This window comes from Hydrogenophaga sp. GW101-3F08 (assembly GCF_059424585.1).
Genome location: NZ_JBWKZP010000004.1, coordinates 54,263 through 109,270 on the forward strand (window position 1 = coordinate 54,263; position 55,008 = coordinate 109,270).

The following is a 55,008-nucleotide window of genomic DNA, read 5'->3' on the forward strand; positions in this document are numbered from 1 at the left end:
GTCGGTGTCTCCAGATCAGCGCTTGATGGCCGGCACGATGGACTCGGCGCTCTTGGCGTTGACGCCCATGTACACGCCCAGCGCGATGGTGGCATCGCTGCCGAACTTGGGCTCGGGGAAACGTTGCTGGCGGTAGCAGTCGTTCAGGCGCAGCTGCATGCCCCACATCTGCGAGTTGGACACGCGGTAGGCGGGCCAGGCCGCAAAGCCGATGCCGTCCCCCGGGTTCTTGGTCAGGTTGGGCAGGTCCTGCAGGCGAATGCGCCCGCCGTCGGTGCCGTGGCACGAAGCGCACGAAAAGTCGTGCGGGCCACCACGCGCGAAGAACAGGCGTTTGCCCACCTCGTACATGGTCTTTTCCTGCTCGTGGGCTTGCGACAGGTTGAAGCGCATCCCCTTGGAGGCTGTCGCCACGTAGGTGGCGAGCGCCGTCACGTTGGCCATTTCGCCCTTGCCGAACGGCGTCTTCATGATCTCGGCGGCGTTGAAGCCCTGCAGGGTTTCCATGCAGGTGATCAGGCGCGTTTCCAGGTCCTGCACGCGGCCGGTGTCCTTGAAGTATTTCGGCAGTTCCACGAAGGCGCCCGCGACGACCCCGGGGCCCTTGCCCAGATCGCACTGTTCGAGCGAGGCGTTTTTCGGCCCCCGTTTTTTCTTCCAGAGCTCCTCGCCCTTCATTTCGAAAAGTTCGGCGGGGTTGCCGTCCTGCAGCATCTCGCGGTACTTGGCAATGCCGTCGAGCGTGGCGTTGCCCTGGGCATGCACGGCGCCGGCGGCGATCAGACCACCCAGCGCCAAAGCGGCGCCGCAAGCAGTGAGTTTCATGGGTATCTCCTTCGTTTTATCTGGCGCGGAGCAGAGGACCGCAAACCGGGGTCACCGCGGAACCGGCTCCGCCGGGCCGCAGGTGATGCCCCCTTGAGGGGGTCGCGCGCAGCGCGGCGGGGTGGCTCAGCCGATTCAGGCAATCGCCGCTTCGTCGGTGCGGGACTCGCCTTTGCTGTCGGTCCACTTCACCACGATCTTGTCGCCCTTGGCGCCGCCCTTGAACTTGAAGGACAGGAACGGGTTCTGCGACACCGAGCCGCTGAACATGGCCTTGAGCACGGTCTTGCCGTTGCTGGTGGCTTCCACGTCGCGGATGAAGTGGGCGGGGATGAGGGCGCCGGCCGCGTCTTTGCGGGTGCCGGGTTCCATGGGGTGGGACATGAGCACGCGAACGGTGGTGACGTCACCAGCGAGGGCGGCACGGATGCGCATCGGGTCTGCCATGATGGACTCCTATCAATTCAAAAAGTGGTTGGTGGGGTTGCGGGGTGTGGGTTCGGGGCGGTCAGCCGCCGCATCCACCCAGCGTCACCTTGGTTTCCTTGGAAGCCGAGAACAGCTTGCCGTCGGCCTTGACGACCGCGATCACGTTGGTGCTCTGGCCCATCTTCAGACGGGTCTGCACGTCGGCTTCGGTGCCGGCGGGAATGAAGAACGCACACGACAGGGGCGTGGGGTTCTTCTCGACGATCAGGTACATCTCGGTCGTGTTGGGCAGCTTGCTGGTGGCGCCCACGGGCACCACGGCGCCGTTCTCGGCGATGTCGGGCGAGACCACGCTGACCTGGTCGCTGGTGGCGGGGGTACCGCCGATGGCCTTGAGCGCGTCGTCCAGGGTCTTGACCTGGAAGCTGGCCTGCTCCACGGCGGCCTGGGCCTGGCTCTGGGTGACGATGCCCAGGGACACCAGGGTGGCGAACGCGCCGGTGGTCTTGATGGCGGTGCGGCGGGAATTGTTCATGTCGAACTCCTGATAAGAAATGGTGGGTGGGTTTATTTGTCGGGCGCGCCAGCCAGAACCCAGGCGGCCAGCAGTTTAAGTTCGTCGTCTTTCAGCGCGGCCTGTGGGGGCATGGGCACCGGGCCGTAGAGACCGGAGCCGCCCGACTTGATGCGCGCGGCCACTTTGTCCAGCGCGTCGGGCTGGCCCTTGTGTTTGGCCGCCACGTCCTTGTAGGCCGGACCCACGATCTTCTTGTCGGCCGCATGGCAGGCCAGGCAGGCGCTTTTGGACGCCAGCGCCTTGGCCGCCGCCGCATCCACCGCGAAGACACCCGCTGTGGTCAGCAGGGCCGCGGCGGCCAGGACGGTCTGTTTGAAATCCATCTTCATAGCTTAGGGTCTCCTTGGGTTGAAACGAATGGGGTTTACGAGTAGATGCGAATATATTTGAGTACAACCATGACGAATGCAATGCGCCGTGTTCCAGCGGTGGGGCTCAGCGGGCACCGGCCGCGATCCACTGCGCGATGGACCTTGCGTCGGCATCATTGAGTTGGTCTTGCGGCGGCATGGGCACGGAGCCCCACACCCCCGAGCCACCGGTCTTGATCTTGCCGGCCAGATAGGCTTCGAGGTCGGCCCGGTCCTTGTGTTTGGCGGCGATCTCGTTGAAGCCCGGCCCCACGATCTTGTTCTTCACGCCGTGGCAGGCGGTGCAGGCGTTGGTCGCCAGCAGACCTTTGACGTCGCCCCCGGCCGAGGGCGCGGCGGCCACCACCACCGCCTTGGGCGCCGGGGACGAACCCACCGGGCCCTGGGGTGCGGGCCGGGTCGTGTCGGCGCCGCGCACCGGGCCGATGATGCGGTTCTGCTCGGCGATGTTGCCGTGCGCATCGCGTGCGAACGTGGGCAACGAGGAGTGGACCACCGGATCGACGGCGCAGTTCTTCATGCAGGCCACGTTCTTCACGTCGCCCTTGCCGTTGGCCTTCCACAGCGGTTCGTAGAACGCCATGCCGTTGCGGTTGGGCATGCGTTTCTGCACCTCGGCGAGGTTCTTGTCGCTCAGCGTGAAGTCGGTGGGCACCACCTCGGCCAGGCTCAGCAGGTAGGCCAGCACGCCATAGACCTCATCGGTCTTGAGTGTCTTGGGCGCGTTCCAGGGCATGGCGCGGTTGATGTAATCGAACAGCGTGGAGACGGTCGCCACCTTCATGAGGGTCGTCTTCTGGGGCACGATGCTCTTGCCCTCTTCCAGCCCCTTGACGCGACCGGTCTTGATGTCGTCCTTCGTGGTGCCGCCGATGAGGGGCGTGAACACCTCGTTGGACTCACCGAAAGTGCCATGGCAGGAGGCGCACTTGCCCTCCCACACCGTCTCGCCCAGCGAGACACTGCCCGCGCCCGCCGGCAGACCCTTGAAGTCGGGGCGCACATCAATGTCCCAGGCCTTGACCTCAGCCGGCGTCGCATCGCGACCCATGTTGGACCAAGGTTTGTCTTGGGCGAAGGAAGAAGCAGCAGCAAGTCCCAAGGCGAGCGCAGCGACGCCGCGAGACAAGCCCAGAAAGCCGTCGAACCGGCTTTGCCGGGCGACAGGCTTTGCCCCCTTGAGGGGGGATGCGTTTACACGAAGTGAAAAAGCGACGGGGGTGTTCATTTAATAGACCTGCACGTTGGAGACTTCACCGTTTTCGGACACCAGCCAGCTCTGGATGGCGTTCTGGTGGTAGACGGAGCGCGTGCCGCGCACGGCACGCAGCTGGTTGATCTTGGGCTGCACGTAGCCCGTGCTGTCGATGGCACGGCTCTGCAGAATGGCGGGCTTGCCGTCCCACACCCAGTCGATGTTGAAACGCGTGAGCGCCTTGGGCAGCACCGGGCCTTCGATGCGCGCGGTGCGCCAGTTGCGGCCCCCGTCCACGCTCACGTCCACCCGCTTGATCGTGCCGCGGCCCGACCAGGCCAGGCCGGTCACGTTGTAGTAGCCCTTGTCCAGCAGCGTCTGGCTGCCCGAGGGCGTGGTGATCACGCTCTTGGTTTCCTGGATGCCGGTGTACTGGCGGTGCGTGCCGTCGGGCATGTGGTCGATGTAGTGCACCGCCTCGTCCTTGGCGGCGTACTTCTGATCGCCCACTTCGATGCGGCGCAGGTACTTGACCCAGCTCACGCCCTGCACGCCCGGCACCACCAGGCGCAGCGGGTAGCCGTTTTCGGGGCGCAGCATCTCGCCGTTCATGGCCCAGGCCACGATGCAGTCGTCCATGGCGCGTTCGATGTCGATCGTGCGGGTCATCGAGGAACCGTCGGCGCCTTCGGCCAGCACGTACTTCGCTGCCTTCTTGTCGTAGCCGCACATTTCCAGCAGGGTGGACAGCAGCACACCGGTGAACTCGGAGCAGCTCACCATGCCGTGCGTGTACTGCACCGTGGGCACGGCCACGTTGCCCCACTCGGTGGCCGAGTTGGCGCCGCATTCGATGAAGTGGATGCGCGAGACGCTGGGCAGGCGCATCAGGTCATCCATGGTGAAGACGCGCTGGCGCTTCACGAGGCCGTTGACCATCAGGCGGTGCTTGCTCGGGTCGATGTCCCACCAGCCCTGGTGGTGGCGCTCGAAATGCAGGCCGCTGGGCGTGATGATGCCGAACAGGCCCTGCAGCGGCGTGAAGCTCACCGAGGCCTGGTTCACCCGGGTCAGGCCCGGGCTCTGGCGGCGCTGCAGGTTGGCTTCCCACTTGCTGGGCTTGCCGTAGCCATCGGTCACCACCGACTGGCCCAGGCCCGTGCTGTGCTCGGGCAGTTTCAGGATGGCTTCTTCGCCTTCGGCCGCCATGGCGCGGGTGGCTGCACCCGCCGAGGCGGCCACGCCGGCGCCCATGGCCAGCGCGGTGCCCATGAAGCGGCGGCGGGCCTTGCGGGCCTGTTCCAGCTTCTCGGGACTCAAAAAATGCTCCGGCGCGGGCAGGACGCGCCCAATGACGTCGCTCAGGTCTTTAGACACTTGCTTTTTCCTTCTGGTTGGCGGGGGGAGTTCGTCGGGAGGTGGCCGGCGCCTGCGCGGCCGGGCCGGGGGATGTGTCGTCGGCGAAATGGCGCAGTCCGTCGCCCGATTTCGCTGCGTTTTCAAGTCGGCCCAGGACCTGCATCGACACCGTGCGGCACAGTTCGATGTACATCGGGTCGGCCACCTTGTAGAAGATCTGGGTCCCTTCGCGGCGGCGCGAAAGCATGCCGGCCTGGTACATCAAACCCAGGTGCCGCGACACGTTGGCCTGCGCCAGACCGGTCACCCGGATGATCTCGTTGACGCACTTTTCCTCCTGGCACAGTGCGTGCAGGATGCGCAGGCGCGTGGGCTCGCCCAGCACGCTGAAGTAGCGCGCCACGGACTCAAAAACCTCGTGCATGTCATCCACCGATGTGTCTCCGGACTGGGTTTGATTTCTATCAATTAACTATATGATTGATTGCCTATATACAGATTAGTGTAAACCCGGATTCCTCCACTTTTCTGACGGACGGCACCCCCATCGCGCCCCTCCTCGCGCCCGCCACGCCCCGCGCAGCCCCATATGGCCGCTTCAAACTCCGTGGTGGCGCCCGATAGCGCCCCCCGGTTTCCAACGCTGGTGGTCGGGCCATGGCCAGCCAAAACCGGAAAAACGCAGCCAAAAGCGCTAGGGTTTTCACGGTTCAGACGGGCCGGCGGGCGATGCTAGCATCAAGCATCTAAATATGCGTAAACACTGATAAATAAGGTTCCGCATGGGGCCCTGCTACAGTTTTTGGATGCTGCTCGGTTCAACCCAACCCCAGGAGGTGAAGATGGTCAAGACGATGAAATGGCTGGCTGCGGGCGCGTTGTGCGCCGCTGCCGTGGGGGCGCAAGCCCAGGTCGATCAGGTCAGGGTCTGGGCCTCGGCCTGCGCCAACTGCCATGGCACCGATGGCCGGGCCCTGCAGGGCAACGAGCCTCTGGCCGGCAAGGACAAGGACGAACTGGTCCAGAAGCTGATGGACTTCAAGACCGGCCGCAAGCCCGCCACGCTCATGCACCAGATCTCCAAGGGCTACTCCGACGAGCAGCTCCAGCAGATCGCCGCCTACTTCGCCGCCCAGAAGAAATAAGGAGAACCGGTCATGCAACGTCGTCAATTTGTACAAACGCTCGGCGCGGGTTCCGCCATCGCCGGTCTGGGTTTCATGAGCGGCTGCGCCACCCCCGGTGGCAGCGGCGCCAAGGTGGTGGTGGTCGGTGGCGGCTACGGCGGCGCCACCGCCGCCAAGTACGTGCGCCTCTTCTCCGACCACGGCGTGCAGGTCACCCTGGTCGAGCCCAATGCGGCCTTCGTCTCCTGCCCCGTTTCCAACCTGGTGATCCAGGGCAGCAAGACCCTCGCCGACATCACCACGCCCTACGACAACCTCGCCAAGCGCCACGGCGTGAAGATCGTGCGCGATCGGGTCGCCAGCATCGACCCCGACAAACGCGTGGTCAAGCTCGCGGGCGGCGGCGAACTGCCCTACGACCGCCTGATCCTCTCGCCCGGCATCGACTTCATGTGGGACAGCCTGCCCGGCATGGCCAAGCCCGGCGCGCAGGACAAGGTGCTGCACGCCTGGAAGGCCGGCGCCCAGACGGTGGCGCTGCGCCAGCAGCTCGAAGCCATGCCCGACGGCGGCGTGTACGCGCTGTCGATCCCGCTGGCGCCCTACCGCTGCCCGCCCGGCCCCTACGAGCGCGCCTGCATGGTGGCCAACTACTTCAAGAAAGCCAAGCCCAGGAGCAAGGTGGTGATCTTCGACGCCAACGACGACATCCAGTCGAAGAAGGGCCTGTTCATGAAGGCCTGGAAGGAACACTACGACGGCATGATCGACTACCGGCCCAAGCACAAGGTGGTGGACGTGGACGCCGCCACCAACACCCTGAAGTTCGAGTTCAACGACGACTTCAAGGCCGCCGTGGCCAACGTGGTGCCCAATATGCGCGCGGGCGAGATCGCCGTGAAGACCGGCCTGGCCACGGCCAACGGCCGCTGGTGCGAGGTGGACTTCCTGACCTTTGAGTCCAAGGCCCACAAGAACATCCATGTGCTGGGCGATGCGATCCAGATCGCCCCGGGCATGCCCAAGTCGGGCCACATGGCCAACCAGCACGGCAAGACCTGCGCGGCGGCGGTGGTGTCCCTGCTCGCGGGCAAGGCGCCGCCTTCACTGCCGATCTACGCCAACACCTGCTACAGCTTCGTGACCGACGAAGACGTGGTGCACGTGGCCAGCGTGCACCGCTACGACGCCGAGAAGAAAACGATGCTCACGGTGCCGGGTTCGGGCGGCGTGTCGGTGGCGGCCAGCGAACTCGAAGGCCGCTACGCCCATGCGTGGGCGCGCAACATCTGGGCGGATACCCTGGCATGAAGCAGAAGCTCCGCGCCGCAGTGCTCTGGTCGATCTTGCTCGTCGCCTCGTCGACCTTCGCCCAGGCCGACGAAGCCCGCGCGAAGAAGATCGCTGGGGGCTCCTGCTTCCTGTGCCATGGGGCGCAGGGCGAGTCCACCAGCGAGATCTTTCCGCGCCTGGCCGGGCAGCATGCCGAGTACATCACCAAGCAGCTCACCGCCTTCAAGAACGGCCAGCGCAAGAGCACGGCCATGTCTGAGATGGTGGCCAAACTCACGCCCGACGAGATGGTCGCCTTGGGCAAGTACTACGAGAAGATGAGCATTCCGCGCGAAGAGCCGAAGGACGCACAGCTCGCGGCCGTGGGCCGCTACATCTTCTACAACGGCAACAAGTTCAGCGGCGTGCCCGCCTGCGTGAGCTGCCACGGCGCCAACGCCGAAGGCGCGGCCAACCTGCCCCGCCTGGCGACCCAGTTCTCGGGCTACATCCACACCCAGCTGAAATCGTTCAACAAACGCGAGCGCACCAACGACAACGCGGTGATGCACGTGGTGGCGGAGAAGATGACGGAGCTGGAGATGGCGGCGGTGGCGGAGTACGTCAGCGGTAAGTGAGCGGGCCGGCGTTTCACTGGTAGATCACCGTGACAGTGACGGTGTCGCTGTAGCTCCCCGGCACCACGCTGGTCTGCCCGGCCGGAATGCGGCCATACACCGTGTGGTTCTCCGTGGTCCCACCCAGCAGCACGATGGTGACGCTGCCCGAGACGATCTGGGTGCTTCCGCTACCGTCCCCCCAGACCGTGGCATAGGCGCCTGAGGTGTAGAGGTTGTAGTTGAGGCGGTTCACCCCGCTGCCCATCTGGCGCGCGCTGTAGGTGCCATAGCCGCCCGGGCTCAACTCGATGTCGTAGGGCACCAGCAAACCCAGCACGCCCCCGCAGGTCACGGCCACGTTCCCGGTGGAACTGGTGGCGCTGCCCGACAGCGGGTCGTGGACGCCAAAGGCCACGGAAGAGGTGCTGGCCGAACACGAACACAGGACCGTGCACAGCGCGAACGCGGACGGGGACAGGCCAAGCAGGCCCAGGCCCAGACAGCCAAGCAGCGGTATTTTCTTCATCGATCAACTCCTTCGCACATCACGTTTCCCAGGTCCGACAGGCCCTCCGCGATCGCCTCCTGTGGCAGATGGGCGCCACAGCGACGACCGTTCCATTCGGCGCTCAGGCGCAGGCCGTCACGGATGCGGTTGACGAACAGCCGCCCGTCAAAACCCACCGGGAACGTCCGCTCGTCGCCATCCACCCGCACGGGCGTGCCGGGCGGCAGTGGAACGCCTCCCGAGTCCAGCAGCCGCAGACTCGCGCCGCGACCACTTCGCACCGGGAAGCCCGCCACGACCCCGCTGCGCAGCGCCGGCGTCAGCACCAGCTTGAGCGCGCCCACGTCGGCCTCCAGCGGCAGATCCGCCTGCTCGATCTCGATCGGGTTCTTCTGGTACGCGCGCAAGTCCGTCACCAGCGCCAGGCCTTTGGCGTTGGTGCGCGCGACCTCCTGGTGGTCCCGGTACACGCGCACACCGGCGTAGTTGGCCACCTGGACCACCGCGAAACTGCCGCCCAGGCTTCGGGTCAGCATCAGATCGCCCCCGGCAAGGGCCACCCCGCCGCTGACGCTGGCGCGGTGTTCCACGGCCCCGCCCGTGTGCACCGCTTCGGCCACCACGTCGGCGTAGGGGCTGCGCAGGCTCGCTGCGGCCGCGAACATCCCGCCGTCGCGGGCCTGCAGGCGGTAGCCCCAGCCGTCCCCCGCGGGCAGGTTGCGCTGTGCCTGCAGGCTGTAGCGGGTGCGCTCGCGCCGCCGCCCGAGGTCGGCGCTCAGGGTGGTCCGCTCGTCCACCGCCATGGTCAGGATCACACCGGCATGCAGCCGGTTGTTCGCCGCGTTGCTGCGCACCGCATAGAGGCCGAGTTGCGCCGCCCGGCCCAGCCGCATGCTGTAGCTGGCGGACAGCAGGCGGTGATCGTCACCGGCCCACAGGGTCTGCCGCACAAAGCCCAAGCCAAGCGAGCGGCCGCCCAGTGGAATCCCCAGGCTGACCACCAGCCGCTGCCGTGGCGCCCGGTCCGCCCGCTGACCGATCTGCGCGAAGGCCTGGCTGGCGTGCTGAACCTGTGCGCTGAAACTCAGCCCCCGCGTGCGGCGCTCCAGGCCGAGCGATAGCAGGGTGCCCTGTCCTGCGGGGCTGTGGCTGGCGGCCGCAGCGACGTTCAGCGTGCCCACATGGATGCCCTGCAAGGGCGGCACCAGCCAGACCCCGGCAGCGCCCACCGCCTGCTGCTGGCCCGTGAGCTCGGCGCGCCACTCGCGGGTGAAGTTCGTCCGCACCCCGAGCCGGTCGGTCGCCACCAGCATCGAGCGCCCGTAGTGGGCGTTCGCCAGACCGTAGTCTTCCCGGATCGCGCCGAGTTCGTAGGAAAAATCGCGCAGGCCCGGCCGCAGGAGCTGCGGGCTCGTGTGGTAAGCCTGCTCGATCACTTGCTGACGCCCCAGCAGGTCCTCGACCACCAGGCGCACCTCGCCCTGCCCGCTCATCACCGGAAGATTGGCCAGTTCGAACGGCCCCGGCGGCACGTCCGACTGCCAGACGTGGACGTTGTCCAGGTAGACATCGAGGGTGGACGGCAACACGGCTTCGCCCGCCAGGCTGGGTCTCGGGTAGGGAACGAAGTCGGGCCGTACGGCAAAGTCGGTGCCCCACTGGACACCGCCAAACCGCACCGAACGGCCCCAGCTGCCGCCCCGGCTGATCGAATCGCCCAGCTGCCAGCGCTCCATGCGCCGCGGCCGGTCCAGCGTCCAGGTGCTGTCCAGCCGCACCTGGCGGCGCCCGGCCGGGCTGTCGCGCCACAGCGCGGTGGTGGTGCCGCTGCCCCAGCCATTGAAGACGCCCAGCTCGAACAGGCCGCCACCGCTGCCGCGCCCACTGCGCGACTGCCAGGCAAGGTCGTAGTTGAAGAATCCGCCGGGCCGCGAGGGCGTGAGGTCCGAGGCTTCGTCGGTACCGTACGAGATGTCGGTCGGCGTGAACCGTGCCGCCGGCACGCTCAACACCAGCGTCTGCGAAGGCATGTCGATGTGGTAGGTGGCTCCGGGCACGTCGGCCAGCCGGATGTGGGCCCGCCCGTCGATCTGCGCGCGCGGCAAATCCAGGGCCCTGAGCCGCCAGCCCAGCCAGTCCGGCTCGGCCACGTTCAGGCTGCCATCGGGCAGCCGCCAGACCGTGATCGTCTCGCCCGCCTCGGCACCATTGACCCGGACCACCAGCAACAGGGGTTCCCCGTCCAACCCGCCCGCCAGGGCCAGCGCACTGCCCGTCAACAGGAGGAGTGGCAGGTGTCTAAGGAACGCCGAGATCCAGCACCACATGCTGTCGCCCCCGGTCGGTCTCGACATCCAGCGCCACGCGGGGGCCAGACACAGGGGACTCGGGCCGCAGCAGCCACCCCCGGCCCTGACCGGCCATGACCACGGCGCCAGCCTGCAACAGGGCCAGGGGCGCCACGCTCTGCGGTGCACCCTCCGGGCGCAATGCGATGCGGGTCACGAGGATGTGCGCATTGCCCGTGTTGCTCAGGTCCACGGCGATGGCGCCGTCGGCGGCGCGCCGCGCCCGCCAGGTCTGCCCTGGAACGGTCTTCGAGGGTGCGGCATACACCGGCACACTGATCTGCAGCAGCACGCGCACGCCCTGGGCGGGTGTGGCGCCTGCGCCCGGCAGGGCTGGTGCGGCAGGCACTTCGCGCAGGAGCAGGCGGTAGGTCGATTCGCGCTGCAGATCGCCAGCGGGGCGCCGCACACCGAGACGCAACACCTGGGAGCCGCCCGCAGGGAGGGTGAACATCGGCGGATTGACCCGCAGCTCGGTCGTGGGCGTCAACCGGTCTTGCGCGCCGGTCTGCGTCCAGGACAGGGTGTCGACCTGAACCACCGTGGCCTGCCCGCTGCGGTTGGTGACCGTGATGGCGGCGCGGTCGTGCCCCGGCGCGAGCTCGATCCGCACGGGCTGAACGGCCAGGTCAGCGGCCAGCGCGAATGCCGGCCACCCGCAGGCCAGCAGGAGACCGGTACAACGGCACCACATGGGTGCTCAGTTGTAGGTCACGGTTGCAACGACGGTATCGGCGTAGGAGCCAGGCGGCACGTACTGCCCCGCGACGATGCGCCCGTAGACCGTCCTCGCCTGGGCCGTGCCGTCCCCGGTGAAGGTGCCTGTGGTCGGGTTCACGCTGGTCCCGTTGAGGCCGTCGCCCCAGATCGTGGCCCGGCCGGCGTCCAGGTACAGGGCGTAAGGCAGGAAGTTGGTGCCATCGACCATGCGCCGGGTGGTCGCATCGCCGGGGGTTGACGGACTGGCACCGGCGTCCAGCGCCACCGAGTAGGTGGTACCGGAAGTGCAGGTGACGGTCACGGTGCCTGCGGTGTCGAGGTCCGCCCCGGTGGGGTCGTAGACCCCGAACGCCACCGGACTGGTGGCCACAGCGCAGGTGGCGGTCACGGTGGCCGTGACACTGAGGTTGGCCGTGGTGGTTGCTGAGAAGACTGGCACGGCGCTGAACGCCAGCAGTGCGCCCATCCAGTAAAAACGTGCATTCATGCGTTGTTCCCTCCCTGGTCGCGCAAGCCTGGGAAGGATTGACACAAACCCCAGCCTTCCCCACTCACCCGACGCCTCATATTAGTGCATAAATACAAACCAATGCGAACAGTCTGTCACCCGCACGTTGCACAGACCTCACACCTTCAGCGGCCTGCGCGGCACGCCTTGCCCCACGTCGCCGCTGCGAGGCCCTCCCAGCTTTTCAGGCCACCCGGGCCACAAGTTCGCCCTTGTCGTAGCGCTTCTGCATGGTCTCCAGGCTGTGCACCTGGGTGATCCGGCTCGCCATGCCGGCGGAGCCGAACGCCTCGTAGCGCGCGGCGCAGATCGCCTGCATCGCCTTGGTCGCTTCCTTGTAGAACTTGCGAGGGTCGAAGTTCTTGCGGTCTTCGGCCAGGTGCTTGCGGATCGCGCCGGTGCTGGCCATGCGCAGGTCGGTGTCGATGTTCACCTTGCGCACGCCGTTGCGGATGCCTTCGACGATCTCGTCCACCGGCACGCCGTAGGTCACACCCATGTCGCCGCCGTACTGGTTGATGATGGCCAGCCAGTCTTCCGGCACGCTGCTGGAGCCGTGCATCACCAGGTGCACGTTGGGGATGCGCCGGTGGATCTCTTTCACGCGGTCGATGCGCAGCACCTTGCCGCTGGGCTTGCTGCTGAACTTGTAGGCGCCGTGGCTGGTGCCGATGGCGATGGCCAGCGCGTCCACCTGGGTCTTGCTCACGAAGTCGGCGGCTTCGTCGGGGTCGGTCAGCAGCATCGAATGGTCCATCTCGCCTTCGGCGCCGTGCCCGTCTTCCTCGCCGGCCTTGCCGGTTTCCAGCGAACCCAGGCAGCCGAGTTCACCTTCGACCGACACGCCGCAGGCGTGGGCCAGGTCCACCACCTGCTTCGTCGTGTTGACGTTGTACGCGTAGCTCGACGGCGTCTTGCCGTCGGCCAGCAGGCTGCCGTCCATCATCACCGAGCTGAAGCCCGACTGGATGGAGCGAAAGCAGATGGCGGGCGCGGCGCCGTGGTCCTGGTGCATGCAGACGGGGATGTGCGGATACATCTCGATCGCGGCGGAAATCAGGTGGCGCAGGAAGGGCTCGCCCGCGTAGGAGCGCGCCCCCGCCGAACCTTGCAGGATGACCGGGCTGTTCACCTGGTCGGCCGCCTGCATGATGGCCTGCACCTGCTCCATGTTGTTGACGTTGAAGGCCGGCAGGCCGTAGTGGTGCTCGGCTGCGTGGTCGAGCAGTTGGCGAAGGGAAATCAGGGCCATGAAGTTGTCTCCGTTGGATTGAAAAAGATCAGTGTTCGGCTCTTCTTGCCAGCACCTCGAACGCCGGCAAGGTCTTGCCCTCCAGCACTTCCAGGAAGGCCCCACCCCCGGTGGAGATGTAGCCCACGTCCTTCTCGATGCCGTACTTGGCGATCGCGGCCAGCGTGTCGCCACCGCCCGCGATGCTGAAGGCGCTGGATTCGGCAATCGCGTGCGCGATGGTCTTGGTGCCGTTCTCGAAGGCGGCGAACTCGAACACGCCCACCGGGCCGTTCCAGACGATGGTGCCGGCCTGCTTGAGCTGTTCGGCCAGCAGCTGCGCGGTCTGCGGGCCGATGTCCAGGATCAGGTCGTCGTCGGCCACGTCGGTGGCGGCTTTCACGGTGGCCACGGCGTCGGGGCTGAAGCTCTTGGCGCAGACCACGTCGGAGGGAATCGGCACGGCCGCGCCGCGCGCCTTCATGGCGTTGATCACGGCGGTGGCTTCGCCCAGCAGGTCGGGCTCGGCCAGGCTCTTGCCGATCTTCAGGCCGGCGGCGAGCATGAAGGTGTTGGCGATGCCGCCACCGACGATCAGGCCGTCCACGTTCTTGGCCAGGGCCTGCAGGATGGTGAGCTTGGTCGAGACTTTGGAACCGGCGACGATGGCCACCAGAGGCCGCTTGGGATTGGCCAGGGCCTTGGAGATGGCGTCCATCTCGGCCGCCAGCAGCGGGCCGGCGCAGGCGATGGGCGCCGTTTCGGCGATGCCGTAGGTCGTGCCTTCGGCGCGGTGCGCGGTGCCGAAGGCGTCGTGCACGAAGATGTCGCAGAGTTTGCCGAGCTTGGCCGCGAGTTCGGGTTTGTTCTTTTTCTCGCCGACGTTGAGGCGGCAATTCTCCAGCATCACGAGTTCACCGGGAGCGACGGAGAAGTCGCCATCGACCCAGTCGCTCACCACGCGGATGCTGCGGCCCATGAGTTCACCCATGCGCACGGCCACGGGGGCCAAGGAGTCTTCGGGTTTGAACTCGCCTTCGGTGGGGCGGCCCAGATGCGAGGTCACCATCACGGCGGCGCCGGCGTCCAGCGCCATCTGGATGGCGGGGATGCTGGCGCGGATGCGGGTGTCTTCGGTGATCTCTCCCTGTGCATTGAGCGGAACGTTCAAATCGGCGCGGATGAAGACGCGCTTGTCGCGTGCGAAGCCGCTCGCGCGCACATCGCTGAATCGGAGGAATTTCATGGCCTTGCCCTCACGCCTGGTGGCGGCCCGCCACGACGCGCGCCATCTCCAGGCACTTGTTGGAGTAGCCCCACTCGTTGTCGTACCAGGCCACGACCTTGACGAAGGTGCTGTCCAGCGCGATGCCGGCGTCGGCGTCGAACACGCTGGTGCAGGTCTCGCCGCGGAAGTCGGTCGCCACCACCTTGTCGGTGGTGTAACCCAGCACGCCCTTCAAGGCGCCTTCGCTCTGGGCCTTCATCTCGGCGCAGATCTCGGCGTAGCTGGCTTCGCTGTTGAGTTCCACGGTCAGGTCGACCACGGAGACGTCGGAGGTGGGCACGCGGAAAGACATGCCCGTGAGCTTCTTGTTCAGCTCGGGGATCACCACGCCCACGGCCTTGGCCGCGCCCGTGCTGCTGGGGATGATGTTTTCCAGGATGCCGCGGCCACCGCGCCAGTCTTTGTTGGACGGGCCGTCCACGGTCTTCTGCGTGGCGGTGGCGGCGTGCACGGTGGTCATCAGGCCGCGCTTGATGCCCCACTTGTCGTTCAAGACCTTGGCCACGGGGGCCAGGCAGTTGGTGGTGCAGCTGGCGTTGCTGATGATGGCTTGGCCGGCGTAGGTGGCGTGGTTCACACCGTAGACGAACATGGGGGTGTCGTCCTTGGAAGGCGCGGAGAGGATGACCTTCTTGGCGCCGGCGTCCAGGTGTTTCTGGGCCGTGACCTTGTCAAGAAACAGGCCGGTGGACTCGATGACCACGTCGGCGCCGACGTCGGCCCACTTGAGGTTGGCCGGGTCGCGCTCTTGCGTGAGGCGGATGGTCTTGCCGTTGACGACGATGTTGCCACCTTCGACCTTGACCGTGCCTTTGAAGCGGCCGTGCACGCTGTCGTACTGGAGCATGTAGGCCAGGTAGTCGGGTTCGAGCAGGTCGTTGATGGCAACGATCTCGATGTCCGGGAAGTTCTGGATCGCGCTGCGCAGCACGTTGCGACCGATGCGGCCGAAACCGTTGATACCGACTTTGATGGCCATGGTGTTTCTGTCTCCGAAGTGATGAAAAAGAATGGCGTTCAGGCGCTGGCCGCTGTGTCGCGGGCCGGCAGCCAGGTGGTCAACGCCGAAAAATCGGGGATCACGCGATCGGGCCCGCAGGCCTCGATGGGCTCACCCATGTTGTAGCCATAGGGCAGCACCCACACGGCAATGCCCGCGTTGCGCGCGGTGGCCACGTCGATGCTGGAGTCGCCCACGAACAGCGCGCGTTCGGGCGCCACGCCGAAACGCCGCAGGCAGTCGTGAATGCCGGCCGGGTCGGGTTTCTTCACCGGCAAGGTGTCGCCGCTGACCACACGGTCAAACAGCGGCGCGAGCTGGTGTGCATCCAGCACGGTCTGGGTGTAGCGGCCTTCCTTGTTGGTCACCACCGCAAGCTTCACCCCCGCGGCGCGCAGCGCCTGCAGCGTTTCGCGCACGTGGGGGTACAGGTGGCTGCGCGTGCCGCAACGCCGCTGGTAGTGCTGGCCGAACTCGGCTTCGATGGCCGGAAAGGCCTCGGCCTCGCGCACCTGCTGCGTGCTGGTGTTGAGCAGCTTGGCCAGCGCCTGGATCAGCAGCTCGCGCGTGCCGTGGCCGATCCAGTCGTTCACCTCTTGCTGCGATACCGCGGGGTGGCCCAGGGCGGTGAGCGTGTCGTTGACCGCATCGGCGATCTCGGGCGCGGTGCCGATCAGCGTGCCGTCCAGGTCGAACAGGATCAGGTCGTAGGGAAGGTTCATGGATGGGGACTCCGTTCGGGCCGAGCTTGTGAAAGCCTTCACACCACGCCGGCGGTGAGCCCTTCGACAGGCTCAGGGCGAACGGCTTTGTGGGTGCGCACACAGGCTTTCACCGCCTCGCACACGCGGGCGCTGGTGATGCCGAAGTGCGCGTACAAGTCCTTGGCCGGCGCCGACTCGCCGAACGTCGCGATGCCCACCACCACACCGGTACGCCCCACGTACTTGCGCCAGAAGTCCGGATGCGCAGCTTCGACCGCCACCGTGGGCAGCGCCAGCGGCAGCACCCTGTCCTGATACGCCTCAGGCTGGCGGTCGAACACGTTGCTGCAGGGCATGGACACCACGCGGGTGCTGATGCCTTCGGCGGCGAGGGCGGCGTGGGCCTCCATCGCCAGCGAGGTCTCGGAACCGGTGGCCACGATCACGGCTTGTGGGTTGGTGCCTTCGGCCAGCACGTAGCCGCCTTTTCTGATCTTCTCGACCATGCTGGCGTCGCTCAGGCGCGGCAGGTTCTGGCGAGAGAGGCACAGCGCGCTCGGGCCATCCCGGCGCTCGATGGCGCAGGCCCAGGCCACGGCGGTTTCCAGGCCATCGGCCGGGCGCCAGACATCCAGCCCCGGGATGATGCGCAGGCTGGGCACGTGCTCCACGCTCTGATGCGTTGGCCCGTCTTCGCCCAGGCCGATGGAGTCGTGCGTGAAGACGTGGATCACGCGCTGCTTCATCAGCGCGGCCATGCGGATCGCGTTGCGGCTGTAGTCGGAGAACGTGAGGAAGGTGCCGCCGTAGGGAATGAAACCACCGTGCAGGGCCACGCCGTTCATGATCGCGGCCATGCCGAACTCGCGCACGCCGTAGCTCAGGTGGTTGCCCCAGGCATCGCGCCCGGCCTTCACGCAACCCTTGAAGTTGGTGAGGTTGGAGCCGGTCAGGTCGGCGCTGCCGCCGAAGAACTCGGGCACCAGCGGCGCCAGCAGGTCCAGCGCGTTCTGGCTGGCCTTGCGGGTGGCGAAGGCGTCGGCCCTGGCGGCGATGGCCTCCAGCACCTCGGGCAGCTTCTGCGCGAAGTCGGGCAACAGGTCCCCGGCCATGCGGCGCTGAAGCTCGGCCGCTTCCAGCGGGTACTGCGTGCGGTAGGCCTCGAAGCGCTGGCGCCAGGCGCGTTCGGCCTCGGCGCCGCGCTCCACGGCGTTCCAGGCCTGCGCGATCTCGGTGGGGATTTCGAACGGTGGTGCGGTCCAGCCCAGCTCGTCGCGCGTGGCCTGCACCTCGGCGGCGCCCAGTGCGGCGCCGTGCACGTCGTGCGTGCCGGCCTTGTTGGGCGAGCCCATGCCGATCACGGTCTTGCAGCAGATCAGCGTGGGTTTTCCGTCGGCGCGGGCGCCCTGCTTTTTCGCTTCCACCAGCGCGGCCTCGATGGCGGCCGGGTTGTGGCCGTCCACGTTGGGGATCACGTGCCAGCCGTAGGCGTCGAAGCGCTTGGGCGTGTCGTCGGTGAACCAGCCTTCAACGTGACCGTCGATGGAGATGCCGTTGTCGTCGTAGAACGCCACCAGCTTGGACAGGCGCAGCGTGCCGGCCAGTGCACAGGCTTCGTGGCTGATGCCTTCCATCATGCAACCGTCGCCCAGGAAGACGTAGGTGTGGTGGTCGACGATGGTGTGCGTGACGTCTTCGTCTTCGCGGTTGAACTCCTGGGCGAGCAACTTCTCGGCCAGCGCCATGCCCACCGCGTTGCTGATGCCCTGGCCCAGCGGGCCGGTGGTGGTTTCCACGCCGGGGGTGATGCCCACCTCGGGGTGACCCGCAGTCCTGCTGTGCAGCTGGCGGAAGTTCTTCAGCTCGCTCATCGGCAGGTCGTAGCCGGTCAGGTGCAGCAGCGCGTAGATCAGCATCGAGCCGTGGCCGTTGGACAGCACGAAGCGGTCGCGGTCGGGCCAGTGGGGGTTGGCCGGGTTGTGCTTGAGGTGGCGGTTCCACAGCACCTCTGCAATATCGGCCATGCCCATGGGTGCGCCGGGGTGGCCGCTCTTGGCTTTTTCCACCGCGTCCACGGCGAGCATGCGGATGGCGTTGGCCATCTGGCGGGCGAGTTCGGGAGAGGGGTTTTTCATGGTGGACCTTCGATGCTGGGGAGGTTTGGGGTTCTTGCGGAGGTGTCTGCTGGCGGGCCCCCACCCCTGCCCTCCCCCAGAGGGGGAGGGAGTCATGCGGGGAAGCGCTTGTCTTCGGCTTGTCTTCGCTCCTTCCCCCTCTGGGGGAAGGCGGGGATGGGGGCCCGCGCGAGACAACGCCCGTCAAAAGTCAGGCCAGGCCCATGGCTCTCTTCTTCCGCTCGACCATCCGCCAGATGAACGGCGTGAAGATCAGCTGCATCGCCAGTTCCATCTTCCCGCCCGGCACCACGATGGTGTTGGCGCGGCTCATCATGGAGCCGTTGATCATGCTCAGCAGGTACTGGAAATCGATGCCCTTGGGCTGGGCAAAACGGATCACCACCATGCTCTCGTCGGCGGTGGGCACGTCGCGCGCCACGAAGGGGTTGCTGGTGTCCACGATGGGCACACGCTGGAAGTTCACGTGCGTGTGCTGGAACTGCGGGGTGATGTAGTTCACGTAATCGGGCATGCGGCGCAGGATGGTGTCGGTCACCGCATCGGCGCTGTAGCCGCGCATGTTCTTGTCGCGATAGAGCTTCTGGATCCATTCCAGGTTGATCACGGGCACCACGCCGACCAGCAGGTCCGGGTACTTCGCCACGTTGTGTTCGGGCGTGACCACGGCGCCGTGCAGGCCTTCGTAGAACAGCATGTCGGTGTTGGCCGGCAGGTCTTCCCAGGCGGTGAAGGTGCCCGGGTCCTGTTTGTAAGGCGCGGCCTCTTCGGCGTTGTGCAGGTACTTGCGGCACTTGCCCTGGCCGGTTTCGCTGTAGGTGCGGAACAGGTTCTCGATGTCGCCAAACAGGTTGGCCTCGGCACCGAAGTGGCTGAAGTTGTTGTTGCCCGCCTTCTCCGCCTCGGCCGCCTTGACCTTCATTTCCTTGCGGTCGTAGCGGTGGAAGCTGTCGCCCTCGATGATGCCGGCCGTCACGTTCTCGCGGCGGAAGATATTCTGGAAGGTGCGGGTGACGGTGGACGTTCCGGCTCCCGATGAACCGGTGATCGCGATGATGGGATGGCGTTCAGACATTTTTATCTCCAAAAAACAAATCAATTCGACCGAAGAAGATCCCACCGAGGGCACCGCGGAACCGGCTTTGCCGGGCCGCCAGTGCCGCCCCCTTGAGGGGGTGACGCGCCCTTGGGCGCGGGGGTGGCCTCTAGGCCCGGAAAAGCGAGCGCTCGGCGAACAGCGGATTGCTGTCGTCCTTGTAGGCACCCGGCTCGCGGTGGTAGCGCTCGATGCGCTCGACCTCGTTCTTCGAGCCGAACACCAGGCCGATGCGCTGGTGCAGCGCGGTCGGTTGCACGGACAGCATGGGCTCGCGGCCGGTGCTGGCGCGGCCGCCGGCCTGTTCGATGATCATGCCCACCGGGTTGGCTTCGTAGAGCAGGCGCAGGCGGCCGTTCTTGCTCGGGTCCTTGGTGTCGCGCGGGTACATGAAGACGCCACCGCGCATGAGGATGCGGTGCGCCTCGGCCACCATGCTGGCGATCCAGCGCATGTTGAAGTCCTTGCCGCGCGCGCCGGTCTTGCCGGCCAGGCACTCGTCCACGTAGCGTTTCACCGGCGCCTCCCAGAAGCGGCTGTTGGACGCGTTGATGGCGAACTCGTGCGTGTCTTCCGGGATCTGCAGGTTCGGGTGCGTGAGCATGAACTGGCCGAGGTTCGGGTCCAGCGTGAAGCCGGCCACGCCATTGCCCACCGTGAGCACCAGCATGGTGGTGGGGCCGTAAAGCGCGTAGCCGGCGGCGAGCTGCTGCGCGCCGGGTTGCAGGAAGTCGGCCTCGACCACGTCGCGCCCGCTGTCGATCACGTCCTGCGGTGCGCGCAACACGCTGAAGATGCTGCCCACGGTCACGTTCACGTCGATGTTGCTGGAGCCGTCGAGCGGGTCGAACACCAGCATGTACTTGCCGCGCTGCAGGGTGGCCGGGATCTGGTACGGGTGGTCCATCTCTTCGGACGCCATGCCCGCCAGGTGGCCGCCCCACTCCGTCATCTGCGTGAAGTACTCGTTGCTGATCACGTCAAGCTTCTTCTGCTCTTCGCCCTGCACGTTCACGCTGGTCGTGACTTCGGGCGCCGGCTGGCCGAGCATGCTGCCGAGCTCACCAAAGGCCACCGTGCGCGCGATCGCCTTGCAGGCCAGGGCGACGTCGAGCAGCAGCGCGTTGAAGTCGCCGCTGGCGCCGGGGAAGCGGCGGCGTTGTTCGATCAGGTATTGCGTGAGCGTGAAGCGGCGGCGCGTGGTCATGGGAGGCTTTCGGGGAGTTGCTGGAATTCAGTGTGCGGACGCGTTCGTCCTGAGCGTTTTCATCACGGTCTTGTAGCCACCGTCGTTGTCGGGCGCGCCAAACACGGCACTGCCGGCCACCAGGGTGTCGGCACCCGCGGCCACGATGCCGCCGATGTTGTCCACCTTCACGCCGCCGTCCACTTCGAGCCAGATGGGCTGGCCGCCCGTGGCCATGTGCGCGTCGATGCGGCGGCGCGCCTCGGCCAGCTTGGGCAAGGTGCTGGGGATGAACGCCTGCCCGCCGAAACCGGGGTTCACGCTCATGAGCAGCACCAGGTCGAGCCGGTCCATCACGTGGTCCATCAGCGCCAGCGGTGTGGCGGGGTTGAACACCAGGCCGGCCTTGCAGCCGTGGTCGCGGATCAGCTGCAGCGTGCGGTCCACATGGCGGCTGGCCTCTGGATGGAAGCTGATGAGGTTGGCGCCGGCCTTGGCAAACAGCGGGATCAGCGCGTCCACCGGCTCCACCATCAGGTGCACGTCGATGCCGATCTTCACGTGCGGGCGGATCGCCTCGCAGACCAGCGGGCCGATGGTGAGGTTGGGCACGTAGTGGTTGTCCATCACGTCGAAGTGCACCAGGTCGGCCCCGGCGGCTTCGATGGCGCGCACCTCGTCGCCCAGGCGGGCGAAGTCGGCGGAGAGGATGGACGGTGCGATGCGGATGGACATGAACGGCGCCTGTTGGAAAGAGGAAGGAAAAGAGTTCAGCGCCCGTGCCACTGGCGCAGACGGGCCACGTCGAGCGCGCCCAGATCGGGCACGACGCGCAGGGCGCCGGTGAAATCGTGGTGCGCCGTGAAGCTGCTCGGGGTGATCACCGTGGGCAGGCCGGCCGCGGTGGCGGCGCGCAGGCCATTGGCCGAGTCTTCAAAAGCCACGCAGTCGGCCGCGCGGATGCCCAGGTCGGCCAGTACCTTCATGTAGACCTGCGGGTGCGGCTTCTTCATCGGCGCGTTGCTCGCGTCGCCCACCGACAGGAAGTGCGAGCGCCAGTCCAGGCCGATGGCCGAGCGCAGCAGCGCGGCGATGTTGACCGGCGAGGTGGTGGTGGCAATCGCCAGTTGCAGGCCCTGGCCGCGCGCCTCGCTCATGAGCGCCAGCACACCCGGGCGCAGCGTGACCGCGCCGTTGTTGACCGCGTTTTCGTAATACGCGGTCTTGGTCTCGTGCAGCCGGTGGATGGTGTCGCGCACCGCGCCAGCGTCCACCTCGGTCATGTCCGGGTCCACCGTGCGCCAGTGGTGCAGCATGCGCTCCTTGCCGCCCGAGATGTCGAGCAGCCGCGTGTACTGCTCCACCGTCCAGCGCCAGTCCAGGCCCTCTTCTCTGAAAGCGTGGTTGAACGCTTCCAGGTGCACGCTTTCCGTGTCGGCCAGGGTGCCATCGACATCAAAAATCAGGGCCTTCAACATGTCCGTTCACCTTTTCAAAGACCGGGTGGTCGGGGGGATGAACGGACTATAGGCACGGACTTAAATAAGGTAAATTCACGATTTATTCAATTTCAGTTAAGTTATTGCTTAATGAAGAACGCCACCTTTCGCCAGCTCCGGGTTTTCGTCGAGGTCGCCAAGCACCTGAGCTTTGCCCGCGCGGCCGAGGTGCTGCACCTCTCGCCGCCGGCCGTGACCATGCAGGTCAAGGAGCTCGAAGGCCATGTGGGCCTGCCGCTGTTCGAGCGCACCGGGCGCCAGGTGGCGCTGACCACGGCGGGCGAATACATGCTGGTCTACGCGCGCAAGGTGCTCGCCACGCTGAAGGACGCCGAAGACGCCGCCGCGCGCCTGCAGCGGCTGGAGGTGGGCACGCTCACCATCGGCATGGTCAGCACCGCGAAGTACTTCCTGCCGCGGCTGCTGGCCGAGTTCCAGCGCGAACACGAGGGCGTGGAAATCCGCCTCGCGGTGGGCAACCGCGAACAGCTGGTGAAGATGCTGCACGGCAACGAGGTGGACATCGCCATCATGGGCCGCCCGCCCAAAGAACTGGCCACGCGCGCCGAGCCCTTTGCCGCGCACCCCCACGTGTTCGTGGCCCCCACCGACCACCCGCTGCTCAAGGTGGGCCACCCCACGGTGGACAGCCTGCGGCCCTACGGCTTCATCCTGCGCGAACGCGGCTCGGGCACGCGCGCCGCGATGGAAAACTTTCTGGAGAAATCGCGCATGGAGCCGCGCGTGGTGATGGAGATGGGCAGCAACGAGACCATCAAACAGGCCGTGATGGCCGGCATGGGCATCAGCTTCCTCTCGCTGCACACCATCGGTCTGGAACTGGAACACGGGCTCATCGCCACGCTCGACGTGGAAGGCACACCCATCGTGCGCGCCTGGAACGTGGTGCACACCCTGTCCAAGCTGCTCTCACCCGCGGCCGAGGCGTTCCGCTACTTCATGCTGGAGCGGGCCGAAAGCCACCTGGCGGAAAAGTACGGGGGCCTGCTGCGCCTGCCGCAGGCGCAGTGAGCCGGCCTGCGCCACCGCATCAATGGGGTGGCGCGTCCCCCGGCATGCGCGCGCCCACATGCACCTCGCCGCGCGCTTCGGCCAGCTCCACCTGGCGCTGGCGTTCGGCCAGGCCGGCCTTTTCTTCGGGCGTGCGCTGGTCGTGGCAGTGCGGGCAGCTCACGCCCTTGACGTAGTGCGGCGAGGCCTTGTCGGCCTCGGCCAGCGGCCAGCGGCAGGAGCGGCAGAGTTCGTGGGGGCCGGGCCGCAGGCCATGGCCCACGCTCACGCGCTCGTCGAACACGAAGCACTCGCCCTCCCAGCTGCTCTGCGCGGGCGGGATCTCTTCGAGGTATTTGAGGATGCCGCCTTCGAGGTGGTAGACCTCGTCGAAGCCGCGCATCTTCAGCAGCGCGGTGGACTTTTCGCAGCGGATGCCGCCGGTGCAGAACATGGCCACCCGGGGCTTCTTGTCGCCCTGCAGCGCGGGCTGGGCGTCGAGCCAGGCGGGCAGTTCGGTGAAGGTCTTGATGGACGGGTTGATCGCGCCCTTGAACGTGCCGATGGCGACCTCGTAGTCGTTGCGGGTGTCGATCAGCAGCAGATCCGGATCGGCCAGCAGGGCGTCCCAGGCCTGCGGTTTCACGTACTGGCCCACGGTCTTGTTCGGGTCGAGCCCGGGCACCTGCAGGGTGACGATCTCCTTCTTCAGCCGCACCTTCATGCGCAGGAACGGCGGGCGGCTGGCCCAGGCTTCCTTGTGCTGCAACGTGGCCAGGCGCGGGTCGGCGCGCAGGTGCGCGAGCACCGCGCGCACGCCGGCCTCGGGGCCGGCGATGGTGCCGTTGATGCCTTCGCGGGCCAGCAGCAGCGTGCCCTTGACCTGATGGCTCTCACACGCCGCCAGCAGGGGTTCGCGCAGTGTGGCGAAGTCGGGCAGATCGACGAATTTGTAGAGAGCGGCGGTGAGGTAGCGGGACATGGCGCGATTATCCGCGCCTCAGTACGGCCTTCCGCCTTTGTGCCCTCAGCGCCCGTAGGTGGCCTGCAGCGTCACGCTGCCCAGCCTTTGGCCCGAGATCATGAAACCGATCAGGGCCGCCGAGGCGTCGGCTGGCACGTCCAACCGGTCGGTCTTGAGCGCGTGCAAGGTGAACCGGTAGCGGTGCGGCTTGTCTCCCACCGGTGGGCAGGCACCGCCAAAGCCAGCGACACCGTAGTCGGTTCGGCCCTGTTGGGCGCCAGCGGGCAGGCCCGATCCGTCGACGCGACCGGCGTTTTCGGGCAATGCGCTGACCGTCGCCGGGATGTTGTAGACCACCCAGTGCCACCATCCCGAACCCGTGGGCGCGTCGGGGTCGTAGGCGGTGAGGGCGAAACTGCGCGTGCCCGCTGGCGGGTTCTGCCACGCGAGCGCCGGCGACACATTGCCTCCCGTACAGCCAAAACCGTTGAACACCTGGGACGTTCCCAGCGTGCCATTGGGTTCCACCGTGGGGCTGGTCAGGGTGAAGTCGGCGGCGCCGGCGGTGCCGGCCAGACCAGCAAGAAGAAGAATGAGGGCAGGTTTCAAAAGCAAGCTCCATGAAGGTGTGAACGGAGCTGAATGCTCGCCCCTTCTCGAGTCGACCGCTGCCCGATTTCGGTCAATCCTTGTGCGCCACCGGTCAGGTGCGAACGACGGAAGGCGGCACACCCCAGCGCGCGCGGAACGCCGCACTGAAGCGGCTGTGCGATGCCCAGCCACAGCGCTGCGCCACCTCGCCCACCGACAAGGCCGAGGTTTGCAGGAGGCCCAGGGCGGTCTCCAGCCGCACCTCTCGCACCAGCGCCGCCAGCGAGAGGTCTTCGCTTTGCAGGCGGCGGCGCAAGGTGGATTCGCTCAGGTGAAACGCGTCGGCGAGCGCGGCCACATTCCAGTCGGCATCGGGACGCTGCGACACCAGCCGACGCACGCGCTCACCCCAGTCCAGCCCGAGTGTGGACACCAGCCGGTGCCCGCGCTCCGCCAAGAGCAACAGAACCTCCTTCGCTCGGTGGCGCATCAACGCATCGGACAGCTTCACGTTGGGCGCGGGCAGACAGCGGCGCACGGCATCGTCCAGCTCGCCGTCCACGCGGACCACCCTCGCCCCCACCACGGCAGCGTTGCCCGTCGCATGGGTGAGCGACTCGACATCGCGCACCATGTCGTCGTCGAAAGCCAGCACCAGGGCCTCATAGCAAGCTTGCCCGCGTGGGTCATTGACCACGTCCCACTGCGAGCCCCGCGCGATCAGCACCGCCTGCCCTGGACCGGCATCGAAACGTTGCCCAGGCGCATGCAGCGATTTGCGGCCCCGCAGCACGAGGATGAGCGCGTCGGACCGCAGGGTGAGCGTGCTCAGCCGGTAGCGCTGGGCCGCAAAGATACGCACGCCGGCGTTCACAGCGCCTCCACGCGCGAGAGGTCGGGCCGCTCCAGCCACTGCGCGAACTCGTCGGCCAGGCGCTGGCTCGCGGCGATGGCGGCGCTCCAGACCTTCATGCGCGCGGCGATGTCCTGGCCGTAGCGGGCGAAGTCGCTGCGGTCCGGCAGGCGACCGTTGGGCAGGGTCCGGGCCCAGGCCGGGTCGGGCGCGATCACCAGCATGTTGTCCAGCGCGGGGCTGCTGCGGTGGCGGCGCTTCCAGACCTTGTCGAGCCAGCCGGGCACCACGTTTTTCTGGAAATGCGGGTAGAGCACGATGGGCGACGCGGCCGTGGGCTGGTAGCGCAGGTGCAGGTGGTAGTCGGTGATGCCGCCGTCCCAATAGGCGCCGGGCGGCGCGCCGGCGATGCCCTGCACCGGTCGCAGCATGAAGGGGATGGAGCAACTGGCCTGCAGGGCGTCCATGAAGTTGTCGCCGCTCAGCGGCACCTGGCGGGTGCGGAAGTCCTGCGTGGAAAACGGCAGCGTGCTGGTCGGGCCACCGGCAGCCTCGGGTTCGGCGGAAGAGAACACCACCCGTTCCAGCCAGGCCCCGAGCGCCCTGCGGTGCAGCGCGTTGGCGGCGAAGGCGCCCAGATAGCCCAGCGGCGTGCGCCAGCGGCCGTCCCGCGCGAGCACGTGCCGCCCGCGCGAGGCCACGAGGTGCAGCCGGTAACGCGGGTGGTGCAGCACCTCGTCGATGCGTCCGCTGAAGAACCGCTGCAGGTCGGCGCCAAAGCCCGCGCTGATCTGGTCGGGGCTGTGCCGCTTCTGGCCCGGCGGCAGCTCGTGATGCTGGGCGATGTAGTCGCGCTCCAGCCGCTCCAGCGCGGCCAGGGGCTGGTCCAGGCAGGCGGTGGCCATGCGCCAGGCCCCGATGGACGCGCCCACCAGGTGCACCGGCTGCGCACTGCGCGCCAGCCAGTGGCCAAAGATGAAGCGGTCCAGCGGCCCGAGGATCAGGCCCTTGGGGCCACCGGCCGCAGCAGGAATGATGCCCACGTCCTGCGCGCGCAGGCCGTGCTGTTCGATGTGGGAGCGGGCCGCGGGGCCGGCGTAGAAGCGCAAGGAAGACATGGGAACGCGATGCAGACGAACGGGAAAGATGGGGCGGCCGGTATCGGGGCCTCGAAATGAACCGGCGGCTGACAGCCGATTGACAGCTGGCGCCAATGTAATGGAGCCCCGATTGGAACCGATACTCAAGGGAGTTTGCACATGGATCGAAGAAGCCTGCTGACGGCGTGTGGCGCCAGCGCGTGCCTGCTGGGCATGGGGCCGGCGGCGCTCGCCCAGACTCCCGCCCCGGCCGCCGCCGCGTTGCCGGCCCCCACCCGCTTGCCCGAGCTGCACATCTACATCCCCGGTGGTGCTGGCGGTGGCTGGGACCAGACCGGGCGAACCCTGGGTGCGGCCATCCAGGCCGCGGGCCTGGCCGAGCGGGTGACCTATGAGAACAAAGGCGGCAAAGGCGGCACCATCGGGCTGGCCGACTTCGTCGCTCGCTACGACCGCGACCCGGCCGCGCTGCTGATCGGTGGCATGGTGATGCTCGGCGCGATTGCGCTCGGGCAGTCGAAGGCCACGCTGAAACAGGTCAGCCCGATCGCCCGGCTGACCAACGACTTCATGGTGATGGTGTCCCGGACGGGGCAAGCGCTGGACTCCATGGCGGCGCTCACCACGGCCATGCGCGCCAACCTTGGCGCGGTCGGGTTCACGGGCGGCTCGGCCGGCGGGGTCGATCATGTGCTCGCGGGCATGATCGCCCTGCAGCTGCGGCAGGACGTGACGCAACTCAGGTACCTGCCCACCAGCAGCGGCCCCGAAGCCGCGGCGCTGCTGGAGAAGGGCGAAGCGCAGGTGGCGATATCGGGCTACAGCGAATTCCAGGCCGACATCGAAAAGAAGCTGCTCACGCCGCTGGCGATCTCCTCCCGCCGCTCGCTCTATGGGGTGCCCTCCCTGCATGAGCAGGGCCTGCAGACCGACCTGAGCAACTGGCGCGCGGTGTTCGCGCCCGGCGGCATTGGCGCGGCGCAACGCGAGCACCTGCGCCGCATCGTGGTCGCGGCCACCCAGCACCCCACCTGGGCGCAGGCGCTGGAGAAAAACAAGTGGTTCAACGCCCTGCTGCACGGGCCGGACTTCGCCAGCAGACTGGTCATCGAGCAGGGCATGGCCAACGCCATGGCCATGATGCTCAAGCTCAGAAGCTGATTCCAGGCCTCGGTCACGAAGGCGCCGATGCCAACCAGCGGCGTGCGCGGCTGATCCGCTGGATGGCGGGTGGGCGCCAGCCGGAAGCGACCGGCTGCGCCCGCCTCCCGGGGTGCCATGGGGCTCGGGTTTTCCCCGACAAGATTGACAGCAAAATGACAGCCTTCGACGGTGGAATTCCAGTTCCCCCCTCACCCCAAAGGCACCGCCCATGTTCCGCAGAAGTTTGCTGAAGACCTGTGGCGCCGCCACGGCACTGTGGGCGGCACCGTCGTTCGCTCAGAAGGATGCGGATGCGCCCGTCGCAGCCAGTCCGGCGAACGCCGCCACGCCGCTGACGAAGCTCAGCCTTTACATCCCGGGTGGCGCGGGCGGAGGCTGGGACCAGACCGGGCGGGCCCTCGGGGCCGCGATCCAGTCGGCCGGCCTGGCCCGCGAAGTTGTCTACGAAAACAAGGGCGGCAAAGGGGGCACGATCGGCTTGACCGACTTCGTGGAGCGGTTCAACCGCGACCCCGCAGCGCTGCTGATCGGTGGCATGGTCATGCTGGGAGCCATTGCGGTGAACCGCCCGGCGGTCACGCTGGCGCAGGTCAGTCCGATCGCGCGCCTGACCAACGACTTCATGGTGCTGGTGGCGCCCAGTGGCGGCCGCTTCCCCGACATGAACGCGCTCACGGCAGCGATGCGCAAAGACCTGTCGGCGGTGGGGTTCACGGGGGGCTCGGCGGGTGGGGTCGATCACATGCTCGCCGGCATGATCGCGCGCCAGTTGCGCCTCGATGTCGGTCGGCTGAAATACCTGCCCACGAGCAGCGGTCGCGAGGCCATGGACTTGCTGGAGAAGGGCGAGGCCCAGATCGCCATCTCCAGCTACAGCGAGTTTCAGACCGCGATCGAGAGCAAAAGACTCATCCCGCTGGCCGTGTCGTCGCGGAAGTCGCTGCACGGCATTCCGTCACTCTACGAACTGGGCGTCAACACCGACCTGGGCAACTGGCGGGCCGTGTTCGGCCCCGGCCAGATCTCGGAGGCGGATCGGTCCAACCTGCGCAACATTGTGATCACCGCCACCCAGACCCCCTCCTGGAAGCAATCGCTGCAAAAGGAAAAGTGGACCAATGCCCTGATGCACGGTGACGAATTCACCAAGGTGCTGATGATCGAGCAGGCCATGGCCAGCGCCGTGGCGATGATGCTCAAGCTCAAGGCCTGACCGCCCCGCGGACCACCCGATCCAGGGCCTCCAGGAGGCCTCAGGCGTGCTCCAGCACCGCGTCCTGCCGCGTCAGCGCAGGGATCTCTTCGCCGATCACCGTGTCCGGGTCGATGCCCAGCACCAGGCCGATCGGGTCGGGGTAGGTGTTGATCAGGCCCTCGCTGCCCAGCGACAGCTCTTCGGCACGGGCGCGCCACGAGGCGATGTGGATCACGCCGGCGATGGGTTCGTACACGTCGTTGTCAAAGGGCGCGATCTGGTGCCCGATGGCGTCGATCATCCTCTTGGGGAAGCGCCATTCGCGCGCCAGGGCCGCGCCCACCTCGGCATAGCTGTAGCCGAACATGCCCTTCTCGGCGCGTGCGCGCTTGAGGTCGAGCATGGGGACGCTGCGGTCCAGGTCGATCATGGCCTCGGGCATGCCGGCGTGCATCACCAGCTCACCGATGCAGTGGATCAGGCCGGCGGTGAACGCGGTGTTCTCGTCGATCTTGATCGGCAGCGCGATGTAGCGTGAGAGGTTGGCGGTGTTGATGCTGTAGCGCCAGAACTGGTTGAGGTTCATGCCGCCCACGCTGTGAAAGCCGTCGCCCAGCGCGGCGCCGATGACGAGTGCGCGCACCTTGATCAGGCCCATGACGCTGATCGCGTCGCGGGCGTTGGTCACCGCGCGGTGCAGGCCGAAAAACGCCGAGTTGGCCATCTTGAGCAGCTTGACCGTGAGCACCGGATCGTCTTCGACGAGGTCGGCCGCCTTGAGCAGATCGACATCGTCGTGGTCAAAGGTCTCGATCAGCTTGCGCACCACCTTGGGCGCGGACGGAAGCGCGTTCGGCTGCCGGAGAAGTTTGTCGAGCTGCATGGGGTGCCTGCCAATCGGGTGGGACTCAAAATGAGCGGTATCTGCAGGAAATACATCGTCCCGGTGGCCATGGACTTGAGCGCTTTCGGGTACCTATTCGATGAACGCCCCCAGCGCCTGGCTGAACGACCACTCGGAGGGGTCCTTCTCCAGCACGTTGTCCAGATCCAGGCCCAGGGTGAGGCCGATCAGGTCCGGAAAGGTCGCGACCAGGCCGGCGTTGTCGAGCTGGATTTCCTCGGCCCGTGCGCGCCACGACGCCAGGTGCAGCAGGCCCGCCAGGCGGTCGTAGTTGTCGCCTTCGAAGGGCTCGTTCTGGCAGGACAGCGCCGTCACCATTTCCTGGGGAAACTGCCATTTCTCCGCCATGCCGGCACCCACCTCCGCGTAGGTGTAGCCCAGGTGGTTGCGCTCGGCCAGCGCCCTTTGCAGATCCAGCGGCGGGGTGCCCATGTCCACCAGGGCCATCTCGTCGGGCATGGCGATGTGCATCACCAGAATGCCGATCGCGTGGATCAGGCCGGCGGTGAAGGCGTTGCCGGGGTTCTGGTGCAACAGCCCCGCGAGCGAGCGGGAGATCTCGGCCACGCGCAGGCTGTAGCGCCAGAACTGCTGCAGGTCCATGCCGGGCACGTTCTTGAAGCTCGCCCCCAGGGCGGCGGCCATGACCAGCGAACGCACATGGGTCATGCCGAGCAGCGCCACCGCTTCGTCGGCGCTGCCAACCTTGCGGCTGACGCGGAAAAAGGCCGAGTTGGACAGGCGCAGCACACGCGTGGTGAGCGCCGGGTCGTGCCCGATGAGTTCCCCCACCCGCTTGGGGCTGGGATCTTCCTTGTTCATCTCGGCCAACAGGTCCGAGACCGCGCGCGGCATGGCCGGCAGAGCGCGGGGATAGTTGAGCAGGGCTTCAAGTTGCATGGGAGGGGGATGAAGTCCGTGATGGAAAAAGGGGGTGTGACTGCACCAGATATCGGCAGGCCCCCCCTCCAACTTGAGCCCCGAAATCGCCCGCGATTCGGGGAAACCCTGGGGGCGTTGCGCCCCCCTTCAGCGCTTGCCCAGACCCTGCAGCTTGGCGAACGCGGAGGCCATGGCCGAAGCGGGCGCCGCCGAATCGCTCCCCTGCCCACCGGGGCGGCCCGGGCGCTGGCCCTGGCGCACCGGCTCAAAGCGGTTGTCGCGCGGCGCCCCGCCCTCGCGGCCACTGCGCGCGGGCGCATCGCCCAGCTTCATGGACAGGCCGATGCGCTTGCGCGCCACGTCCACCTCCATCACCTTGACCTTCACGATATCGCCGGTCTTGACGATCTCGCGCGCGTCGTTGACGAACTTGTTGGCCAGTTGGCTCACGTGGACCAGGCCGTCCTGGTGCACGCCGAGGTCGATGAAGGCGCCGAACTGGGCGACGTTGCTCACCGTGCCCTCCAGGATCATGCCTTCGCGCAGATCGCTGATGTCGTCCACGCCGTCGTTGAAGCGGGCCACCGCAAAGTCCGGGCGCGGGTCGCGGCCGGGCTTCTCCAGCTCGGTCAGGATGTCCTTGACCGTGATGACGCCGAACTTCTCGTTGGCGAACAGTTCCGGGCGCAGGGTCTTGAGCATGTCGGCCCGGCCCATGAGCGCGGCCACGGGCTGGCCGGTCTTGGCAATGATCTGCTCGACCACCGGGTAGGTCTCCGGGTGCACGCCGGTCATGTCCAGCGGGTTGTCGCCCCCGCGGATGCGCAGGAAGCCCGCGCTCTGCTCAAACGTCTTGGCGCCCAGGCCGGCCACGTCCAGCAGCTGTTGGCGGCTCTTGAAGGCGCCGTTGGCTTCGCGCCAGCGCACCACCGCCTTGGCCACGCTGGCCGACAGACCCGACACCTTGGACAGCAGCGGCACGCTGGCGGTGTTCAGGTCCACGCCCACGCCGTTCACGCAGTCTTCCACCACCGCGTCCAGCGTGCGCGCCAGCTCGCTCTGGTTCACGTCGTGCTGGTACTGGCCCACGCCGATGCTCTTGGGGTCGATCTTCACCAGCTCGGCCAGCGGGTCCTGCAGGCGGCGGGCAATCGACGCCGCGCCGCGCAGGCTCACGTCCACGTCGGGCATTTCCTGGCTGGCGAACTCGCTGGCGGAATAGACGGACGCGCCGGCCTCGCTCACCACCACCTTCTGCAAACCGTGGCAAGGGTGGCTGGCGTCGGTGCCCTTCTGCACCAGCTTGATGAGGTCTGCGGCCAGCTTGTCCGTTTCGCGGCTGGCCGTGCCATTGCCGATGGCGATCAGGTTCACGCCGTGCTTCTCGCACAGCCGGGCCAGGGTGTGCAGCGAGCCGTCCCAGTCGCGCCGGGGTTCGTGCGGGTACACGGTGGACGTGTCCACCAGCTTGCCCGTGGCGTCCACCACCGCCACCTTCACGCCGGTGCGGATGCCCGGGTCGAGCCCCATCACCACGCGCGGGCCGGCCGGCGCGGCCAGCAGCAGGTCGCGCAGGTTGTCGGCAAACACCTTGATCGCCACCGCCTCGGCGCTCTCGCGCAGGCGGGCGAACAGGTCGCGCTCGCTGGAGAGGCTGAGCTTCACGCGCCAGGTCCAGGCCACGCACTTGCGCAGCAGGTCGTCGGCCTTGCGGCCCTGGTGGCTCCAACCCAGGTGCAGGGCGATGCGGCCTTCGGCCAACGAGGGCACGGCACCCGCTCGGGCTGAGCCCCCGTCCGTTCGGGCTGAGCCTGTCGAAGCCCCTGCACCAGGAGGCTCCGGCAACACCAGCTTGGCGTCCAGGATCTCCAGCGCGCGGCCGCGGAACACGGCCAGCGCGCGGTGCGAGGGCACGCGGCTGATCGGTTCGTCGTAGTCGAAGTAGTCGCGGAACTTGGCCACCTCGGGCTGGTTCTCGTCCTTGCCAGCCACCAGCTTGCTCTGCAGCAGGCCTTCGGCCCAGAGCCACTCGCGCAGGTTCTGCAGCAGCGCCGCGTCTTCGGCCCAGCGTTCGGAAAGGATGTCGCGCACGCCGTCCAGCACCGCCTGCGGCGTCGAGAAGTCCGCGCCCGGTTTGCCGTCGTCCAGCACCTCGGGCGGCTTCGTGAACGCCGCGGCCTCGGCCATCGGGTCCAGCGTCGGGTCGGCAAACAGCTTGTCGGCCAGCGGCTCGATGCCGAACTCGCGCGCGATCTGGCCCTTGGTGCGGCGTTTCTGCTTGAACGGCAGGTACAGGTCTTCCAGTTCCTGCTTGGTCGGCGCCTGGGCGATCGCGACGCGCAACGCGTCGGTCAGCTTGCCCTGCTCGTCGATGGCTTTGAGCACCGCGGCGCGGCGGTCTTCCAGCTCGCGCAGGTAGCCCAGGCGGGCCTCCAGCTCACGCAGCTGGATGTCGTCCAGGCCGCCCGTGGCCTCCTTGCGGTAGCGGGCGACAAAGGGCACCGTGGCCCCCCCATCGAGCAAGTCCACGGCCGCCTGGACCTGGTGAACCCCCACCCGAATTTCCTGCGCGAGCTGCGAGATGATTTTTTGCATGTCCCTCGGGGCGCTGCGGCCCGGTTTCAAACGAAGCGGGCGAGTTTGCCACAGGGGTGGGAGGTCAACCGACATCCGGACCGAGTACTTGTGGGACTACTGAGAGCTCGTCAAGCGGCTGACCAAACGCTACACCGACTTCAAGGCCAACAAAAAGTGTCACAACATCTGCATGCCACTGCTACCAGATGCGAAGTCCGCGAAGGCCGGATACCTTGACCCGGGCAATCCGAAGAGTCCTAGGAAGGACTTCTACAACCCCAACGTACTGCCCGTGCTTGACCAGCACTACACCAAGGCATGAACCCTCAAGGCGCAGCGGCCTCAGACTTGGGCGGCTCATCCCCGGGCTCCGCAACGACCTCGGTCGCAATCGATTCGAGCCCATCGAGAAAGGTCCGCAGCCGCTTGTATAGCGCGGAACTCTTCTCGATGTAGTGCACGTAATACAGCAACGCCTGGACAGCGATTGCCTGCTTCAACGAGTCCCACAGCCGCACGCGCTCGATGAGGTCGGCAATCGAAACTGGTTCTAGCTGCAGCTCTAGCAGTGCGTCTCGCGCACCATCTTCGAAATCCAGTGCGACTACTAAGCCCAACGCACCTTGGTCATTTACCTGGCTCGAGAACTGTGCGAAGCCAGGGACCTCTGCAAGCTCAAGCTTGTATTGCTTGACCTCCGCCGAAAGCACCAACAACTCGCCGTCACGGGCGTCAATGTCGCCGATTCGACCGACACGCTTGGAGCCCGTACGGACCTTGGCCACGTCGACCTGCAGATGCGATGCGTCGGCGCGCAAGTACCCGAAAACGGTCCCCTGGTACGCGGCGCCTGTGAGTTCGCCTTTGTGCTTGGTCAGGTCGAAATCCTGCAGAAACAGTAGGAAGGCAGGAGGTGCCCGCTTAACGAGCGTCGGGTCGACTTTGTGCTCTGGGAGCTTGGCAAGCACATAGGCCTTGGCGTCTTCCTTGAGCTGATTTAGTACGGGTTCGTCAAAAGCAAGCAGCGCTTCGAGCCAGTGCTGATAGTCTTTCCAAGCCTGCGTGGAGTGCGGGGCTGAGCTCGGGTAGTCGTACCGCTTTTGAGCATGAAACCAAGCTTGGATTCGGTCATACGCCTTGCGAATGCTGAGTTGTGCGCCCACCCCCATCGGACGATCCTTGTCACGCAGAACGGTTAGCGTGTTGACACCACTACCGCCACGCCCGGTCATGACAAGCGGATGCAGCTCATAGAAAGCACTGAGGCTCGCGTACTTACCGCCCGCAGCATCCAGCTCTTGAAAGAAGTCGATGAACGCAACGAGCAAGCCCGGCAAGAATTTCCGGCGTTGCCCTTTCTCGAAGTTTGCGTCAATCTCCGCAAGGATGTCTGCGGGTGTCACGCTGCAAGGGTCCTCAAAGTGGCTAAACGTGGAATGGCCTTCGTGGCCATGTCGAAATACAACGGGTCGCGCTCCGTACCGATGGCCTGGATACCATGGTGTGCTGCGGCTGCGAGCGTCGAGCCGCTGCCGGTGAATGGGTCGTACACGATGCCTCTGCCAAGAGGTAGCACGCCCCGCACGATGTAACGCATGAGTTTCTGCGGCTTAATGGACGGATGAGGTGCGAGTTCTCGCTCTTGGGTCCGGGCAGGGGCGCACTCGAAGATGTCGCGGAAGGGTTCGTCTTCGCTGATGCGACGGAAGCCACCTGTTCCCCAGCGGCGGAGGTTCTCAGCCACTGTGTTCTCAGAGATTGGCTTGCGGAAGAGTCCCCAAGGCTCCCAACTCGATCGAGGCATCACCGACACATCGCTGAACTCATCTTCCGCGTTCTTTGGTCGGTCGCCCCCGCGCAGCGTTTTCACGATGCGGATGAGCGAGCCGCGCTTCTCGAAGCCGGAAGTCTCGCATGCGGAAAACACAGTCGTGGACAGCAAAGGGTTCGCGGCGATGACCAAGTGACCGCCAGGCACTAACACGCGCTGAGCTTGGAACGCGAACGCTTTGAAGAATGTCGTCAGGCGCTCACGCTCTTTCGCGGTCAATACCGTGAAGCGCGGCAAGGGGCTGCGCTGAGACCCATCGAACGAAGGCGGGATGCGCCACACGCCACCTTGTCCCTTGCGCATCTTCTCAAGGTCGCGGTCTTCGTACTCGACCAGCGCATACGGCGGGTCAGTGACGATGGCATGAATGCTGTTCTCGTCACGCTGCGCCATCCAGTGAAGAGCGTCAGCGAGGATCACTTCAATGCCTTTGACGGGCTGCATTGACACGAAGGTGTTAGCCGTCGATGTGGCACCTACTTCGGTAGTTCGTGGGGCTTTTGTCGCGGTCTTCACCATAGAACTCCTTGTCAGATCACAAATATTAGCCATTCTATTCGACACTGTTTTTTTATCCAGCACACGGGCGATCATCACGCGCGTGTTGGCAAGTGTTTGGGTCAGGTCTTGACTTTTGTCGGCGCCTGCCGAGCGAGGTGACATGCAGATTCGTTCGGACAACGAATGACGAAGCCGAACGATGTGGCCGCTCAGGTTTGTAGCAGTGCTTGATGGTGATAGGTCATGGCCTCCCTTTTGGTCTGAAACATTAAGGGCTTTGCACGTTCACGCGATCACGCTGCAATGTCTCGCCACAAGTTTCCAAGGTATCGCTGTTAGTTTCGACATTGGGCGCCTGCTCAGCAACACTACAGCCCTATGCAGGACGACCTGTTCGGTGCCGCACCAGCACCTACTCGACCAAAACCACCCGTCGTCGCGCCCGATCCGGCGGACGATAACGACACCACGCCCTCCGCACCAAAGCGCCGTTCCACCGAAGTCCTCCCCCTGCCCCACGACGACGCAACCCGCGCCCTCGCCGCCGGCCTGAACCCGCGCATCCTCCTGGGCGCCTCGACCTGGAGCTACCCGGGCTGGGCCGGCATCGTCTGGGACGAGGGGTCGTACAGCGAATCCCTGCTGGCCAAGAACGGACTGGCGGCCTACGCGCAGCACCCGCTGCTGCGCTGCGTGGGCATCGACCGCTCGTTCTACCGCCCGCTGACCGAGGGGCAGTACGCGCGCTACGCGGGCGAGGTGCCGGACGACTTCCGCTTCGTGGTCAAAGCGCCGGCGCTGGTGACCGACGCGCTGGTGCGCGGCGAGCAGGGCCAGGGCCGCCAGCCCAACACGGCGTTTCTGGACCCCGCGCTGGCCGCGCAGGAGTTCATCACCCCCGCGCTGGCCGGGCTGGGCGACAAGGTGGGGAGGAGGTGTTGCAGCGCCTGCCGCTGTTACTGGAGCGGCTGCGCGCCCTGTGGCCGGTCCCCATGGTCTGCCGCTGGAACCTGAACCCGCTGCACGGCGCCTATGGCTACGAAAACGCGGAGCGCGAATACAGCCCCTTTGACCGCATCCACGACGTGGACGAAGACACCCGCGCGCTGCTGGTGCGCACCCTCGCTGGCGTGACCGGTGCTGGTCAGAACGCCTACGTGACCATCAGCAACAACGCCGAGGGCTGCGCACCGCTCTCGGCGCGGGCGCTGGCGGAGCGGCTGGTGCAGCGCTGAGCCCCTTTTGGCACGGTCCGCGACGCCAGAATGGCCAGCCAAGGGCACCGTGGCGCCGCCGTCCAGCGGCTCCACGGCGCATCCCACCCTCAGGCTTTTCGCGGCCGGGCATACCGGCTGTCGGGGGTGCCGTTCGGGCCTGCCGGACGCCGCTCGCCCACCGCCATCGTGACGCGCACCCGCGTCCCCCGCCCGGGCGCGCTCTCGATGTCGAACCGCCCGCCACAGGCCTCGGCCCGCCGGCGCATGCCCTCCAGGCCCTTGCCCCGGCCAGGCCCGCCGGCACACGGCTCGAACCCGACCCCGTCGTCGCGGACCTCCAGCGCCAGGGTCTGCTGATCGGCCAGGCAATGGCACGACAGCCAGACCGTGCTGGCCTTCGAGTGGCGCATCACGTTGGCGATCGACTCCTGCGCGATGCGCAGGATCTGCCGGCTGCGGTCGTCCCGCAGCGTTTGAAGCGGGCCATCCAACTCCACGTCCCAGACCATCTGGATGCCCAGCTTGTCCAGCGAATGCTGGACGCGGTAGCGCAGCCGGCCCAGCGCGTCGGTCACGCTCTCGCTGCTTTCGTCGATCGCATCGACGAGGATCTTCACATCGAGCAGGCATTGCTCCAGCGCGAACGACAGCGAACGTTGCTGCGGGATGCCGCGGTCCAGCGACGACAGGATGCTCACGAGCTGCGAGCCCACGCCGTCGTGCAGATCCTGCGCGATGCGGCGGCGCTCCTGGCTCACCGTCACCTCGGGTGTCGAGGGCACCGTCTCCGGCTCGTCGACGATCAGGTCCGTGTGCGCGAAGTCGTTCGCCAGCACGCTGTTTTCGGAGCGCACAGGGGCCATGGATGACAGGCTGTCGAGGTCCCCGATGCGGCCCGTGACCAGCAACCAGAGCACGGCCAGGTAGGCGGCATAGACGTGGTGGATGGTCGTGATGGGCACGTGCAGGCCGTCGGCCTGCACCATGTCGCGCAGCAGGATGCCCAGCCCGATCAGGCCCGCGCCCGACACCAGCCAGGAACGGCCGTGCGGACCCTGCCGCAGGGTCACGCCCAGCATCAGGAACACGGTCGTGACCCACAGCACATTGAGCACTTTCCAGGCGAGGTAGGCCAGTTCGGGGCCGCCCTGGAAATACCAGCCCAAGAGCCCCAGCGCCAGCACCGCCTGCAGCCCACTCAGCACAGCGCTGCCGACCGATACGGAGGACACGCACACCAGCAGCAGGAACACCACACCGGCCACCGCCAACTGGTAGACAGCATGCGCAGCAAGGCGCGCCACAGGATCATTGCCCGCCCACACAGCGCCCGAGCCCACCAGGAGCAACCAGCACAGCGCGGCCAGCAGGAATGCCTGGTCCACGGACGCACTGGATGGGCTTCGGCCGATCACACCCACCCACACCAGGACCGCGGCCACCACGATCACCGCCATGGCCCCAAACACGCCGGTGACCAGACGCAGGAGACGCCCGGAATCGTCCTCCCCGAACGGGAGTTCGGGCAGGGCGATCAGGAACAGTGCGGCCACGCCCAGAACAAGGCCCAGCGCGGTCCAGACCATTCTGCCGGGGTGTAGAAGACTCGACAGCATGGGGGGGCCAACGCGCAAGCGGGTGTCTATAAAAGGCCGCGATCCGTGGCGCAGCTGACCGCCTGCGCGCGGGTCCTGACGTTGAGCTTGCGGTAGATGTTGCGGATGTGCGTGTTCACCGTCTGACCGCTGATCGCCAGCCGCGCGCCGATCTCGCCACTGGTGTAGCCGGCCGCGACCATCTTCAACACCTCGCGCTCGCGCTCCGAGAGCCGGTCGCGGCTGCCGCGAATCATGGCGCCCGAGAGCTTGTTGGGCTCGAGCCGGTGCAGCAGGCGCCGGGCCAGATTCGGCGTGATGGACGCCCCGCCGTTGACCACCTGCAGCACCGCCTGCGGGAAGTTGCCGAACCAGGAGTTCTTGATCAGGTAGCCGTTGGCCCCCAACCCGAAGGCGTGCATCGCATGCTCGTCGTCTTCGCTGGCCGAGATCACCACCACCTCGGCCTGCGGCCGCACCGACTTGACCTGCTCGATCAGGTCGTAGCCATTGCCGTCGCCCAGATTGAGATCGACCACGAGCACGTCGAAGTCGTGCATCGCCACCTTGCGCCGGCCCTCCTTGAGGCCACCGGCCTGCGCCACCAGGTTGATGCGATCGTCGGCCAGCAGCTCCTGCGCGATCACGTGCCGGATGTGGGGGTCGTCGTCCACCAGCAGCACGCGCACGGGCTGCATGCTTTGCCCCACCATGAAGTCGGGCCACACAGAGGGCTGGTTGGTGTGCATCGCGAACTGACGGTTGAGCGTCGGCACCGCGGTCGAGGATGTGCTGACGAGCCCACCCATGTTCATCTGTTTTTCCATGAATCCTCCCTGAAGGAACGCATCAAGTACCCCAATCGTTTCGACTGTTGCGCAACATGTCGCTGTGTGACGAAAACTTTCCGATATCACAAATCGGCGATCCGAGCCCCTGTCAAAGCGTGCGAAAAGCCCGCTGACGCTGCAAATTTGATACAGAACTTGGACGGAATTTGACTACTTTGCATTCTGTTTGCCAATTAACAATTTGTAACTACCCATTTTTTACACCCAAAAGTACTCAAATTTCATAGCGCCAAACGGTTCGTTTCCCTCGGAAACAGCCATTGAAGTCACCCGATTTACCTCATTTGTGGTCGTCCATCTTCGGTACACAGTTCAGGTCATTGGCCGGTGTGCGTTCCCTCACGAAACTGGAGCCAGACAAAGCAGGACGTGAGGCAAAGCCCCAAAAGGGCGAGCCTCTGCACCAAGCGGCGTCGATCAGGCTGGTGATCCCGGAATCCTCCGGTTCACCGGGGAAATGTGAACCAACTTTTTGAGGAACCATCATGAAAAAGCTCGCCATCATCGCTTTCGCAGCATTCGCCACGTCGGCATTCGCCGATCCGGAAATCGTCATCGACGGCAACTCGGTCCAGGCCGTGGCCGCCACCTCGACGATCTTCTACAACTCCGCTTCGGGTGAAGACGCCTATGCGCAGCAGAACGTCTCGAGCAACTCGGGCAACGTCACGGTCGAGAGCGGCGCCAACTCCGTTCAGCTGACCGTCGCCTCGGGCTCCGTGGTGGCGAACTACGCCGCGGGCGAAGACGCCTACGCCAGCCAGAACGTGTCGTCCAACATCGGCGACGTCACCATCGCAGGCAACTCGCTGCAGATCACCGCCCTGCAGGGCTCGGGCGTGTACAACATCGCCGGGGAAGACACCCAGGCGGTGCAGAACCTCGCCAGCAACAACGGCTGCGTGGCTTGCGTGCCCAAGTCTGGCCACCACTGAGCGGCCCTGGCCCAGAACGCCCCCTGAACCCCATTCAGGGGGCGCTGTCTTCTGATCACATGACCTCAGGAGGTCCCCCATGAAGAGGTATCTGATACAGGCGCGGAAACTGGGCGTTGCCATGGCCGTGGTCCATCTGCTGTCCATCCAGCTGGCGCACGGCGCCCCGGGCGAGGACACCATCGAGCTCAAGGGGCCGGTGAAGTACCTGAGCATGCCGACCGCGCCGCCGCAACGATCGAGCGGCATGGACGGCCCCACCGACCTGCCCGCCTGGATGCGCGCGCGCGTCACCCGTTACGTGGCCAAGGCCTACGGTCTTTCGGGCGAGGACGGCACGATCTACACCGACGAAGACGTGGTCACGACCGTTCAGACCGATGGATTCCAGAAGACCTGCGTGCAGGAGGTGGGCAGCAACACCCAGGCGGCCGATGCGCTGGGTACCCGGTACGGACCCGACACGAGAGAACAGGTCGTGGTCCTGCGCGGCGACCTGGTCAACGTCTGCCGCTGAAACAACAAAGAAACAGGTGAGGGCATCATGAACATCCTGCGTCCAGGCATCAAAGCCACACGTCCACGTCGAGGCATTCTGGGGTGGACCTTGTTGGCCGCGTCCGTGCTTGCCGCAGGGTGCTCCACACCGATGGACGCCCGCAAGGACACGTCATTCCAGTCCTATGCGCACATGGCCGACCGGCCGACCCACCGCCCCATGCGATCGCTGTCGAGCTTTTCGGACTCCCTCGTGTGCATGGACCGCCTTTTCCGGGACGCGCAGATTCCCACCACGCTGATCACCAGCAAGCAGATCCCCGACTTTTCGGGCCGCATCCCCGTGGCGACCAAGGACATGATCGTCACCGCCATTTCCCAGATGTCCCGACTGAGCAACGCGTTCCGCTACGTCGATTTCGAAGTGGACATTGCCAGGCAGGACACCGTCCAGAACCTGACGACCCTGCTGCTCAACAGCAACCAGATCCAGCTGCAGCGCCCTGCGCTGTATGTCTCGGGCGCGGTCGCCTTCGTGGACCAGAACGTGATCAACAACCGGTTCGACGTGGGCACGTCGGCGTCCCGCCTGGAAACGGGCTACAGCCGGGACAAGAACGCGACCATCATCGGCATGGAACTCCATCTCGGCGACTTCCGCACCCGCACCCTGATTCCGGGCCTGGATTCGGCCAACGAAGTCATCATCGGCACCGGCGGCCAAGGCCTGGACCTGGCGGGCCGCATTTCCGACTACGGCTGGCAGTTCAACGTCGGGCGGAACTACACCCAGGGATCGGGCGCGGCCATGCGCACCCTCATCGAGCTGGCCATGATCGAGCTGGCCGGCAAGTGGGCCCGGGTTCCCTATTGGCAATGCCTGACGCTGGACCAGACCCACCCCGGCTTCCAGCGCCAGCTGCGCGACTGGTACGACGAAGGCGACGCCAACGTGCACCAGGCCCTGGTCAAGAAGTCCCTGACCGGCAGTGGCTACCTCACGGCCCAGACCGCGCAGCTGCCGATCAACCACCCCACGGTGCGCTCGGCCCTGGCCAGGTACCAGGTCGATCAGGGCATGGTGGCCTCGGGAGAACTGAACTTCGCCACCTACGAGCGCGCCCTGCGCAACTATGTGATGCTGGGCGAAAACGGGCAGTTCATCCGCGTGGGCTGGAGCCCCGATTCGTCGCGCCCCCCGGTGCCCACGGTCTTCGACGGGCAGGTCACCGCCGCCCCGATGGGCCCGCCCCTTGGCACCGAGACCGGCCCCCTTGAGCTGGACCTCCAGATCGAGAACCTGGCGGCGGACAAGACGGTGTTCGAGCAAGGGACGCAGATATTCCTCTCGGCCACCGTGTCCCGCAACGCCCACCTGTACTGCTACATGGAACAGGCGCAGGGTGCCGTGATGCGGCTGCTGCCCAACCCCACCAACAGCAGCTCGCAGGTGTCGGCCAACCAGGCGGTGCGCATCCCGGACTGGATGGTGCCCAACCCCGGCTTCGTGCTGGATGCGGGCGGACTGGGCGAAGAGTCGGTCATGTGCCTGACCTCCGACACCGATCTGCAGGCGAAGCTGCCGGCGGGTCTGCAGACTCCGGGCCTGCGCCCGATCACCGGGTTTGTCGGTCTGCAGAGCATCCGGGAGGCCTACCGCACGGCCGCGGGCAATCAGGGCGTCACCGAGCAGACGCTGAAGTGGCGGGTGGTGCCCAGGCGCGCGGCGGCGACGGCAGCGGCCCGCTGAGGCGGGTGGTGCCATGGCCCCGCCGCGCCCGGTCCGCACCGTCTGGATGCTGCTGGCGATGGCCGCCGGTGCGGCAGCTGCGGTCGAAATCCCGCCGACCCAGCCCATCCGAATCGCCCCCTCTGGCGAAGACGCCATTCAGACGCCGCCCCCACAGAACCCGGACATCCGCCTGCTGCCCCCCCTGGCCGTTCCGCCCGTTCGGAACGAGGCGCCCGCCCCCCTGCGCGTGTCTCCACTGAACGACCCCTGGGTCACCGCGGAGATCGAACGCCTGAAGACACAGGCCATGGGCGTGGATCTGGCCGCCCAGGGAAAGAGCACGGCCCGGCAACGGCGCAACGCGGCGCAGGCCGCCTGGCATCTGGGCCTGATCCACTTTCACGGTGCCGGGGTGCAGCAAAACCTGGCGCAGGCCCAACAATGGTTCACGAGAGCCCAGCATCTGGGCCATCCGCTGGCCAGCGCCGGTCTGGCCCTGTGCGAGATCGACGGCTGCACGGGGCCCGCGAATCCCCGCGCCGCCACGCCCTGGATACAGCAGCTGCGACGCACCGACGCGCCGCGTGCGCTGTTCCTGGAGTGGCTGGTGGCGTACCGGCTCTCTCCCATCACCTTCACCCCGGGCCAGGAACCGGGCACCAGCGCCACGGTCGCCTTGCCCGAGCAAGACCTTCTGACCCGGGCGGCCAATGCCGGAGATCCCCATGCGCGCATTGAAATGGCCATGGGGCTGGCGGCCGCCCGCCAGTGGGCGGCGGCGCTCGCGCTGCTGGAGCTGGCGGCGCCCCGCTCGGCGGCGGCCGCCGCCAATGTGACCGTGGTCCGCGACATACTCGCCCGGGAACAATCGCCCAACGCAGGCAGCGCTCAGCAGGCCCGACAGCTGCTGCTGGAGGCCAGAAGGCAACACCGGGGCGAAGGTGTGACCGCCAACTACAGCGAGGCGCTGCGCCTGTACCGCCAGGCCGAGGCGGCCGGCAGCGACGAGGCGGGCCGGATGCTGGCGCTGATCTCGTCCCGACCCGCGCCGGACGGCGGCGTCAACATCGAGTGGATGAGACAACTGGCCTACGTGGACCTTTCCCAGGTCATCCCCGCCCTGGGCAACGCCGCCGCGGGCTACCGGCTGCAGCGCGAGCCATCGCCGCTGTTCGACTGGATGCCCGAGAGCTGGCGCAGCCGCATCCGGTGAAAGCTCACAACGCCGGAGCGGGGTCGCGCGCAGCGCGGCGGTGGGTGTTTCCTCTCAGCTACGGGGTTTCAGCCCTGCCGTTGCCAGACGGTCGGGTTCGGGTTGGGCCCACCGCGCGATCGCCTTGCCCGCGCCGTCATGCCCGAGCACCAGGCGAACCTGCGTCCCGCCCCCCAGCGTGCCCACTTTCACGGCCAGCACCGGTGTGGGCAGCGAGGCCTGGAGCGCGTTCACCGCCATCTCCTGCCCGGCCAGGTACTGGAGCAGGGTCTGTGGCTGCTGGAAGGAACTGGCATTGGTCAGCCGGTTTGCCAGGATGCCCGCCGGTGCCAGCCTGTCCGCCGTGCGCCGGGCCAGGCGGGGCGCGCCTGTGCCGTTCGAGACCTCTATCCGCGCCGGGCGGGGTGACTCCGCCTGCACCACCGCCGGGGCGGCAGCCACTTCCCGGCTCGGGGCCAGGGGCTGCGGCGCCACCTCCGGGCCGTTCGCGGGCGGGTCCGCCGCCGGGGCTTGTGCCCTGGCCATCGCTTCGATGGCCTGTGGCCCGGCGGGGCGAAGTTCAAACACCTGGGGCGCCACGGCCACCAGTTGCGGCCCCGAGGATCGGTGGTCCACCTCCTGCACCACGTAGGCCCCTCCCGCCGGCGCCCCTTGCAGGGCCGGCCGGTTGCGCTCGTCGTGCTCGACCTGGGCTTTCGCCAGCAGATCGAGGTTCTCCCGAATCTGCCGACTGTCCGGGTCCAGTGCGCGGGCCGTGCGCAACCTGAGCTCGGCTTCCTGGAGCCGGTGGGCGTTCAGCAGTGCGAAGCCCATGTTGTTGTAGACATGGGCGGCCAGGGGTTCGAGCACGATCGCCCGGTCAAACAACGCCAGGGCCTCGGCGGTCCGGCCCGACTGCGCACGCAACACGCCCAGCGCATTCAGGGCGCCCACGTGGTCCGGCTTGAGGGCCAGCGTTCGTTCGTAATACGCCACCGCCCGGGCGAAGTGCCCCGCGCCATGCGCGGAACGCCCGGTCGCGTACAACACCTCGTGCTCGGCCATGGCCGTGCCGGGCGCGGGCAAGGGCGCCATCTTCACCGGGACCGCCGCACCACCACCGGCGCGCGGAATCTGGGTGCCGTGCAAGGCGCCCGGCATGAGGCTTGAACAGCCCATCAGGCTGCCCAGCACCGACAACGAGGCCAATGTCTTGAGTTTCATGGTCTTGATCTCCTGGTTGAACGGACTCAACGACCGCCTCCCAAGGTCGGCAGAAGCACACGGTAGATGCTGATCATGGCCGGCCCCATGAGCACCAGCATCAACGACGGGAAGATGAAGAAGATCAGCGGAAACAGCAGCTTGAGCGGGATCTTGGCCGCGCGCTCCTCGGCGCGCAGGCGCCGGTGCACCCGCATGGTCTCGCCCTGGATGCGCAGCGCCTCGGCCACGTTGGTGCCGAAACGGTCGGCCTGCACCAGCATCGCCACGAAAGAGGCCACCTCCTCCACCCCGGTGCGCAGCGCCAGGTTGCGCAAGGCGCTCTCGCGCTTCACGCCCATGCGCAGCTCCAGCGCCAGCAGGCCCAGCTCCTCTTCCAGTTCGGGGCTGCGCAGGCCGATCTCGCTGCCGGCGCGCGCCATCGCGGCGTCCAGGCCCAGGCCCGCCTCCACGCACACCGTCATCAGGTCCAGCGCGTCGGGCAAAGCGTTGCCCACCTGCTCCTTGCGGGACGCCACCATGCGCGCCAGGATCATGTTGGGCAGGTAGTACCCCAAGGCCGCCAGCAACAGGAGCCACAGGAGGTTGACATCGGCGCCCGCCTCCAGCTTCGTCAACCCACGGTAGAGCATGAACAGCATGGGCATGCCGAGCGCCAACAGGGTCTTGGCCGCGAAGAACACCACCGGCCAGCTCGCCTCGCGCAAGCCCGCCTGCATGAAACGCACCCGCAGGCTCGAATTTTCCCAGCCCTCCTTGGGCGCCGAGAGCTTGGCCACCGGCCCCACGGCCTTGACCACCTTGGCGTGCCACTGGGCATTGCCCTCCAGCCCTTCATCGGCGCGAGCGCCAGCGGCGTCGCCACCGATCTGCTCGACGCGCTGCTGCAGACCCTCCCGCCGGTTCAGCCAGAGCGCGACGCCCATCGTCATGCCCATCACCGCCAGGAACACGAGCACCAGAACAAGGGTTTGCTGATTCATGACACCACCTCAGACCTTGATATCAATGATTCGCCACATCACGAAAATGCCGAGCAGCATCAGGCCGATCGCGCCGTAGACCAGCATCAGCCCCACCGGGTCGGAAAACAGCACCGAGAGGTATTTGGGGTTGAGCAGCTGGATCACCGCCCCCACCACGATCGGCAGGCCCACGAGGATGTAGGCCGAGAGCTTGCCCTCGGCCGCCAGGGCCCGCACCTTGGCGAAGAGCTTGAAGCGCTCGCGCACCAGCTCCGACAGCTTGCCCAGCAGCTCGGACAGGTTGCCCCCGGTCTCGCGCTGGATCACCACCGCCATCACGAAATACCGCACGTCGGGGCTGGGCACGCGCGCGGCCAGGTTGCCCAGCGCGGCATCGGTGGCCACGCCATAGGCGATTTCGTCGGAGGCGATGCGGAACTCCGTCGCGATCGGATCGGGGGCCTCGCTGCCCACCATGGACAGGGCCGACGGAAAGGCATGGCCCGCACGCAGCGCGCGCGACATCAGGTCCATCGCGTCGGGCAATTGCCCTTCGATCTTCTGCAGGCGTTTGGTGCGCCGGCGCAGCAGCAGCGCAATGGGCAAGGCCGCCAGGATCGGGCACAGGACGATCAACGCGAACCAGGGCAGGCGCAGCACCAGGCCACCCAGCAGGCCCGCCACGGCCAGCAAGGCGCTGATGGACAGCAGGTGCGACACGGTGTTGTTGTCCCCGGCCTGCAGCATCAGCCGATCGAGGTGGTGCATCCGCGGCAGACTCTGCAGCAGGCGCTGCACGGCCGGGCTGTCGCTGAGCATGCGCTGCTTGAGCAGCTTGAGCGCGGTGTTGTCGACCTGACCGCCCGCCGATATGGCGCGCAGGCGCTGCTCCAGGCGGCGCACCTCGGGGCTCTTGGTGTCGCTCCAGTAGACGTACAGGCCCTCCAGCAGCAGCACCACCGCCAGAAACCCCATCACCACAAACAGAGTCAGGCCGATGTTCATACGCTACTCGTAGATCAGATTGGGGTCGAACGTGTCGTCGCTCACGGTTTGCCCGAAGGCCTTGAGGCGTTCCATGAACTTGGGCCGCACACCGGTGGCGCGGAAGTGGCCCACGACCTTGCCCTCGGCATCGATGCCGGTCTGGCGGAAGTGGAAGATCTCCTGCATGGTGATCACGCTGCCCTCCATGCCGGTGATCTCCATCAGGCTGATCAGCTTGCGCCGTCCGTCGTTGAGGCGCGAGAGCTGGATCACCGCGTTGATGGCGGAGCTGACCTGTTGGCGCATGGCGTCTTCCGAGATCACCGCGCCGCCGTAGCCGGCCATGTTCTCCAGCCGGGTCAGCGCGTCGCGCGGTGAGTTGGCGTGCACGGTCGCCATCGACCCCTCGTGGCCGGTGTTCATGGCCTGCAGCATGTCCAGCACCTCGGCGCCACGCACCTCGCCCAGGATCACGCGGTCGGGCCGCATGCGCAGGCTGTTGCGCACCAGCGCGCGCTGGCTCACCTCGCCCTTGCCCTCGATGTTGGGTGGCCGTGTCTCCAGCCGCACCACGTGCCGCTGCTGCAACTGCAGCTCGGCCGCGTCCTCGATGGTCACGATGCGCTCGCTGGCGGGGATCGCGGCCGAGAGCACGTTGAGCAAGGTGGTCTTGCCGGTGCCGGTGCCTCCCGAGATCAGGATGTTCATCTTGGCCTTGACCATGGCCTGCAGCAGCGCGGCCACCACAGGCGGCAGCGAGCGCCTGTCGATCAGGTCGTTGACGGTCAGTGGCACCACCGCGAACCGGCGGATCGAGAGCACCGGCCCGTCCAGGGCCAGCGGCGGGATGATGGCGTTCACCCGCGAGCCGTCGGGCAGGCGGGCGTCCACCATGGGGCTGGACTCGTCGACCCGACGCCCGATGCGCGAAACGATCTTGTCGATGATCTTCATCAGGTGATCGCTGTCGGAGAACGTCACCTCGGTGAGTTCGAGCCGACCGCGGCGCTCCACGAACACCTGGTCCGGGCCATTGACCAGGATGTCCGACACCGTGGGGTCCGCCAGCAGCGGCTCCAGGGGGCCCAGGCCCATGATCTCGTCCTGGATGTCCTGGATCATGCGTTTGCGTTCCTGCGCGTTGAGCGCGGCGCCCGACTCCACCAGCAGACGCTCGGTCAGGACGCCCAGCTCCTCGCGCAGGCGCTCGGGCTTCATGCTGCCCATCACCTCCAGGTCGATGCGCCCCAGCAACTGGGTGTGCAGCCGGTCCTTGAGGGCGTTGTGGAGCGGGATCGCGCCGCCGGGAAGGGATCGGTCTTCCTCCGAACCGTTCAGGCGGGTGGGACTGCGCAATTCGGGGGTGGTGACTCTCATGTTCATGGTGTTCGTGCTCGCTAAAAAATGGGGGGAGGATGGGGTGGAGCGACGCGGTTCACGTGCGTCCCGTGATCGTCGACAGCCAGCTGTGCTTGCCCGCGTTCACCGCGACCGGCGAAAGCTCATGTGCCCACTCCTGCAGCGCGCGCGCCACCGGATCGCGCGCCGCCAGCTTGGCCAGTGGAATGCCCTGGTTGATGGAGACCAGCACCGCTTCATCGCTGGCCGGCAGGACCCGGGCCACCTTGTGCCCCGTGGCCCGCTCCACTTCGCCCAGGGGGATCTGGCCGCCCTTGCTGTAGCGGTTGAGCACCAGCTGGATTTTTTCGCGGGGGTAGCTCAGGCCTTCGAACACGCCGATGATTCGCTGGGCATCCCGCAGGGCGGGCAAGGTCTGCCCGGCCACCACGTGGATGCGCTCGGCCAGATCCAGCGCCTTCACCGCCGCCGGGTCCATGACCCGTGCCATGTCGAGCAGCACGAAGTCGTATTCGGTGCGCGCCAGGCCCAGGATGGCCGCCACGGTCTCGGGCGTCACCGCTTCGAGCTGGTAGGGCAGCTCCGGCGCGCACAGCACGTGCAGGTTGTCCCGCACCTTGAGCACGCTCACCGCCAGCAGCGCGGCGTCGAGCCGGTGGCTCTGGCGCGCCATGTCGACCACGCTGGCCTCGGGCTTGCGGCTCGTGAGGTAGCTGACCGCGTCGCCGAAGTACAGGTTCAGGTCCACGATCAGCACCCGCTTGGATGCCTCGGCGAGCAGATAGGCCAGGTTGGTGACGAGAAAGGTGCAGCCACAGCCGCCCTTGGCCGGCATGAACGCGTACAGCGTTCCCTCGTTGTCCACGAACTGCGAGGTGATCGACTTGGATTCCTCGACGTAGGCCACGCCCGCCTTGACGGACGCGGCGCTCAGCGGCCCGGGCAACACATCGCGCACCCCGGCCCGCATGGCGCGCTTGAGTGTGGCCATGCCCGTTTCATAGCTCACCAGCAACAGCATCACCGTCGGGTGACGCAGGGTTGCCGCCTCGATCAGCTCGAAAGCCGCATCGTCAGGGCGCGACAGGGCCAGCAGCACCAGGTCGGGCTTGTCCTTGTGCATCACGGCCTGCAGGTTTCGGGGCCCTCCCACGTGGGCATTGACACTCACGTTGGTCAGGGGCTTGAACGTCCCGATGAGCTGGTCGCGCTCCTCGGTGGTTTCGAAAATGAGGGAAACGTTGTGGGACATGGTGTTTGGGTCTTATGGGCACACGGGATTGCCCGCGCTGGTCATGTACTCGCGCGGCAGGCTGGTGGGGAACTCGGGGATCGGAAAGGCACCGCCAAAGAAGGGGCTGACCGGGGTGAAGTTGGCCCCGACGATGCGCGCCGTCACGGTCTGGCAATTCGACGCGTCGCAGTTCACCGGAACGTAGTCGAGCACCATGTTGGCGGCCGGAATGCCGCCCCCGGTCATCGCGCTCATGCGCGCCTTGATGAGCGTGAGCTCCCCTGGCGCCTCCACGCTGCACACCACCCCCAGCCGGGCACCGAGGCGGGTGGCCTCGTTGGCCCCGTTGAGCAGGAAGAGCCAGCGACCGAACTCCATGATGCCCAGCAACAGGGTCAGGAAAAAGATCGCGATCAGCGCGAACTCGACAGCGGCCACACCGCGCTGGGCGCGGCGCCTGGCACGCTGGAAAAAGGGGTGGCGGGTGAGTTTCACGGCAGTGGCCTCAGTTCGTGCTCGACGCCATGGTGATGCTGATCGGGCCGAAGGTGATGTCCGGCACCACCCAGGGAACCACGGAGAGGAAGCCGTAACCGGCGTCCCCGGCGCCGACGGTCACCGTCACCAGGCTGGTGGTGCCCTCGCCGGTCAGCACATTGGCATGGGTGCCCGCGCAGGCCACGGGATCGCACACGGAAATCATGGCCAGCGTGAGGTTGGGCACCAGGGCGGGCAAGCCGTCGCAATCGAAGGCCCCGCACAGCGCCAGTGAACGGGCCTTGAGGCGGATGCCGTCCACCGTCTCCCCGGCCGGCGGACTGGCCAGACTCTGCTGCGACAGGTAACGCGCGGCACCGCGCGTGGCCTTCACCAGACCGTTGTACTGGTACAGCGCGCGCCCCAGCTCGGTGATGCCGAAACAGAGCACCAGCATCGGGATGAGGATGATCGCCATCTCCACGGCCGCGACGCCCCGTTGTGAATGGATTGGGCCGCGCATGGTCATTGCACCAGTTGGGGCACGAGCGGCCCGAAGATGCCGGGCTCGCCGTTGGTCGAGCAGGGGCTGCCAGCCGTGGTGCTCAGCCCCAGGAATTCGAGACCAGGGACATCCCCCACCGCCAGCATCGGGCTGAGCATCAGCACGCAGGCCCAGCCGTCCACCACCGGGTTCGCACCGCCGGTGTTCCATGTGGTGCAGTCCACGATGGGGGCCACCACCACCCGCCGGAAACGGCCCAGCTCGTTGTGCTGGGTAGAGGTCAACCGGTTGTAGGGGTTGGGCGGATCGACCTGGTAGGGCCGGTAGTTCGCGGCGGCGTTTCCGTAGTTGAACTGCCCCGCCACGGTCCCGGTGTAGGCGTTGGCGCCCAGTGTCCAGTTGGTGATGGTGTAGCCGTAACCCGTCACGTCCGGTGGCGCTGTACCCGTCTGGGGGTTCCCGGCGCCAGGCTTGTACAGGCCAAACCGGGAGTTCCAGGCGACGTCCAGCGAAGCGATCGAACCCGGCTCTCCCACCTCGGCACCGACGGTGATGCTGCACTGCCCCGGCCCCGTCAACAGATCCGCCAGCTCGGAGGCGCCCCCGCCAGGCGGGGTGAAGTCGATCCAGCCGAAGTTGCCGGTCCCGTAGGGCGAGCCGGCCCCCTCCGGCGGGCTCATCCATTGTCCGACCGTCAACCCGAAGTTGGACGATGCCGTGCTTCCGGGCTCCTTGCAAACGGCCACCGGTATCGCGCAGGCCGACGCCGAAGGCGCCAAGGTGGCCGCCGCCATGGCCGAGACGGTCTGGGTGCTCAACAAGGGGTTGAGCACCCGCATGAAAAGGATGGGCAGCCCGGCCAGGGGATAGGTGCACTTGGCAAAGGCGGCCGTGTTGTAGTTGGCCTCAGCGGCCACTTCGTACGGGCCTGCCAGGGTGTCCGAAAACGTGATCTGGCTGGCCGCGATGTCGATCACCAGGCTCTGGAAATTGGCCCGGTTCTTGATCGCATCGGTGTTGCCCTCCCCCGCCGGGGTGGCCGGATCGTCAACCCCCCCGGTGGAAAAGACGCGCCCGTAGGCAATGGCCTTGGTCAACGCGGTGGGGTTGTTTTGCCCGGGTCTCAGTTGCGAGGCAGCGGCCAGCGCGCAGGCGTCCATCCCGTTCTGCAACTCGGTTTTGATCGTGAAGAAGCGGCCCAGGTCGATGGCCAGCCCGGCAAACCCGATCAGTACAACGATGGTCAGGCCCAGGATGATCGCCACCGCACCGCGCTGGCGGCAAGGGTTTTCGCGGGGATGATGCGGGTGCATGCTTCTCTCCAGAAAACGGGACCGGGCCTGGGCCATCGAGGCTCAGTTGCCCGTGATGGTCCCGCCGATGTTGATGATCTCGAAGGTCTTGGGCGGCGCCTGGAACGACTCCTGGTAGCGCTGCTGCGCCGCAGCCCCGGCCTTGCCGTCGATGCCCAGCACCGGATCGGTGTTCTCCGAAGCCTTGGGGTTGAGGGTCTGGGCCGCGCGGGCCTCGCGCACCGCGTCGCCGAACGCGGCGTCGAGCTGCGGCGTGGTGCTGGCGCAGGCCGCCAGCAGGCTGGCGGTGGCCAACACAGAGGCCAGGCGAAGGGACAAGGTGGTGGTGGACATGTTGATGCTCCTTACTTCACTTCCATGCCGCCGCTGCCCGCGGCCGGAGCCGCTGGCATGGCGGCGGGTCGGTCGGCGGGCACGTCGACACGGCCCGAACCTTCGAGCTGGTTGCCGAGGTAGAACTCGGACCGGCTGGGCGGCTTGTAGCCGTCGGTGGGCAGGATGTAGCCCGGGTCGATCGGCTTGACCAGGCGCGGCGTGATCACGAACATGAGTTCGCTGCGATCGCCCTGGAACTCGTTGCTGCGGAACAGGGCGCCCAGCACCGGCACCTCACCCAGGCCGGGCAACGCGTCCATGGCCTGGCGCACGTTGTTCTTGATCAGGCCGGCAATCGCCAGGCTCTGACCGTCCATGAGCTGCACCGAGGTCTGTGCGCGGCGGGTGGTGAAGCTGGGCAGGATCGCCGTCTGGCCATTCACCGTGGTGAACGGCGTGCCGGTCTGCGACAGCTCGGACACTTCGGGCGCGACCTTCAGGTGGATGCGGCCGCCTTCGAGCACCGTGGGGGTGAATTTCACGCCCACGCCAAACTCCTTCTCTTCCAGCGTGATGGTGGTGCCACCGGTCGCGTCGTTGCTGCGCGCCACCGGGATGAAGATCTTGCCGCCCGCGAGAAAGCTGGCTTCCTGGCCGCTGATGGCCACCAGATTGGGCTCGGCCAGGATCTTCACCAGGCCGTTGCTCTTCTCGGCGTCGATATCGATGCCATTGCCGTTGCTCTTGAGGGCGCTGAGCAGGCCGCGGCCATCGCCGCCAAAAGCCGACGAGATGCCATACGTCCAGCTGCCGTTGGTGCGGGTGAAGAGCAGGTTGGCGCCCATCTTGTCCATGAGCGTCTTGGACACCTCGGCCACAGTCACTTCCAGCATCACCTGCTGGGCCTCGGCAATGCTCAGCAGGTTGACCACCTTGGCGCCCGCCGTGTTGGCCGCCGCCGCGCCGCCGCCGCCACCGCTGCTGACCGCCAGCTTGGTGCCCGACTCGGCCCGGTTGTCGCCCGCCACCACCGGCAGCACCAGGCTCTTGTTCACGTCGCGCACGAAGGCCGCGGCGATCTCCTCGGCCGCCTTGGCCTTGACGGCGCTCGACACCATGCCGGTGAGGATCACCGAGTCGGCCGCTGGGCGCACCTGGATGCCCTTTTCATTCGGCAGCAACTCGCGCAGCTTGGCCTCCATGCGCTGGTGGTCGATGTTCACGTTGACGTCGATGGCGGTCGGCCCGCTCCCCTTGCGCCAGACGATGAGGTTGGTCGAGCCGTAGGACTTGCCCAGCAGGTACAGCTCGGTCGCGCTGATCAGCGTCACGTCGGCCACGCTGGGGTTGCCGAGCGAAATCCGCGTCACGGCCGACGGCATGCGCAGCAGGGTCGACTTGCCGATGGTCAGGTTCAGCGATGGCCCGATGGCGGCCAGATCGGTGCCGACATCGACCGACATCGGCGCCGCGGCCACCTTGGTGGTGGTCACGCCCTTGGTCATGGGGGTTTGGGGGGTTTGCGCCCAGGTGGTCGCGGTGAGCAGGCCCGCTGCCCAGATGGAAGCGCTCAGTGCATGCAGAACGGGTGTTTTCATGATGCTTCCTCAGTAGGGGGACGAAGACTTCTGGATGCCGCGGATCAACTCCACCGTGTTGGTGGGCTCGGCCGGGGCGCTGGGTGCGGGCTTGCGCGGCGCGGTGGCGCGGCGCACCGGTGCGGCCTTCTTGACGACGGCCACGGCCGCCGGGGGGCTCACCACGGGCGGTTCATCGCCGAACAGGTCCTTGCGGGTGATGCCCTCGGTGGCACTGTCCTGCGTGTCCACCTGGTTGCGCAACATGAGCGACAAGGTGCCCACATTGCGGGCCAGGTCGATCTTTTCGGCCTGCTCGGGGGTCACCTCCAGGGTGACGGCGTTGACCACACGGGCCTTGGTTTCTTCCGGGCGCCGGGCCTCCTGGGCCACGGCCAGCACCATGATGCGTTCCAGCACCACCCGCGAGATGGTCGTTTCGCGGTCGTCCTTGATGTTCACCAGCAGGTCCACATGGCTGCCCGGTGCCAGAAAGCCGGCCACGCCCACCACCTCGTTGACCTTGACGGTGATGGCGCGGTGCCCCGGCTTGATGACCGAGTCCAGGCCGGCCTTGGTCCCTTCGGGGGCCAGTTTGGGCTCCAGCACCGGCTCGCCCTTGTAGATGCTGGTGCGCACCACCCGGCCTTCGAGCTTGGTGGCGTCGTTGAACGCCCCCTCCGGCTGCGCGCCGGCCGGCCAGGCAACAGGGCGCAGCATCTGGGCGGTGATCGCCTGACCGAGATCGAGATCGCTCGTGGCCACCAGCACGGTGGTCCGTTCGCCCGAAGCCTGTTGCCCCATCCAGCGGGCGGCCAGGATCACGGCGGCCACACCGGCCAGCACCGACAGGGCCAGCATCACGAAGGCGCGTTTGCTTTGCATTTTCATTCTCCTGAATGCGTGGGAATGGCGGCCATGCCGTGGTGATCCTCACGGCCGAAGTAGGTGTTCCAGGCCCACTCCAGCCGCTCGGGGGTCATGCGGGCGGGCTGCTCCAGGTAGCGGCCGAGGTCCGCGATCTTGCTGATCACGTCAAAGGGAATGCAGGGGTAATAGGGCCGCCCGTCGCGCGGGTGCAGCAAGTGGATGAGGTGGTCCACCCCGGCCGGGTCCTCGGGCACGCCGGTGCGCGCGCAGGCCTGCGTCACCACGCTGCGGTAGCGGGCGGCATCGAGCGCGTCGATCCGGATCTTGTAGCCCAGCCGGCGGGCAAAGGCCGGGTCCACCAGATCGTCGGGCGGCAGGTTGCTCGCGAAAATCACCCGCACGTCGAACGGCACGGCGAACTTGGTGCCGGTGTTGAGCGTCAGGTAGTCCACGTGGCGGTCCAGGGGCACGATCCAGCGGTTCATGAGCTCGCTCGGGCTCACGCGCTGGCGGCCCAGGTCGTCGATCACGAAGATGCCGTTGTTGGCCTTCAACTGGGGCGATGCCGTGTGCAGGCGGGTGTGGGTGTCG

At 66.7% G+C, this 55,008-nt stretch carries 56 protein-coding genes (1 of these 56 running past the window's edge); 13 read left to right on the forward strand and 43 right to left on the reverse strand.

Translation table 11 applies throughout. The features are described 5' to 3' along the window. Positions 1–15: 15 nt before the first annotated feature. The 7 genes from soxA to AC07YZ_RS12385 all read right to left on the reverse strand — a co-directional run bounded on the left by soxA (position 16) and on the right by AC07YZ_RS12385 (position 5,180). On the reverse strand, positions 16–825 hold the full coding sequence (gene soxA, locus AC07YZ_RS12355; protein WP_494794941.1) for a sulfur oxidation c-type cytochrome SoxA: 810 nt from the start codon (positions 823–825) through the stop codon (positions 16–18). Positions 826–960: 135 nt separating this feature from the next. After that, the gene (gene soxZ / locus AC07YZ_RS12360; RefSeq protein WP_226492157.1) at positions 961–1,272 is read right to left on the reverse strand and encodes a thiosulfate oxidation carrier complex protein SoxZ; all 312 of its coding nucleotides are present in this window, start codon (positions 1,270–1,272) and stop codon (positions 961–963) included. Between the two features lie 61 nt (positions 1,273–1,333). Then, positions 1,334–1,789 carry a thiosulfate oxidation carrier protein SoxY gene (soxY, locus tag AC07YZ_RS12365; protein ID WP_226492156.1) on the reverse strand — a complete coding sequence of 152 codons (456 nt, stop codon included), beginning with the start codon at positions 1,787–1,789 and terminating at the stop codon, positions 1,334–1,336. Between the two features lie 32 nt (positions 1,790–1,821). Next, positions 1,822–2,160 (reverse strand): c-type cytochrome, encoded by a 339-nt coding sequence (locus AC07YZ_RS12370; protein WP_413465738.1) that lies wholly within the window; start codon positions 2,158–2,160, stop codon positions 1,822–1,824. Positions 2,161–2,266: 106 nt separating this feature from the next. After that, entirely contained in the window at positions 2,267–3,253 is a 987-nt protein-coding gene (locus tag AC07YZ_RS12375) for a c-type cytochrome (protein WP_494794942.1), read from the reverse strand. A 177-nt stretch (positions 3,254–3,430) separates the two neighbouring features. After that, positions 3,431–4,774 (reverse strand): sulfite dehydrogenase, encoded by a 1,344-nt coding sequence (gene soxC / locus AC07YZ_RS12380; protein ID WP_494794943.1) that lies wholly within the window; start codon positions 4,772–4,774, stop codon positions 3,431–3,433. After that, positions 4,767–5,180, reverse strand: coding sequence for an ArsR/SmtB family transcription factor (locus AC07YZ_RS12385; protein ID WP_226492153.1), 414 nt, complete (start codon positions 5,178–5,180; stop codon positions 4,767–4,769). The genes soxC and AC07YZ_RS12385 overlap by 8 nt, the downstream gene beginning before the upstream one ends. 418 nt (positions 5,181–5,598) lie before the next feature. On the opposite strand from AC07YZ_RS12385, the gene AC07YZ_RS12390 reads away from it, so the two are divergent. Genes AC07YZ_RS12390 through AC07YZ_RS12400 form a run of 3 tightly spaced genes read left to right on the forward strand, consistent with a single transcriptional unit; the run spans position 5,599 to position 7,793 of the window. Next, a complete protein-coding gene (locus tag AC07YZ_RS12390) occupies positions 5,599–5,901 on the forward strand; it encodes a c-type cytochrome (protein WP_226492152.1) in 303 nt (100 codons plus the stop codon). A gap of 12 nt (positions 5,902–5,913) precedes the next feature. After that, entirely contained in the window at positions 5,914–7,194 is a 1,281-nt protein-coding gene (locus AC07YZ_RS12395) for an FCSD flavin-binding domain-containing protein (protein ID WP_494794944.1), read from the forward strand. Beyond that, on the forward strand, positions 7,191–7,793 hold the full coding sequence (locus tag AC07YZ_RS12400) for a c-type cytochrome (RefSeq protein WP_494794945.1): 603 nt from the start codon (positions 7,191–7,193) through the stop codon (positions 7,791–7,793). Before AC07YZ_RS12395 ends, AC07YZ_RS12400 begins: the two co-directional genes overlap by 4 nt. Positions 7,794–7,806: 13 nt before the next feature. Here AC07YZ_RS12400 and AC07YZ_RS12405 read toward each other — a convergent pair whose 3' ends face one another. From AC07YZ_RS12405 to AC07YZ_RS12465, 13 genes are all read right to left on the reverse strand, one after another. Then, on the reverse strand, positions 7,807–8,301 hold the full coding sequence (locus tag AC07YZ_RS12405) for a Csu type fimbrial protein (protein WP_494794946.1): 495 nt from the start codon (positions 8,299–8,301) through the stop codon (positions 7,807–7,809). Next, a complete protein-coding gene (locus AC07YZ_RS12410; protein ID WP_494794947.1) occupies positions 8,298–10,529 on the reverse strand; it encodes a fimbria/pilus outer membrane usher protein in 2,232 nt (743 codons plus the stop codon). The genes AC07YZ_RS12405 and AC07YZ_RS12410 overlap by 4 nt, the downstream gene beginning before the upstream one ends. 52 nt (positions 10,530–10,581) lie before the next feature. After that, a complete protein-coding gene (locus tag AC07YZ_RS12415) occupies positions 10,582–11,325 on the reverse strand; it encodes a fimbrial biogenesis chaperone (RefSeq protein WP_494794948.1) in 744 nt (247 codons plus the stop codon). 6 nt (positions 11,326–11,331) lie between these two features. Next, positions 11,332–11,838, reverse strand: coding sequence for a Csu type fimbrial protein (locus tag AC07YZ_RS12420; protein WP_494794949.1), 507 nt, complete (start codon positions 11,836–11,838; stop codon positions 11,332–11,334). 205 nt (positions 11,839–12,043) lie between these two features. Then, entirely contained in the window at positions 12,044–13,111 is a 1,068-nt protein-coding gene (gene fba, locus AC07YZ_RS12425) for a class II fructose-bisphosphate aldolase (protein WP_494794950.1), read from the reverse strand. Between the two features lie 28 nt (positions 13,112–13,139). Next, a complete protein-coding gene (locus AC07YZ_RS12430; protein WP_494794951.1) occupies positions 13,140–14,336 on the reverse strand; it encodes a phosphoglycerate kinase in 1,197 nt (398 codons plus the stop codon). 10 nt (positions 14,337–14,346) lie between these two features. Beyond that, complete coding sequence (gene gap / locus AC07YZ_RS12435; protein ID WP_494794952.1) at positions 14,347–15,357, reverse strand: type I glyceraldehyde-3-phosphate dehydrogenase; 1,011 nt, start codon at positions 15,355–15,357, stop codon at positions 14,347–14,349. A gap of 38 nt (positions 15,358–15,395) precedes the next feature. Beyond that, positions 15,396–16,100, reverse strand: coding sequence for a phosphoglycolate phosphatase (locus AC07YZ_RS12440; RefSeq protein WP_494794953.1), 705 nt, complete (start codon positions 16,098–16,100; stop codon positions 15,396–15,398). Positions 16,101–16,138: 38 nt separating this feature from the next. Further along, on the reverse strand, positions 16,139–18,217 hold the full coding sequence (gene tkt, locus AC07YZ_RS12445) for a transketolase (RefSeq protein WP_494794954.1): 2,079 nt from the start codon (positions 18,215–18,217) through the stop codon (positions 16,139–16,141). A gap of 190 nt (positions 18,218–18,407) precedes the next feature. Then, a complete protein-coding gene (locus tag AC07YZ_RS12450; RefSeq protein WP_494794955.1) occupies positions 18,408–19,292 on the reverse strand; it encodes a phosphoribulokinase in 885 nt (294 codons plus the stop codon). A gap of 130 nt (positions 19,293–19,422) precedes the next feature. Beyond that, on the reverse strand, positions 19,423–20,520 hold the full coding sequence (locus AC07YZ_RS12455; RefSeq protein ID WP_494794956.1) for a class 1 fructose-bisphosphatase: 1,098 nt from the start codon (positions 20,518–20,520) through the stop codon (positions 19,423–19,425). A gap of 27 nt (positions 20,521–20,547) precedes the next feature. Then, on the reverse strand, positions 20,548–21,234 hold the full coding sequence (rpe, locus tag AC07YZ_RS12460; RefSeq protein ID WP_494794957.1) for a ribulose-phosphate 3-epimerase: 687 nt from the start codon (positions 21,232–21,234) through the stop codon (positions 20,548–20,550). Between the two features lie 35 nt (positions 21,235–21,269). Further along, positions 21,270–21,977 carry an HAD-IA family hydrolase gene (locus AC07YZ_RS12465; protein WP_494794958.1) on the reverse strand — a complete coding sequence of 236 codons (708 nt, stop codon included), beginning with the start codon at positions 21,975–21,977 and terminating at the stop codon, positions 21,270–21,272. 111 nt (positions 21,978–22,088) lie between these two features. Between AC07YZ_RS12465 and AC07YZ_RS12470 the strand changes: the two genes are divergently transcribed. Further along, positions 22,089–23,030, forward strand: a complete 942-nt coding sequence (locus AC07YZ_RS12470; RefSeq protein WP_494794959.1) for a LysR family transcriptional regulator — start codon at positions 22,089–22,091, stop codon at positions 23,028–23,030. 19 nt (positions 23,031–23,049) lie between these two features. On the opposite strand, the gene trhO is transcribed toward AC07YZ_RS12470, so the two are convergent. The 4 genes from trhO to AC07YZ_RS12490 form a co-directional block, all read right to left on the reverse strand. Next, positions 23,050–23,991 carry an oxygen-dependent tRNA uridine(34) hydroxylase TrhO gene (gene trhO / locus AC07YZ_RS12475; protein WP_494794960.1) on the reverse strand — a complete coding sequence of 314 codons (942 nt, stop codon included), beginning with the start codon at positions 23,989–23,991 and terminating at the stop codon, positions 23,050–23,052. A 45-nt stretch (positions 23,992–24,036) separates the two neighbouring features. After that, entirely contained in the window at positions 24,037–24,582 is a 546-nt protein-coding gene (locus AC07YZ_RS12480) for a YbhB/YbcL family Raf kinase inhibitor-like protein (RefSeq protein ID WP_494794961.1), read from the reverse strand. Positions 24,583–24,676: 94 nt separating this feature from the next. Further along, positions 24,677–25,426 (reverse strand): helix-turn-helix transcriptional regulator, encoded by a 750-nt coding sequence (locus tag AC07YZ_RS12485; protein WP_494794962.1) that lies wholly within the window; start codon positions 25,424–25,426, stop codon positions 24,677–24,679. An 8-nt stretch (positions 25,427–25,434) separates the two neighbouring features. Further along, on the reverse strand, positions 25,435–26,535 hold the full coding sequence (locus tag AC07YZ_RS12490) for a patatin-like phospholipase family protein (RefSeq protein WP_494794963.1): 1,101 nt from the start codon (positions 26,533–26,535) through the stop codon (positions 25,435–25,437). A gap of 141 nt (positions 26,536–26,676) precedes the next feature. Here AC07YZ_RS12490 and AC07YZ_RS12495 point away from each other — a divergent pair, with 141 nt between their 5' ends. Continuing rightward, entirely contained in the window at positions 26,677–27,678 is a 1,002-nt protein-coding gene (locus AC07YZ_RS12495) for a tripartite tricarboxylate transporter substrate-binding protein (RefSeq protein WP_494794964.1), read from the forward strand. A gap of 211 nt (positions 27,679–27,889) precedes the next feature. After that, entirely contained in the window at positions 27,890–28,894 is a 1,005-nt protein-coding gene (locus AC07YZ_RS12500) for a Bug family tripartite tricarboxylate transporter substrate binding protein (protein ID WP_226492134.1), read from the forward strand. A 40-nt stretch (positions 28,895–28,934) separates the two neighbouring features. Here the strand turns inward: AC07YZ_RS12500 and AC07YZ_RS12505 are convergent, their stop codons facing one another. The 3 genes from AC07YZ_RS12505 to AC07YZ_RS12515 all read right to left on the reverse strand — a co-directional run bounded on the left by AC07YZ_RS12505 (position 28,935) and on the right by AC07YZ_RS12515 (position 33,257). Next, entirely contained in the window at positions 28,935–29,759 is an 825-nt protein-coding gene (locus tag AC07YZ_RS12505; RefSeq protein WP_494794965.1) for an HDOD domain-containing protein, read from the reverse strand. A gap of 93 nt (positions 29,760–29,852) precedes the next feature. Further along, positions 29,853–30,680 carry an HDOD domain-containing protein gene (locus tag AC07YZ_RS12510; RefSeq protein ID WP_494794966.1) on the reverse strand — a complete coding sequence of 276 codons (828 nt, stop codon included), beginning with the start codon at positions 30,678–30,680 and terminating at the stop codon, positions 29,853–29,855. 129 nt (positions 30,681–30,809) lie between these two features. Continuing rightward, positions 30,810–33,257, reverse strand: coding sequence for a Tex family protein (locus AC07YZ_RS12515; RefSeq protein ID WP_494794967.1), 2,448 nt, complete (start codon positions 33,255–33,257; stop codon positions 30,810–30,812). Between the two features lie 172 nt (positions 33,258–33,429). Here AC07YZ_RS12515 and AC07YZ_RS12520 point away from each other — a divergent pair, with 172 nt between their 5' ends. Further along, on the forward strand, positions 33,430–33,561 hold the full coding sequence (locus AC07YZ_RS12520; protein WP_494794968.1) for a hypothetical protein: 132 nt from the start codon (positions 33,430–33,432) through the stop codon (positions 33,559–33,561). A gap of 4 nt (positions 33,562–33,565) precedes the next feature. Here the strand turns inward: AC07YZ_RS12520 and AC07YZ_RS12525 are convergent, their stop codons facing one another. After that, complete coding sequence (locus AC07YZ_RS12525; protein WP_494794969.1) at positions 33,566–34,642, reverse strand: hypothetical protein; 1,077 nt, start codon at positions 34,640–34,642, stop codon at positions 33,566–33,568. Continuing rightward, positions 34,639–35,733 (reverse strand): DNA-methyltransferase, encoded by a 1,095-nt coding sequence (locus tag AC07YZ_RS12530; protein ID WP_494794970.1) that lies wholly within the window; start codon positions 35,731–35,733, stop codon positions 34,639–34,641. Before AC07YZ_RS12530 ends, AC07YZ_RS12525 begins: the two co-directional genes overlap by 4 nt. A gap of 216 nt (positions 35,734–35,949) precedes the next feature. On the opposite strand from AC07YZ_RS12530, the gene AC07YZ_RS12535 reads away from it, so the two are divergent. Then, on the forward strand, positions 35,950–36,585 hold the full coding sequence (locus tag AC07YZ_RS12535) for a DUF72 domain-containing protein (RefSeq protein ID WP_494794971.1): 636 nt from the start codon (positions 35,950–35,952) through the stop codon (positions 36,583–36,585). Beyond that, positions 36,564–36,806: a hypothetical protein gene (locus AC07YZ_RS12540; protein ID WP_494794972.1), complete on the forward strand. Its 243-nt coding sequence runs from the start codon at positions 36,564–36,566 to the stop codon at positions 36,804–36,806. Before AC07YZ_RS12535 ends, AC07YZ_RS12540 begins: the two co-directional genes overlap by 22 nt. 89 nt (positions 36,807–36,895) lie before the next feature. Here AC07YZ_RS12540 and AC07YZ_RS12545 read toward each other — a convergent pair whose 3' ends face one another. Together AC07YZ_RS12545 and AC07YZ_RS12550 are read right to left on the reverse strand one after the other, a co-directional pair. Further along, entirely contained in the window at positions 36,896–38,374 is a 1,479-nt protein-coding gene (locus AC07YZ_RS12545) for a sensor histidine kinase (RefSeq protein ID WP_494794973.1), read from the reverse strand. A 56-nt stretch (positions 38,375–38,430) separates the two neighbouring features. Further along, positions 38,431–39,132 (reverse strand): response regulator, encoded by a 702-nt coding sequence (locus AC07YZ_RS12550; protein WP_494795173.1) that lies wholly within the window; start codon positions 39,130–39,132, stop codon positions 38,431–38,433. 587 nt (positions 39,133–39,719) lie between these two features. Here AC07YZ_RS12550 and AC07YZ_RS12555 point away from each other — a divergent pair. The 4 genes from AC07YZ_RS12555 (at position 39,720) to AC07YZ_RS12570 (ending at position 43,612) form a co-directional block, all read left to right on the forward strand. Next, entirely contained in the window at positions 39,720–40,169 is a 450-nt protein-coding gene (locus AC07YZ_RS12555; protein WP_494794974.1) for a hypothetical protein, read from the forward strand. A 79-nt stretch (positions 40,170–40,248) separates the two neighbouring features. Continuing rightward, positions 40,249–40,686, forward strand: coding sequence for a hypothetical protein (locus AC07YZ_RS12560; RefSeq protein WP_494794975.1), 438 nt, complete (start codon positions 40,249–40,251; stop codon positions 40,684–40,686). A 27-nt stretch (positions 40,687–40,713) separates the two neighbouring features. Beyond that, complete coding sequence (locus tag AC07YZ_RS12565; protein WP_494794976.1) at positions 40,714–42,417, forward strand: DUF4384 domain-containing protein; 1,704 nt, start codon at positions 40,714–40,716, stop codon at positions 42,415–42,417. Between the two features lie 13 nt (positions 42,418–42,430). Then, on the forward strand, positions 42,431–43,612 hold the full coding sequence (locus AC07YZ_RS12570; protein ID WP_494794977.1) for a hypothetical protein: 1,182 nt from the start codon (positions 42,431–42,433) through the stop codon (positions 43,610–43,612). Between the two features lie 54 nt (positions 43,613–43,666). Here the strand turns inward: AC07YZ_RS12570 and AC07YZ_RS12575 are convergent, their stop codons facing one another. The 12 genes in view from AC07YZ_RS12575 to AC07YZ_RS12630 are tightly spaced (at most 52 nt apart) and all read right to left on the reverse strand, a layout consistent with a single transcriptional unit that may run on beyond the window. After that, positions 43,667–44,815 (reverse strand): LytR C-terminal domain-containing protein, encoded by a 1,149-nt coding sequence (locus AC07YZ_RS12575; protein WP_494794978.1) that lies wholly within the window; start codon positions 44,813–44,815, stop codon positions 43,667–43,669. A 26-nt stretch (positions 44,816–44,841) separates the two neighbouring features. Continuing rightward, positions 44,842–45,798 (reverse strand): type II secretion system F family protein, encoded by a 957-nt coding sequence (locus tag AC07YZ_RS12580; protein WP_226492120.1) that lies wholly within the window; start codon positions 45,796–45,798, stop codon positions 44,842–44,844. Positions 45,799–45,807: 9 nt separating this feature from the next. Beyond that, positions 45,808–46,785, reverse strand: coding sequence for a type II secretion system F family protein (locus AC07YZ_RS12585; RefSeq protein WP_494794979.1), 978 nt, complete (start codon positions 46,783–46,785; stop codon positions 45,808–45,810). 3 nt (positions 46,786–46,788) lie between these two features. Beyond that, positions 46,789–48,150: a TadA family conjugal transfer-associated ATPase gene (locus AC07YZ_RS12590; RefSeq protein ID WP_494794980.1), complete on the reverse strand. Its 1,362-nt coding sequence runs from the start codon at positions 48,148–48,150 to the stop codon at positions 46,789–46,791. 52 nt (positions 48,151–48,202) lie between these two features. Further along, a complete protein-coding gene (locus AC07YZ_RS12595; protein ID WP_494794981.1) occupies positions 48,203–49,378 on the reverse strand; it encodes a CpaE/TadZ family protein in 1,176 nt (391 codons plus the stop codon). A gap of 12 nt (positions 49,379–49,390) precedes the next feature. Beyond that, a complete protein-coding gene (locus AC07YZ_RS12600; protein ID WP_494794982.1) occupies positions 49,391–49,855 on the reverse strand; it encodes a TadE family protein in 465 nt (154 codons plus the stop codon). 10 nt (positions 49,856–49,865) lie between these two features. Beyond that, positions 49,866–50,360: a TadE/TadG family type IV pilus assembly protein gene (locus AC07YZ_RS12605; protein ID WP_494794983.1), complete on the reverse strand. Its 495-nt coding sequence runs from the start codon at positions 50,358–50,360 to the stop codon at positions 49,866–49,868. A 2-nt stretch (positions 50,361–50,362) separates the two neighbouring features. Beyond that, positions 50,363–51,655 carry a TadE/TadG family type IV pilus assembly protein gene (locus tag AC07YZ_RS12610; RefSeq protein WP_494794984.1) on the reverse strand — a complete coding sequence of 431 codons (1,293 nt, stop codon included), beginning with the start codon at positions 51,653–51,655 and terminating at the stop codon, positions 50,363–50,365. A 42-nt stretch (positions 51,656–51,697) separates the two neighbouring features. Next, the gene (locus AC07YZ_RS12615) at positions 51,698–51,988 is read right to left on the reverse strand and encodes a hypothetical protein (RefSeq protein ID WP_226492113.1); all 291 of its coding nucleotides are present in this window, start codon (positions 51,986–51,988) and stop codon (positions 51,698–51,700) included. An 11-nt stretch (positions 51,989–51,999) separates the two neighbouring features. Continuing rightward, entirely contained in the window at positions 52,000–53,568 is a 1,569-nt protein-coding gene (locus tag AC07YZ_RS12620) for a type II and III secretion system protein family protein (protein WP_494794985.1), read from the reverse strand. Between the two features lie 9 nt (positions 53,569–53,577). Continuing rightward, positions 53,578–54,432 carry a Flp pilus assembly protein CpaB gene (gene cpaB / locus AC07YZ_RS12625; protein WP_226492111.1) on the reverse strand — a complete coding sequence of 285 codons (855 nt, stop codon included), beginning with the start codon at positions 54,430–54,432 and terminating at the stop codon, positions 53,578–53,580. Positions 54,433–54,434: 2 nt separating this feature from the next. Further along, a protein-coding gene (locus AC07YZ_RS12630; RefSeq protein ID WP_494794986.1) for a DUF8689 domain-containing protein crosses the window boundary here: on the reverse strand, positions 54,435–55,008 show its 3' end. 779 nt of this gene lie beyond the right edge of the window; 574 of the gene's 1,353 nt are visible here — the last part of the coding sequence; the start codon falls outside the window, past its right edge; it ends in the stop codon at positions 54,435–54,437.

Bases quoted from the DNA above. Each gene is read 5' to 3' on its own strand.
- soxA (WP_494794941.1), bottom strand. From the start codon at position 825: ATGAAACTCACTGCTTGCGGCGCCGCTTTGGCGCTGGGTGGTCTGATC.
- soxZ (WP_226492157.1), bottom strand. From the start codon at position 1,272: ATGGCAGACCCGATGCGCATCCGTGCCGCCCTCGCTGGTGACGTCACC.
- soxY (WP_226492156.1), bottom strand. From the start codon at position 1,789: ATGAACAATTCCCGCCGCACCGCCATCAAGACCACCGGCGCGTTCGCC.
- AC07YZ_RS12370 (WP_413465738.1), bottom strand. From the start codon at position 2,160: ATGAAGATGGATTTCAAACAGACCGTCCTGGCCGCCGCGGCCCTGCTG.
- AC07YZ_RS12375 (WP_494794942.1), bottom strand. From the start codon at position 3,253: ATGGGTCGCGATGCGACGCCGGCTGAGGTCAAGGCCTGGGACATTGAT.
- AC07YZ_RS12385 (WP_226492153.1), bottom strand. From the start codon at position 5,180: ATGCACGAGGTTTTTGAGTCCGTGGCGCGCTACTTCAGCGTGCTGGGC.
- AC07YZ_RS12390 (WP_226492152.1), top strand. From the start codon at position 5,599: ATGGTCAAGACGATGAAATGGCTGGCTGCGGGCGCGTTGTGCGCCGCT.
- AC07YZ_RS12395 (WP_494794944.1), top strand. From the start codon at position 5,914: ATGCAACGTCGTCAATTTGTACAAACGCTCGGCGCGGGTTCCGCCATC.
- AC07YZ_RS12400 (WP_494794945.1), top strand. From the start codon at position 7,191: ATGAAGCAGAAGCTCCGCGCCGCAGTGCTCTGGTCGATCTTGCTCGTC.
- AC07YZ_RS12405 (WP_494794946.1), bottom strand. From the start codon at position 8,301: ATGAAGAAAATACCGCTGCTTGGCTGTCTGGGCCTGGGCCTGCTTGGC.
- AC07YZ_RS12415 (WP_494794948.1), bottom strand. From the start codon at position 11,325: ATGTGGTGCCGTTGTACCGGTCTCCTGCTGGCCTGCGGGTGGCCGGCA.
- AC07YZ_RS12420 (WP_494794949.1), bottom strand. From the start codon at position 11,838: ATGAATGCACGTTTTTACTGGATGGGCGCACTGCTGGCGTTCAGCGCC.
- fba (WP_494794950.1), bottom strand. From the start codon at position 13,111: ATGGCCCTGATTTCCCTTCGCCAACTGCTCGACCACGCAGCCGAGCAC.
- AC07YZ_RS12430 (WP_494794951.1), bottom strand. From the start codon at position 14,336: ATGAAATTCCTCCGATTCAGCGATGTGCGCGCGAGCGGCTTCGCACGC.
- gap (WP_494794952.1), bottom strand. From the start codon at position 15,357: ATGGCCATCAAAGTCGGTATCAACGGTTTCGGCCGCATCGGTCGCAAC.
- AC07YZ_RS12440 (WP_494794953.1), bottom strand. From the start codon at position 16,100: ATGAACCTTCCCTACGACCTGATCCTGTTCGACCTGGACGGCACGCTG.
- tkt (WP_494794954.1), bottom strand. From the start codon at position 18,217: ATGAAAAACCCCTCTCCCGAACTCGCCCGCCAGATGGCCAACGCCATC.
- AC07YZ_RS12450 (WP_494794955.1), bottom strand. From the start codon at position 19,292: ATGTCTGAACGCCATCCCATCATCGCGATCACCGGTTCATCGGGAGCC.
- AC07YZ_RS12455 (WP_494794956.1), bottom strand. From the start codon at position 20,520: ATGACCACGCGCCGCCGCTTCACGCTCACGCAATACCTGATCGAACAA.
- rpe (WP_494794957.1), bottom strand. From the start codon at position 21,234: ATGTCCATCCGCATCGCACCGTCCATCCTCTCCGCCGACTTCGCCCGC.
- AC07YZ_RS12465 (WP_494794958.1), bottom strand. From the start codon at position 21,977: ATGTTGAAGGCCCTGATTTTTGATGTCGATGGCACCCTGGCCGACACG.
- AC07YZ_RS12470 (WP_494794959.1), top strand. From the start codon at position 22,089: ATGAAGAACGCCACCTTTCGCCAGCTCCGGGTTTTCGTCGAGGTCGCC.
- trhO (WP_494794960.1), bottom strand. From the start codon at position 23,991: ATGTCCCGCTACCTCACCGCCGCTCTCTACAAATTCGTCGATCTGCCC.
- AC07YZ_RS12490 (WP_494794963.1), bottom strand. From the start codon at position 26,535: ATGTCTTCCTTGCGCTTCTACGCCGGCCCCGCGGCCCGCTCCCACATC.
- AC07YZ_RS12495 (WP_494794964.1), top strand. From the start codon at position 26,677: ATGGATCGAAGAAGCCTGCTGACGGCGTGTGGCGCCAGCGCGTGCCTG.
- AC07YZ_RS12500 (WP_226492134.1), top strand. From the start codon at position 27,890: ATGTTCCGCAGAAGTTTGCTGAAGACCTGTGGCGCCGCCACGGCACTG.
- AC07YZ_RS12505 (WP_494794965.1), bottom strand. From the start codon at position 29,759: ATGCAGCTCGACAAACTTCTCCGGCAGCCGAACGCGCTTCCGTCCGCG.
- AC07YZ_RS12510 (WP_494794966.1), bottom strand. From the start codon at position 30,680: ATGCAACTTGAAGCCCTGCTCAACTATCCCCGCGCTCTGCCGGCCATG.
- AC07YZ_RS12515 (WP_494794967.1), bottom strand. From the start codon at position 33,257: ATGCAAAAAATCATCTCGCAGCTCGCGCAGGAAATTCGGGTGGGGGTT.
- AC07YZ_RS12520 (WP_494794968.1), top strand. From the start codon at position 33,430: ATGCCACTGCTACCAGATGCGAAGTCCGCGAAGGCCGGATACCTTGAC.
- AC07YZ_RS12530 (WP_494794970.1), bottom strand. From the start codon at position 35,733: ATGTCACCTCGCTCGGCAGGCGCCGACAAAAGTCAAGACCTGACCCAA.
- AC07YZ_RS12535 (WP_494794971.1), top strand. From the start codon at position 35,950: ATGCAGGACGACCTGTTCGGTGCCGCACCAGCACCTACTCGACCAAAA.
- AC07YZ_RS12540 (WP_494794972.1), top strand. From the start codon at position 36,564: ATGGTCTGCCGCTGGAACCTGAACCCGCTGCACGGCGCCTATGGCTAC.
- AC07YZ_RS12545 (WP_494794973.1), bottom strand. From the start codon at position 38,374: ATGGTCTGGACCGCGCTGGGCCTTGTTCTGGGCGTGGCCGCACTGTTC.
- AC07YZ_RS12550 (WP_494795173.1), bottom strand. From the start codon at position 39,132: ATGCACACCAACCAGCCCTCTGTGTGGCCCGACTTCATGGTGGGGCAA.
- AC07YZ_RS12555 (WP_494794974.1), top strand. From the start codon at position 39,720: ATGAAAAAGCTCGCCATCATCGCTTTCGCAGCATTCGCCACGTCGGCA.
- AC07YZ_RS12560 (WP_494794975.1), top strand. From the start codon at position 40,249: ATGAAGAGGTATCTGATACAGGCGCGGAAACTGGGCGTTGCCATGGCC.
- AC07YZ_RS12565 (WP_494794976.1), top strand. From the start codon at position 40,714: ATGAACATCCTGCGTCCAGGCATCAAAGCCACACGTCCACGTCGAGGC.
- AC07YZ_RS12570 (WP_494794977.1), top strand. From the start codon at position 42,431: ATGGCCCCGCCGCGCCCGGTCCGCACCGTCTGGATGCTGCTGGCGATG.
- AC07YZ_RS12575 (WP_494794978.1), bottom strand. From the start codon at position 44,815: ATGAAACTCAAGACATTGGCCTCGTTGTCGGTGCTGGGCAGCCTGATG.
- AC07YZ_RS12580 (WP_226492120.1), bottom strand. From the start codon at position 45,798: ATGAATCAGCAAACCCTTGTTCTGGTGCTCGTGTTCCTGGCGGTGATG.
- AC07YZ_RS12585 (WP_494794979.1), bottom strand. From the start codon at position 46,785: ATGAACATCGGCCTGACTCTGTTTGTGGTGATGGGGTTTCTGGCGGTG.
- AC07YZ_RS12590 (WP_494794980.1), bottom strand. From the start codon at position 48,150: ATGAACATGAGAGTCACCACCCCCGAATTGCGCAGTCCCACCCGCCTG.
- AC07YZ_RS12595 (WP_494794981.1), bottom strand. From the start codon at position 49,378: ATGTCCCACAACGTTTCCCTCATTTTCGAAACCACCGAGGAGCGCGAC.
- AC07YZ_RS12605 (WP_494794983.1), bottom strand. From the start codon at position 50,360: ATGCGCGGCCCAATCCATTCACAACGGGGCGTCGCGGCCGTGGAGATG.
- AC07YZ_RS12610 (WP_494794984.1), bottom strand. From the start codon at position 51,655: ATGCACCCGCATCATCCCCGCGAAAACCCTTGCCGCCAGCGCGGTGCG.
- AC07YZ_RS12615 (WP_226492113.1), bottom strand. From the start codon at position 51,988: ATGTCCACCACCACCTTGTCCCTTCGCCTGGCCTCTGTGTTGGCCACC.
- AC07YZ_RS12620 (WP_494794985.1), bottom strand. From the start codon at position 53,568: ATGAAAACACCCGTTCTGCATGCACTGAGCGCTTCCATCTGGGCAGCG.
- cpaB (WP_226492111.1), bottom strand. From the start codon at position 54,432: ATGCAAAGCAAACGCGCCTTCGTGATGCTGGCCCTGTCGGTGCTGGCC.